The organism is Flavobacterium sp. DSR2-3-3, assembly GCF_049896585.1.
Classification (GTDB): domain Bacteria; phylum Bacteroidota; class Bacteroidia; order Flavobacteriales; family Flavobacteriaceae; genus Flavobacterium.
Genome location: NZ_JAFCUP010000002.1, coordinates 346,029 through 403,699 on the forward strand (window position 1 = coordinate 346,029; position 57,671 = coordinate 403,699).

Below are 57,671 nucleotides of genomic sequence, written 5' to 3' on the forward strand. Positions count from 1 at the left end.
ATCCAGTTTTACCCCTAGGTGATATCGAAAGTGATATGGTTATTTTGAAGAAACATTACGAAGGTGTAAAAGGCAAAATCCGGGAAAACGGATATTCATTTGAATAAATGTTACATTATTAAAAAAAAAAGAAATAAAGTTGGATACGCTTACAGTTATCCAACGGCTTCAACTGATTTTGCTCCAATGAATGTAAGAGCCGAAGCAGGTTTAACTTTAGTTTTTGTTCTTAGGAAATAGAATCGTCTTTAAATTTAAAATAGTAAATAACCCCAATTTAGAAATCTGAATTGGAGTTATTTTTTTTAATCGGGAACATAACTTTTAAAAGTTCCATTTTTGTAAAAAATTACGATTTTATCGATGGCACCAGAATATGATTCTTTTGCGCTATTTTGATTTTCTGTTTTTTTTGTTTCGAATGCTGGAATCGGATTTGGGCTTTTTATTTCCGAAAATAAATTCTCAGGAATTATTTCAGTATTCGGTGGAATAGGAATATTTTGTTTTCCAATGTACTCAACACTTTTTTCTTTTGCATTTAACTGCTTTAAATTTTTTGGAAAAGTTCCTTTTCCATTCAAAATCCAATACAAATCTACATCAGGAAAAACATCTAATATTTTAAGGATAAAGTCCAAACTGGGTTTGTTTCTTCCTGACAACAGGTGAGACAAACTGGAGCGCTGCACTCCAATTCTGTCCGCAAAAGAAGAAGCATTCAAGCTGTAGTAATCCAGTATAATTTCTAATCTTTTTATAAAATCTTCTATGTTTACCATTGTAAATTAGTATTAAAAATAAACTATTTACAAATGTAATTATAATAGCTTGAAATACCTAAATTACAACTGTAAATTTATTTTAATTGATGTATTTTATTAAAGTATTTAAAAAGGTGAGAATATTTAAAACAATGATAAATAGATATTTAAATAATATATTATAAATTAATAACATTTGTTAATTATAGGATGCTAAGTCAATACGACTTACTGCGGATAAGTGTTTACATCCTTGAAATATTTTGCATTTTACTAGTTTACAAATGTAAATATAAAGATGTTTACTTTTGTAAATCAAATAAAACATCATGAATTTAGAGCAATTATTCAGTCAACATAGTGAAGAAACTATCCACGGTCGTTATATTACTTTAAAATCGATTGAGCCACTACTTCAAAAATTAAACAGCAACAATCAACTTAAAATTATTGGGAAATCAGTTCTAGGAAAATCTATTTATTCGTACCAAATAGGAGATGGTAAAATTAGAATTTTACTGTGGTCACAAATGCACGGAAATGAAAGTACTACAACAAAAGCTTTATTTGACTTTTTGAATGTGTTGGAGAGTGGTTCTGAATTGGCACAACGATTATTAAAGTCATTTACTTTTTACACTATTCCAATGTTGAATCCTGATGGTGCCAAATTATATACTAGAGAAAATGCCAACAAAGTGGATTTAAATCGCGATTCGAATGAGCTCACACAGCCAGAAAGTAAGCTATTAAGAGCGGTTTTTGAATCATTTAAACCAGAATATTGCTTTAATCTTCATGATCAGCGTACGATTTTTGGAGTAAGCGATACCGGGAAACCGGCTACATTGTCATTTTTAGCTCCTTCTTACAACGAAGAACGAGAGATAAACGACTCCCGATTAAAAGCCATCAATTTGATTGCGAGTATAAACGAGGTACTTCAGGAGTATTTACCAAATCAAATTGGACGTTTTGATGATTCTTTTAATATCAACTGCATTGGAGATAAATTTCAATATTTGGGAGTTCCGACGTTATTGTTCGAAGCAGGTCATTTTCCGAACGATTATGAAAGAGAGAAAACCCGTATATATGTTTTTATGGCGTTAATTTCGAGTTTCACTACACTTAGCGAAAACGTTATAGTTAGCAACGGAATTAACAAATATTTGAATATTCCTCAAAATAAAGTCGTTTTTTATGATTTTATGTATAAAAACATCAAAATAAATTATGATGGTATCGAAATAATCACCAATTTTGCAGCACAGTACAAAGAAGAGTTGATTGAAAATCAGATTTGTTTTAATGCATATGTTTCACAAATAGGCGATTTAGAAAATTATTTTGGTCATTTTGAATATGACGCTGAAGGTGCGTTATACAAAGATAGTTTTGAGTCGATTCCTAAATTAAACCAAAAAGCTGATTTTTATTTAGATAATGACATAAAATTTGTTAACGGAATGATAAAAATATAATATTTACGTCTTTTTGTTGTTTTTATGTATAATTTTATACTTTGTTATAGTAATTAATAATGTTAATTTAAGAATTATGAGTAAATTTCGTTTAGATGAAGTAGATCACCAGATTTTAGATATGTTGATAGACAATACAAGAGTTCCATTTACGGATATTGCAAAAAAATTATTGATTTCAGCAGGAACTGTGCATGTAAGAGTAAAAAAAATGGAAGATGCCGGAATTATTATGGGATCTTCATTAGTTCTTGATTATGATAAATTGGGATACTCATTTATCGCTTATGTCGGTGTTTTTCTTAACAACACTTCTCAAACAAAATTTGTTTTAGAACGTATCAACGAAATTCCATTTGTAACGGTAGCTTCAGTGACTACAGGGAAATTTAATATTTTTTGTAAAATTAGAGCTAAAGATACTAAACATGCAAAAGATGTTATCTTTATGATTGATGATATTGAAGGCGTTTACAGAACCGAAACGATGATCTCACTTGAGGAAAGCATAAATGACAAGAAGCGCTTGATGCACACTATTTTCAAAAATATGTAATTATCTTGAATGCGATATATAAATATAACCTCAAGTTTACTCTTGGGGTTTTTTTGTGACAAATTAACTAAACCAACTACAACTAAATTATGTACACACTACCTAAAATTGAACGTTTCAATCAAGACGTTCTCTCTAAATACCATATTTACAATAGCGTTTTTATCACATTGCCGTTTCATTCCATAGATAACACCGGAGCTTTACTTCCTTTGTTTACAGACATTTGTGATACGGGATTTAAAAAGCAAGAAACTCCGAAAGAAATTGTTAATTTTTTTGCCAAAAGGTATTTGCATGATCCTTCAGAAACAGAGAAAATTGATATCATGTTTCGTTTTATTCAATACATCGAACGTCAGATTGTATTGTTTGATGCCATTGAAGATGCCGCTTTTCCAGTTGTTAATAATATGGAAGGACGAGGTTCCTTAAGAGATATCAAGGAAAAATCAGATGCAAAAGACAAAGAAGAGGAGTTGATTGATTTTTTGGAGGATTTCAATGTAAGGACTGTTTTGACCGCTCATCCTACACAATTTTACCCCGGTGCAGTTCTTGGAATTATTAATGATTTGACAGAAGCGATTCGAAAAAATGACTTACTTAATATCAAGCAATTGCTAGCTCAATTAGGTAAAACTCCTTTTATTCAAAACGAAAAACCAAACCCTTTTGATGAAGCTGTAAGTTTGATTTGGTATCTCGAAAATGTATTTTACCAAACTTCCGGCGAGATGGTGCAGTATTTACAAAAGAATATTTTCAACGGTAATTCCATAAAGAATCCATTGATTAAACTTGGATTTTGGCCTGGAGGTGATCGTGATGGAAATCCATTTGTGACTACCGAAATAACGCTGAAAGTAGCGGAACGCTTGCGAACTTCTATTTTGAAATGTTATTACATCGAAATCAGGAATTTAAAAAGAAAGCTAACCTTCTCAGGAGTAAATACTTTAGTTACTGAACTGGAACAAAAACTTTATAGGTCTGTATTTTATTCCAAAGGAGAAATTTTTATTACTTTAGATGAGTTCAAATCACAATTAAATAAAATTAAACAAATAGTTATCGACCAGCATCAATCTTTATATTTAGATGAATTGGACGCACTATTGATAAAAGTAAATTTATTTGGATTTCATTTTGCTTCCTTGGACATACGTCAGAACAGTAAGATTCATGATACTGTGTTCAGAGATATAGTGGATTTTTATTTAAAAACGGATGCCTCTGTTTTTCCTGAAAACTATTTTGAATTATCAGAGGAAGATAAATTTAAAGTATTATCAAATACTAACGGAAATCTTGATGCTGCTGTATTTGCAAATGAAATAACTCGTTTCACAATCGAATCGATTCACGCGATAAAAACAATTCAGGAAAAAAATGGTGAATTTGGTGCAAACCGATACATAATTAGTAACAATGAAAGCGCGCTTAATGTAATGGAGACTTTTGCATTATTCCGTTTAAGTAATTGGGAAAATCCTCCCGTTGATATTATTCCGCTTTTCGAATCAATTGATGATTTGCAGAATGCGCATGAAATAATGGAGAAATTATATACAAATCCCACTTATTCAGCGCATTTGGCGAATAGAAACAATAAGCAAACGATAATGCTTGGTTTCTCTGACGGAACAAAAGATGGAGGGTATTTAATGGCGAATTGGAGTATTTATAAGGCAAAAGAAGAACTCACTGCGATCTCCAGAAAATATGGCGTAAAAGCAATTTTCTTTGATGGTCGTGGAGGCCCGCCCGCACGTGGAGGTGGAAAAACACATAAATTCTATGCTTCTTTAGGTCCAAATATTGAAAACAATGAAATTCAGGTTACAGTGCAAGGACAGACTATTAGCTCGAATTTTGGAACCTTAGATTCATGTCGATACAACTTAGAGAATTTGTTAAGTGCCGGTGTGACAAATCAAGTTTTCAATAAAGGGGAAAATGAATTGACTTTGGACGAAAAAAATATATTAGATCAATTGGCAGGTTTTGGTTATGAAAAGTATTTAAGTTTTAAAAATCATCCTAAATTTATTCCCTATTTGGAACAAATGAGCACGTTGAAATATTATGCTAAGACGAATATTGGAAGCCGACCATCTAAAAGAAGCAAATCAGAACATTTAGATTTTGCTGATTTACGTGCGATTCCTTTTGTGGGTTCCTGGAGTCAATTGAAGCAAAATGTCCCTGGATTTTTTGGAGTAGGTACTGCCTTGAAGCATTTTGAAGAAACAAATCAATGGGATAAAGTTCAGAATTTATATGATAATTCTATGTTCTTTAAAACCTTGTTAGAAAACAGTATGATGTCATTAGCAAAATCATTTTTTCCATTAACAGCTTACATGAAAAAAGACCCTCAATTTGGTGCTTTTTGGCAAATTATTTACGACGAGTTTTTAGAAACAAAACGATTGCTTTTGAAAATCGCAGGTCATAAAGAGCTTATGGAAAACTATCCTGATGGTAAAGCATCGATACAGATAAGAGAACGTATAGTATTGCCATTGTTGACAATACAACAATATGCATTACTTCGTATAAACGAATTAAATAAAGAGGATAAACCAGATGAAGCTTTAATAAAAGTGTACGAAAAAATTGTTACCCGTTCCCTCTTTGGAAATACAAATGCCAGTAGAAACTCCGCTTAAAAGATAAAAAATGAAGTCAACACAATTACCCGTAAATGAATATGCATCTTTTTATGCTCCTTATATAAATGCTTTAGGAGAAGTAAATTTGATGGAAGAATTAGAAATTTCATTGCATGATTTTATCCGTTTTGTTCAAAATATTCCAATGGATAAGTTTGATTACCGATATGCGGAAGGGAAGTGGAATATCAAAGAGATTATTCAACATGTAATCGATACCGAGCGCATTTTTGCGTATCGTGCTTTAAGAATTTCCAGAAACGATGTAACACCTTTACCAGGTTTTGATGAAAATTATTATGTGGCGAATACTGAAGCTGCCAATAGAAGTATTCAAGATTTGCTAACTGAATTTTCTGCCGTGCGACATTCGAATTTGTTTCTTTTTAAAAGTTTATCAGATGAACAATTTAGGAGGATTGGAATCGCTTCGAATGCAGCTGTATCAGTTCGTGCGATTGGTTTTATTATGATGGGACATCAGAAACACCATCAAAAAGTTTTCGAAGAAAGGTATTTATAATTTATTGAAAACCGGCCGACCAGATTTTTAGTTTGTTTTCAAAAGTCATTGTATTTGCAGGACTAGTGGAAGGCATCACATAATACGTGATGCCTTTTATTTGTCCAAATTTTTTTAGAAAGAATTTATGACTTTCTTTTCCGTTAAAAACAATGGTTGTAATTCCGGGAAATTTTTTGAAAAATGTTTCAAAATCATTTTCTTTATGATTTTTAATGTGAATGTCCAAACTTCCTTTTCTTTCACAATTTTCTAATACATCCCAAAGTCCAATGTTATTTGTTTGAAGCAATTGTATTTTTTCTTCGAAAACTTCAGCTATTGCTAAATTATTCAAGAGCGTGTACATTATTTTCCAGAAGTGATTTCTTTTGTGCGCATAATATTCCTGTTTTTCGAGTGATGCGATGCCAGGCATTGTTCCTAAAATCAAAATCTCGGTTTTGGAATTTACAAAAGGAGGAAAGGATTGTATCATATGAAGTTTTTTAAACTACAGCATTTTCTTTTTCTAATATCGCCAATGCTAACCGAATTTTACCGTAATCTATTTTTTCTTCAAAATAATCAAAATAAGGTTTTAAAGTATTTGGTGATTCTAATTTAATTTGCGCTTCTGCAATTTGAGAAACTTCTTCTTTTGAAATAAAAGAATTTAAATCAATAGCAACTCCATCAACATACAGTTTCGCTAAATGTGACATAATTGTACTAGGGCCTAATTTTCTCTTCTGAGCAATTTCCTCGACAGACAATCCGTTTTTATAAAGTTCCAATGTTTCTCTGTAAGTTGTGGCTTCTCTCTTTTTTCTGACAACTTTAGATTTTTGAAAATCATTTATTGCTTTGATAAAAGCATCGCCATATTTTTCCAGTTTTGCTTTTCCAACGCCATCAATTGCTAGCAATTCATGGTCGCTCGTGGGTCTTTCGGTTTCCATTTGGCGCAAAGCCGCATCACTAAAAATTACATAGGCAGGAACTGATTCCTCTTTGGAAATTTCGTAACGTAATTTTCTTAAGGTTTCAAAAAGCGAACTTGCTGCTGATTTACTTTTCGTTTCTTTGGTTTCTTGTTTCTCACTATTGATTTTCTGAACTGCGGTCAATTGTACTTTTTCATCTTCAAACAATACCTTTTTTGCAAGAGTTGTTAATCTGATTTTGTTTTGTTTGTGAAAAGCGATTTCACAATACCCTAGATTTATCAATTGTATCAAATATTGATTCCAGTCATACCACGAAAGATCAGCGCCAACGCCATACGTTTTTAAGTTTTGATATTCTTTTTCATAGATGTAAGCATTTTTGGAACCTCGCAAAAAGTCAATTATTACAGGCAGTGGTTCAGTTTCCTGTAATCGAATAATTGCCGATAATGCTTTTTGTGCAATTACCGTTCCATCGAAAAACAGCGGTGGATTTTTACAAATATCACAATTCCCACAGTTCTCTGTAACAAGTTCTCCAAAATAAGAAAGCAATATTTTTCTGCGACAACTTAATGCATCGGCATATTGTTTCATACGTTCCAGTTTAGCTAATTGTAATTCAGCGTTTAAACCTTGTGAAGCAAATTTTTGCAATTGAATTACATCGCCATAACTTTCGAATAATACCGTTTCTGATGGCAAACCATCGCGACCGGCACGACCAATTTCCTGATAATAACCTTCGATGTTTTTTGGTAAATTGTAGTGAATCACCCAGCGTACGTTTGATTTGTCAATTCCCATTCCAAAAGCAATGGTTGCGCAAACCACTTTGCAATCATCATTAATAAACTCGTCTTGTGTTGTGGAGCGAATTTTATTGTCTAAACCGGCATGATATGCTTTGGCGCTAATGCCTGTTTTTTGTAATTTTTCGGCAAGTTCTTCGGTTGTTTTTCTACTTAAGCAGTATACGATTCCGGATTCATTTGGTTTTTCTTGGATAAAATCTATAATTTGTTTGACTCTGTCCAAAGCGGGTCGAACTTCTAAACTTAGATTTTTTCTATCAAAAGAAGCCACAAATAGTTTCGGATTTTTTAGATTTAATTGTTCGCTAATATCCTTACGTGTAGCTTTATCAGCAGTTGCAGTTAAAGCTAATATTGGAGTAGAGGGGAAGCGGTTTTTTAGATATCCTAGATTAGTGTACGCTGGTCGGAAATCATGACCCCAAGATGAAATGCAATGCGCTTCATCAATGGCAATAAGACTTATTGTTAAACTATTGAAAATATTATCTAGAAAAGACAAACTTTCCGGAGCAATGTAAACCAATTTAATTGTGTTGGATTTTAAACTTTCAATATAAAATTGTCGTTCATCTTCGGTTTGGCTGCTGTTGATAAAACAGGCTGCAATTCCATTAGCTTTCAAACCATCGACTTGATCTTTCATCAAAGCAATAAGCGGAGAAATTACGATTGTAATTCCCGGAAAAACCAATGCGGGTAATTGAAAGCAAATTGATTTCCCTCCACCTGTAGGCATTATTGCTACTGTATCTTGTCCAGAAAGAATACAATTTATTATTTGTTCCTGATTAGGTCTGAATTTTTCAAAACCAAAGTTTTCTTTGAGTTTGGCGAGTAAAATTTCATGAGTCATTTTGGCGTGTATTTAGAAGTCTGAAATTATAAAAAAAAGGAACTCGTGAATGAGTTCCTTTTTAGAAATATATTTAAAATGGGATTAATTAATCCTCATCTTCATCGTCGTCTTCATCTGAGAAATCTTTTTCATCAGCATCGTCGTCATCCTCGTCATCTCCTGAATCTGAATCCGGTTTGTCGATAGCGTCATCTTCATCGTCGTCATCAATATCATCGTCTAAATCCAAACCTTTGATTGGTTCAACTACTTCGTCGATTATAATTTCATCATCTTCCTCAAAGTTTTCAATTCTATCAGCAAGTTTAGTGCTCACTTTTACTAAATAAATAGTATCGTCAGTTCGTACTTCGACTGCTTCAATCAATTCATTTTTAGCATTTCTAAAACTAATAATGTTTGAATCATCATATCCATCTGGAAATCTATCTACCAATAAGTTTAAAATTTCGTTGGTAAGTTTGGCGTAATCTACAATTACTCTTTTCATAAAATATTCTATAAATCTAATAAATAAGCGAAAATTAAAGGTGCTACAATGGTAGCATCGGACTCAATAATAAATTTTGGTGTTTTAATGTCTAATTTACCCCACGTGATTTTTTCATTTGGCACCGCTCCAGAATACGATCCATAACTAGTTGTGGAATCTGAAATCTGACAGAAATAACTCCAAAACGGAATGTCATGCATTTCCATATCTTGGTATAACATTGGCACCACGCATATTGGAAAATCTCCAGCAATACCTCCACCAATTTGGAAGAAACCTACACCATTTGTACTATTTTTCGGATACCAATCAGATAAGAAAACCATATATTCGATACCGGATTTCATTGTAGAAGCTTTTAAATCTCCTTTAATTACATACGATGCAAATATATTTCCCATGGTGCTGTCTTCCCATCCCGGTACAATTATAGGTAAATTTTTCTCAGCAGCTGCATACATCCAACTGTCTTTTAAGTCAATTTCATAATATTCTTCAAGAACACCTGAAAGTAACATTTTATACATAAACTCATGTGGAAAATATCTTTCGCCTTTATCATCCGCATCTTTCCAGATTTTGTAAATATGTTTTTGTAGACGACGGAAAGCTTCATGTTCCGGAATACAAGTATCTGTTACACGGTTTAGACCTCTTTCAAGTAAATCCCATTCATCTTGTGGAGTCAAATCACGATAATTTGGAACTCTTTCATAATGAGAATGAGCAACTAAATTCATGATGTCTTCTTCAAGATTAGCTCCAGTACACGAAATAATATGTACTTTATCCTGACGAATAATCTCAGAAAATATTTTTCCAATCTCGGCAGTACTCATAGCGCCAGCCATGCTTACCATCATTTTTGCACCATTGGCTAATTGTTCTTCGTATGCCTTAGCTGCGTCAACTAAAGATGCAGAATTGAAATGCAAATAATGCTTTTCTATAAACTGACTGATTGGTCCCTTGCTCATTTTTTAAAATTTAAATGCTTAAAAATCAATACGTTAAAATTATAATTTCAAATTTAACGAATTTTTATATTGAATAATTGAATAATTGTTAATTTATTTTTTGTCGTAACCTAATATTTTTAAAACTTCCTCAGAGGTTTGTTGTTCTGAAAAAACCTCAGTGGCTAATATACCGTTTTCGTCTCTGTCTATCAATATATGTTTAGGTTGCGGAATTAAGCAATGGTGCAAACCACCATATCCGCCAATAGTTTCCTGATAAGCTCCCGTGTTAAAAAATCCGATATATAATGGTTTTTCTTTATTGTATTTTGGCAAATAAATAGCATTCATGTTTTGCTCTGAGTTGTAATAATCATCGCTGTCACACGTCATTCCTCCCAACAAAACCCGCTCGTACATGTCATTCCAGCGATTTATGGCCAGCATGATAAAACGTTTGTTGATTGCCCATGTATCCGGTAAAGTAGTGATAAAAGAAGAATCAATCATATTCCATTTCTCTCTGTCATTTTGTTGTTTTTGATACAAAATCTGATAAATCGCTCCACCACTTTCTCCAACAGTAAAAGACCCAAATTCAGTAAAAATATTCGGAACATCGACTTCGGCTTCGTCACAAGCTATTTTGATCTGATTGATGATTTCGTCAATCATGTATTGATAATCGTATTCAAATGCCAATGAGTTTTTTATAGGAAAACCACCGCCAATATTTAATCCGTCAAGCGAAGGACACTCTTTCTTTAAAGCTACGTAAACCTTAATACATTTTACTAATTCATTCCAGTAATAGGCGTTGTCATTAATTCCTGTGTTAATAAAAAAGTGCAACATTTTAAGTTCCAATTTCTTATTTTCCTTGATTTCTTTTTTGTAAAACGGAACAATATTTTTGTATCCAATTCCTAATCTTGAGGTATAAAATTCAAATTTAGGCTCTTCTTCTGCAGCAATACGAATTCCAATTTTGAATTTGTTTTTTATTTGTCCTTGAAGCAAGTCAAGTTCTTCAAAATTATCAATAATTGGAATGGTGTTTTTATGACCATTGTTAATAAGTCTGGCAATATTTTCAATGTATTGGTCTCTTTTAAAACCATTGCAAATCACGTACGTACTTTTATTAATTTTACCGTTAGCTAAAAGGTTTTCAACAATATTAATATCAAATGCAGATGACGTTTCAATATGAATATTATTTTTGAACGCTTCGTTCATAATATATTCAAAATGAGAACTTTTTGTGCAATAACAATAGTAATATTTTGCCTCATATTTGTTTTTTTCCATCGACTTACGAAACCAGCTTTTGGCTTTGTTGATGTTGTTGGAAATTTGAGGTAAATAAGTAAATTTTAAAGGCGTACCATATTGCTCTACCAATTTCATCAAATCGATATTGTGAAACTGAAGATTATCTTTGTTTAATGTAAATTCTTCTTGGGGAAAATAGTAGGTTTGATTGATTAAATCAGAATATTTTGTATTCATTAGATGTCGTGATTATAGATTAGAATATTGTAAAATAAAGTAACCTATAATTCAAACCCGGATATTTGCATAAACGATTTGAAGCTTCTCGTGATCTGCTTTTAAGTATTGGAAAACATCAAAACTAAAGTTTCCTTTAATAGAATAAAACCGCTTCAATATTCTTAAAAAAGACATATTGTTTCGAGTTTTACTGGAACTATAATTTGGCTTGTTTTGACTTTTTTTCATCGGTGCAAATGTAAAAAATATTATATACGCAATGCAATCCTTTTTATAAAAATTAATTAAGATTTATAATCCAGAAACGCTCTAAGAATTAATTCATTTTCAACTGATTGATTAATTTTTATTTTCCCGATACCTTCGATTAATACAAACTGAATGTTGCCGTACTCATTTTTCTTGTCGTGAATCAGTAGTTGCATGATAGGTTCGATATCCTTTTCTTCAAAAATGATGTCGTCATATATAGACTTGATACAGGATTTTATCTCGGAATATTCTTCTTTATTGATTAGTTTTTTATCCAATGAAATGAAACTTTCTAATATCATCCCAACGGCAATGGCTTCTCCGTGCAGCAAAGTAGTTTTATTTTCATTTTCCAGAAAATAACTTTCAATGGCGTGACCCAATGTGTGACCAAAATTCAATGCTTTTCGGATATTTTTTTCGGTAGGATCTTGAAGGACAATTTCATTTTTTATCTCAACCGAACGGTAAATTAATGTGTCAAAATCAGCAAAATCGATGGCTTTTAAATCAAGAAATTGTTCCCAGTATTCCTTATCATATATTAAACCATGTTTCAGCATTTCGGCAAGACCGGAACGCATTTCATTTTGTGTCACTGTTTCGAGATATTGAGTGTCTATAAGCACCATTTTTGGTACATTGATAACACCGATTTGGTTTTTCAAGTTCCCTAAATCTACGCCGTTTTTACCTCCTACAGAAGCATCAACCATCGCTAATAGCGTAGTAGGAACGTGAATAAAATCAACTCCACGTTTGAATGTTGAAGCAACAAATCCACCTAAATCAGTAACAACGCCGCCACCGAGATTAATTAAAAGACTTTTTCTGTCGGCACCAAGTTCCGTTAATACATTCCAGATTTGGACACAAGTCTCAATATTTTTATTTTCTTCACCGGAATCAAATTCTATAATTTCAATAGTAAGATCAGTTTCCAGATAAGGAAGAAAATTAGGCAAGCAAAACTCATTGGTATTGCTGTCTACAATTATAAATAAGTTGGAATATTTATTTTCTTTTAAATGAAGGTTTAATGCTTCATATGCTTTTTCGTTGAAATGTATCGGATAACTGTTGGCTTGAATTGACTGCATCTTTATGGATTAATTGGAACCGCAAAATAAGGTAATTTTTGCTAAATAATATTCAAAACTCTGTTTATATTTGTACAAAAATTTAACAAATAATGGAAAAAATATTCAATAATACACAAGTTGCCTTTTCATTAAAAAGTGATACCGAATTGGATAGAGCTTATTTTCTTTTTAAAATGATTGCCAATCAGCCACTGGTTCGCATTGGTACTGCGGTTACTAATTTTGCCCTTAAAGCAAATCTTCCTGTTGAGGGTTTGATTCGCGCTACTGTTTTTGATCATTTTTGCGGAGGCGTGAATGAAGTAGATTGCCTTTCTGTGGTGGATAAAATGTACACCAAGGGCGTTTCGTCTGTTCTGGATTATTCTGTAGAAGGAAAAGAAGAGGAAGATCAGTTTGATGCTGCGCTTGAAATGACTTTAAAAACAATCGAATTTGCCAAAGAACGTCAAGCGATTCCTTTTGCCGTTTTTAAACCTACTGGATTTGGTCGTTTTGAATTGTATGAGAAATTAGGAGATAAACAAGCGTTAACGCCAGAAGAGAAAGCGGAATGGAATAGAGTAGTAGAACGTTTTGATTTGGTTTGCAAAGATGCTCATTCTAAAAATGTTGCTCTTTTGATTGATGGTGAAGAAAGTTGGATGCAAGACGCCGCAGATGAACTAGTGACCGAAATGATGCGCAAATACAACAAAGAAAAAGCTATTGTTTTCAATACGTTACAAATGTATCGTTGGGATCGTTTGGATTATCTGAAAAAATTGCATGAACAGGCAAAAAAGGAAGAATTCTTCATTGGAATGAAATTGGTTCGTGGTGCTTACATGGAAAAAGAAATTGTTCGCGCTAACGAGAAGGGATATTCATCACCAATATGCGCTTCAAAAGAAGATACAGATGAAAATTATGATGCAGCAGTTCGCTATATGATTGAACATTTAGATATAATGTCAGTTTTTGCAGGAACTCACAATGAGTTGAGTACGTATACTCTGATGGAATTATTGCAGCAAAAAGGAATTAAAACAAACGATGACAGAATTTGGTTTGGTCAGTTGTACGGAATGAGCGACAATATCAGCTATAATCTAGCTGCTAATGGGTATAATGTAGCAAAATATTTGCCTTTTGGTCCGGTAAAAGATGTGATGCCGTACTTGATCCGTCGTGCGGAAGAAAATACTTCAGTAGCGGGACAAACGAGTCGTGAATTAGAGATGATAAAAGCAGAACGCAACCGAAGAAAAGGGAAGTAGTCAATGTAAAATAGAACACGGATTACACGGATTTACTTTGTAAAAACACGGATTAAAACTGATTTTAGTTGTAGGAACAACAAGGAAAAATCAGTTTTTATCCGTGTTTTCGCTTTTGTGAATCCGTATTTTCAGTGTCCAAAAAAATGAAAGAACTTTAAATTTAAGAATGGCTAAACTGTAAATTACTTAAATTTTTATAGATACCATTTTCTAAAGCGATTAATTCTTGATGTGTTCCCTGTTCTGTAATTTTTCCTTTGTCCAAAACTAATATCTGATCCGCACTGCGAATTGTCGAAAGACGGTGCGCGATAATAATACTGGTTCTTCCCTCCATCAAAATTTCAAGCGCTTCTTGAACTAGCTTTTCGCTTTCGCTGTCTAATGAGGATGTGGCTTCGTCCAGAATCAAAATACTTGGGTTTTTCAATAATGCTCTCGCAATTGCAATACGTTGTCGTTGTCCGCCTGAAAGTTTAATTCCTCTTTCCCCCACGATAGTTTCAAATTTTTCAGGAAAACTTTCAATGAAATTATAGGCGTTAGCTTGTCTTGAAGCGGTAAGAATTTCTTCCTCGGTGGCATTTGGTTTTCCATAAGCGATATTTTCTCTGATGGTTCCACCAAATAAAATCACATCCTGCGGCACAATACTCATGTTTCCACGAAGGTTTTCTAAATCAAAATCATAAATATTTTTTCCGTCAACCAATATTTCTCCTTCATCAATATTATAAAAACGCAATAAAAGCGAAGCAATTGTCGATTTTCCAGTTCCACTAGGTCCAACAATAGCAATTTTTTGACCAAAATTAGCAGTAAAACTGACGTCTTTTAATACTTTGATTTCTTTTCTGGAATGATAACTGAACGCGACATTTTTGAATGTAACGTTTCCTTTTATTTTTTGAGTTTTAGCAACATCTCGAACTGAATTAATTTTTTCAGGAGTTTCGTCCAATAATTCAAAAACTCGTTCTGTTGCGCCAATTGCTTTTTGGATTTGAGCATAAAGTTCTGCAATACCTCCGAAAGAAGCACCAACAAAAGTGGAATACAACACAAATGATATCAATTGTCCCACGCTCATTTCTCCGCTAATGCTCAATCGAACGCCGTACCAAACAACGGCCACAATGGCTCCGAAAAGACAGAAAATAATGAATGAAGCAAAGTAACCTCGGTATTTCCCACCTTTAATGGCTATTGTAACTACTTCTTTTATTTTTCCATTGTAACGGGCAATTTCGTACCATTCATTGGCGAAAGCCTTTACAATACTAATGCCTTGCATGGTTTCTTCAACAATTACCTGACTTTCGGCAACTTTATCCTGAACATTTTTTGAATATTTTCTAATGAAACGTCCAAAAATAACTGCAGCTACAGCGACCAGAGGAACTACTGATAACATTAACAATGTCAATTTAATACTTTCATTTGCTAACAAAAGAACGCCACCAACAATTAAAATAAATTGTCTCAGGAATTCAGCAATTGTTGACGTCAAGGTATCTTGTATCTGAGTTATATCAGAACTGATTCGGCTATTTAATTCCCCAACACGTTTTTGCGAGAAGAAAGACATAGGCAGTTTCACTAAATTACTGTAAAGTGCTACTCTAAGATTAGCCAACGTGTTTTCAGTGAAATTGACAAATAAATACAATCTAAAAAACGAAAATATTGATTGAAGAAATAAGATTATTATTAAACCTCCAGCAATCATGTTAGCTTGGGAGTTGTCTTTATTTTTTACACAATCGATGAGCATTCCCATCAATTTAGGAAAAGCAAGCGCAGTCGCTCCGGTAAATAATAAAAAAACTAATCCTACATAAAATTTCCAACGATGATTTCCTGCATATTGAAATATTACAGTTGCTTTCTGGAGTGAACTTGCAGTAATTTTTGATTTTGGTAAATCATTTTCTTTGAACCTGGCCATTATTTATTGTTTAAAGCGCAAATGTATGACTATAACGAATCAATACAAAAAAATACCAATAATTCATGCCTAACATAAAGCGCTATTGTAGAGCACGAAAGCAAATAATGCTTATATTTTATTGATTTTTTTACGGATTTGCTTGCAGATACCATTTCTAGCTGTATATTTGCACTCGCAGTAAGGAAATGAAAATGACCTTTTTGTTAAGGGCGATTAGCTCAGCTGGTTCAGAGCACCTCGTTTACACCGAGGGGGTCGGGGGTTCGAACCCCTCATCGCCCACAAGACAAACTCCATTAGAAATAATGGAGTTTTTTTATGCAAAATAAATTAGCTAAAAAGTACGTGAAACTTATGTAAATTTAAAATAAAGCTTTGTGAGCGTTGCGTTTTTCTTTTACTGTAAACTTTGCAGTGACCATTCTTTTTTTACTTATTCTTAACACACCGACCTCTGGGCGTATCTCCTTCATAAAGTACACTCTCGGAATGTAAAAAATGTGCGGCGGAGGCTGATTCTCTCACTTTAACGGCACTGCGTTCTAACATTTCCGCTTCAAACTGAGTTAAGACACTTTCCCTTATTCCAGCTTTTTTCCATTGTGTTAAAGGTTTGCATCCTATTGATATTCCTCGAGCGAGCGCGAGCGCATCCAACAATGCTTGATTTGCACCCTGTCCTTTAAACGGACTCATCGGGTGAGCTGCATCTCCAATTAGAGTTACTGGCCCGCCTTTTTGCAGCAATTCTGATTGCAGTAAATCTCGGTCGTATACGGGATATCCAGAAATCTGGGCTTCCGGAGTTGCCGCTAAAATCTGCGGGATGGGATCGTGCCACGGCGTTCTGCGACACGCTTCTTCCTTGAGTGCTTGTAATCCTTGAGCGCTTAAAGCCTTAGCTTCTTCCTCGGGGATTGGGAAGCTAAGTTGCCACATCACAGAGTCTGATGTATAAGGCATTATGTAGATCCGCTCATTACCATTGGCGGTTTGAAATACAGTGGCCGAATCCAATAGAGAACTGTTAATATTTGCGAGAGCACTCAAAGGACAAATACCCAAGATCACAATGCAACCTAAGTATCGTAAAGGGGTAATATCTTCACCAATCAGCAACGTTCGCACCGAACCGCGTATGCCATCGGCTCCAACCACGAGATCTGCTTTGCAGCTTTTCATCTTTCCATCTACTTGAAAGTTTAGTGCAACACTTTCATCCTCACATTTGTTAAAATCTATTAACTGGTGTCCCCATTGTACCGCATCAGGTCCGCCGAGTTGCTTTAGTAATGCTAATCGCAAAGATTGTCGTGCGATATGGACATTAGAATGTTTCGGAGTCGTTTTCGCTACTGACGGCATCCACTTTCTCATTCCCCATTCCCCAATCACTTTTCCTTCTGTAGTGTGAACTAAATGTCTTGTTGAAATCACTCCATCTTCTAATGAAAAAATACCAAATCCCTCAATCGCCTTGCTAGCTTGTTGCAAAGTAAGTCCGTAGCCCTGAGATCGGGCATCGAAATTGCTGTCCCGCTCAAATAAGGTAAAAGGAATCTCGCGGTGCAAACAAGCCACAGCCAAAGCTATTCCGCCTATACCACCACCTATAATAGCAACGTGAGGATAATTTTTTTTATCTGCTGTTGGAGAAATGATAGAAAGAACCAAACCGGATCCGGCACAGTTCAAGCAGGAGTAAAGATGGCCCTTCGGTTGCACAGGAGCTGTTCCTCTGCCTTCATTTTTATTAAATTGATCTACTGCCTGTTGGTAATGGAGTCGTACTTTCTTGCTGAGACCTCGACTCTTTTTGCCACGTCCCTGACAATCGGGACAAAATATCAAGCTTGCTTCTTCATTTTTCAATTTTTTCACTTCCTGTTTTATTTAAACTTTCGTTTGAGTGTTCATCGCCAAAAAAAACTCCACCGAAATAACTAATGCTGGATCTATTTGTAATATCGTAATTATGATTTTCACTTCATCATTGTAATTTATCGTGAGAAATTTACATTTTTCGATGTTATGCAGCTTATGGAAATTACACAACTGTACTACAAAACGTAAAAGCGCAAAACCACTTTTTTCAAATTAAAATAAAAAGAATTGCGCATCGCTAATTTTTTTTTAATTTTCTTTAATCTTGAATTGAATGATTTGAGACTTGTTTCTGTACAACTATAAAAACGGTAAATTATTAGAATATTTTTTAGTTTAAAGTGGCACTAATCCAATGTCAAGGCTCCTAAAATTTCTTCAGACATGAATGGTCCGCCTGGATATTTCGCGGTGTAATCCAGATTCAACCATATTTGACCGCGTTCGTCCACGTGGTAATGAAGTTTGTTTTCATTGCTTTCATTTACAAATAGTATGTTTTTAATTAGAAAATTGACTTTTTCTAAATCAGTCAGAGATCCTATCAATATTTCTGGATAAATATGTCCAGTAGTATGAATTAATCTGGGAGTTCCACCAATAGATTTAATTGCGGCGGCCATTAGAATCGAATGATCATCACAATCTCCAGAGAAATAAAGTAAAGATTCCGTAGCCGTAGCGATATAATCACGTGCTTTTGGGTCACTTACATAGTTCCATCTGCTGTTGATTTCTTTAAAAACGGCAAAGCATTGTATTATGGTTCTATAATCCGAATATCCTTTTATGTCTTTAAAATGTTTGGTGGTGGCCATAACCGCAAAATTCCTGATTTTTGGATTTTGATATTCTATAGCATTGATAATTTTTGATTTATTGGGAAACGGAAGCAACTTTGCAATAATAATATCTTGCGGATATGGATTGTCTGACATGGTGTACATAATTGAATTGTAATCTTCAAAAACGCTGTTAAAGCCATAGTTACCAATTGTAGAACCGTAAACTAAAACCAAGAAATATAAAATAATACAAAATAGAATAATCGTTCTTAAGAATCGAAGGATGATTTGAATAACAACAATCATTGCCAAAAATAAAATTACTCTGTCAATGTTCAAAAACCAATTGGGATTGATTAAATTCTGGTGAACAATGATAAATAATGGAATAGCAATTAATATGTTAAGGATAAAAATCATAACGTCATCCCAAGGTTTTTTAACCCGGAATCGCTGTTTAATACCCTGAAAATTAATTTCTTTTATTTTTATCATAGTAAAAATAAAAACAGTATTCTAGACTGTTTTCACAATGTCCTCAAAAGTACCTTTTTTATCGATAATTTTAAGTTGAAAAAGTTGATTTTGAACTTTGTTTAACATTTCAACTGATAATGATTTTTGTGACCAATGCGTTAACGACAACCATTCTTGGATATCTTCTATTTTTTGATGGTACCTTAAAGCCAAAGTTTTTTCAATACTGGGAATATCTTTGAATTCCTCTGTAGTTTGATTAATGATTGCTAAAATTTTTGAAATAAGGACTGGATTTTTTTCCAAAACTTCCTCACGAACCGCAATTACAAAACAAGGCCAAGGCGTTGGGCAATCCGCAATTCTTCTAAAAATACCTTTATCGACTAATGGTTTGGTCATGAAGCGTTCCCACATAAAATAATCAGCAGTTCCGTTTGTTAAAGCTTCAACAGCTCCATCTATGGTATTTACAATTTTGAATTGAAGATTATCTGTTTTCCAACCCTGATTATCGGCGTTGACATACGCCATTAATTGCGAACCGGAACCCAACCTGGAAATAGCCACTTTTTTATTTTCTAAATTAGATAATGTTTTGAAATTTGAGTGTGCCACCACGTGAATTCCCCAAATCAAGGGACTTTCTACATAAACTTGAACTATTTTACTTGGGTTTCCTGCAACGATATCTTTGACAATTCCTTCGGTTAAGATTACGGCAATATCTGTCTCTCCATCACGAAGCATTTGGCACATTTTGCCGGTTCCTTCTGGAACATCAGTCCATTGTAAATCAACATTTTCTTTTTCAAAATCTTCGTTCTCTATGGCTAAATGCCAAGGAAGATTGAAATGTTCCGGAACTCCGGCTATTTTTATAGTTGTCATTTTTTGATTTTTATTGTCAATCGAATTACCTAGCCCTGATGGAAATCGGAAATCCTATTGTGCCGGGGTTCGGCGCAATAGATTGTAGTGTACAGCAGGAAATAGCTCCTAAAATTACACATTAATATCTTTGAAATTATTTAATCTCGCATACCGAATCATACTGGTGAACGCCTCCTGATCCAATTTTGGTATTTCCAGAATAGAGTTCAGCAAAGTGGTGTCATATTCATTGGCAGCTGTAGTGAAATATGGGTTTAAATGTTTTCCAATACTTTCATAATACAATTTTTCAATCGAATTTTTATATTTAAAATCTAACGAATTTTGTATCAAAGTGAAATTAGTGTAGCCAACTTCTTTCATAATCAACTTCAATCCATTCACCATATTGAAACTTTTATAATGTACAATATTAAGCTGTTCAATATCGTCTCTTTCGAATATATTTACAATAACTTTTGCCACATAATCAACAGGAATAATATTCAAAACAGTATCTTCATTGATAATAAAACGCACATTTTCTTGATCTCCTTTTCGTTGGGAAGTAAAGTGAAAGAATTTTGCCAAAAGGTAAAAAACCATGTATTTCGAAATAAAATACGCATTTTCTGTTCCTAACATTTTGCCTCCAATCACACTTGGACGCAGAATTTGGAACGGTAAACCAATTTTTTTGCATTCCTGAGCAATAAAATTTTCAGAATGAAATTTGGCATTCTCGTAGGCATTGCGATGCTCTGGTTTGAATCCTAAACGATGAAAATCATTGTCAATTAATCCTTTTCGGTTACCGGATGAAAAAGCAGTTCCGATGTAAATAAACTTTTTTATGAAAGGATGAAACAGGTGGAAAAGGGATTTTGTGATTTTGGTATTTTCATCAAAAATCTTTTCGCGTTGTTCTTCATCGGTAGATAAATTCACGAATCCAGCAGAGTGAATTAAATAAGCATCTTTTATTTTGCTAGAAATAGTGTCCTGAATGACAGCCAAATCAACATCGATGATTTCAATGTATTCGTGCAGTTTTGCTATGCCTTTGTCTTTTATGATTTTAGGGGTATAACTGCTGGATAAAAGTTCGTTTATTCGATCTAAAGCGGAATTTTTACCTTTATTTCGTGCAATAATAAAGAGTTTTCCATCAATTTTAGTGTTGATGAAAAGCTCCAGAATTTCATACATAATATGAGATCCCAAAACTCCTGTTGCACCTGTAAGTATTATTTTCATTATCAATTTGTTCTAAAAACAAATGTAGTTTTAAAAAAATTAAACAGCACTTTTTTAAAACTACAAATGGAAAAGATTTTGAAAATTATTTTCTCTATCCTAAAGCAATTTTTTCTAATGTATACCCAATCAATTCATCAACGGCTTTGTAAGGATCTTCACTAAAAGTTCCCGAAGCACGGTTGGCAATGATTGCGTTTAATGACAATGCTTGATGTCCTAAAAGGGTGGAAAGTCCGTAAATTGCTGCTGTTTCCATTTCTAAATTTGTGATTTGGTTGTCACCAAATGTAAAATTATCCATCTTAGAATTTAATGCTTCATCTTGAATATTTAAACGCAATACACGTCCTTGTGGACCGTAAAAACCACCTGCAGTTGCGGTAATTCCTTTGTGCATTGTGTCGCTCTCTATCATCTTTTCCAGTTTTTCGGAACAAGCAATTACGTATGGTTTTCCTTTTTTTAAATCCCAATTGGTGTGTTTCACGAAGGCGTCTTCCATTTCAAGATTCGAGACTTCGTCAATCAAATAGGAGCGGAGCATGTTGTCCAATCCCAGACCAAATTTTGACATCACAAAACTGTCAACGGGAATATCTGCCTGTAAAGACCCCGAAGTTCCAATACGGATAATGTTCAAGGAAGTCAAATTTTCTTTTGGTTGACGGGTTGTAAAATCAATATTGACTAAAGCATCCAATTCGTTCATTACAATATCAATGTTATCTGGACCAATTCCTGTTGATAGCACCGTAATTCGTTTGCCTTTAAAAATACCGGTTTGGGTTTTGAATTCTCTTTTTTGAGTTGAAAATTCGATAGTTTCAAAGAATTGTGTGATTTTCTCCACGCGATTTTGATCTCCTACAAAGATGATATCGTGTGCAATATGTTCTGGTTTTAAATTCAAATGGTATACGCTTCCGTCTGGATTTAAGATTAATTCTGATGCTTGTATCATTGTTTTTTTGTTTAAGGTTTAATATTTCAAGTTGTTCAACTGAATACTAATTATTGAACATTGAACACTTTTTCTACCCGCCAACACGTTTTACTTTAAATCCTTTTTCTTTTAAAATAGTCATTATTTTATCTCGATAATCACCCTGAATGATGATAGAATAATCTTTGAAGGTTCCGCCAACACTTAATTTAGTTTTAATTTCCTTGGCAAGAATTTTAAAATCCTCGTCAGTTCCTTCGTAACCTTCAATTATAGTGGTCGCTTTTCCTTTTCTCTTCTCAAATTTGCAAATCATTGGATCTTTTTGAACGTATAATTCATGTGTCACTTCTTGAATTTGCTCTTGAGGCAATGGTTCGTGATCCGGAAAAAGGTTTTTTAATTGGTCTTGTAAGTCCATATTATATTTAAATTATTTTTTACCACATAGAATCATAGCCATATTTTATAGAATGAGGCGTTTTACTTTTTTACAGTAAAACATTGCTATGTAAATCCAAAAATGGTTTGTATTGTTCTCTTCTACCTATGTTTCTATGTGGTTAAAATTATGCTGTTTTCTTTAAGTCTCCACCATTAAAAAAAAAACAAAAGACATTAAGCATACACTTAATGTCTTTTATTATCTGAAGTAAATTTAAGTTTATTTTTTAATAAGTCCCAAATCTACTAAACGCTCGTATAAATACGCTCCTGCCGTTATATCTTCGAATTTTTTTGGATTTTCTGCATCAATACAGTTTTCCAAACAATCCAATTTCATGTCGCTCACCGGATGCATAAAAAACGGAATAGAATAACGTGAAGTTCCCCATAATTCTCTTGGTGGATTTACCACTTGATGAATGGTCGATTTCAATTTGTTATTAGTGTGACGCGATAACATATCACCCACATTAATTACTAATTCATCCGGTTCAGCAATAGCATCAATCCAATCTCCATCGTGATTTTGAACTTGCAACCCTTTTCCTTGCGCACCCATCAATAAAGTGATCAAGTTAATATCCCCGTGAGCTGCTGCACGAATCGCGTTTGCTGGTTCAGAGGTAATCGGTGGATAATGAATAGGTCGTAAGATTGAATTTCCGTCTTTGGCATATTGGTCAAAATAAAATTCATCCAAACCAAGGTGTAAAGCCAAAGCTCTCAAAACATAAACGCCGGTTTTTTCCAGCATTTGGTACGCTTGTTTACCTACAATATTAAAACGGGGAAGTTCTTTAACTTCGACGTTTTCAGGATACTCGGATGCGTATTTTGAATCTTGAGACACGTATTGTCCAAAGTGCCAAAACTCCTTTAAATCGCCTTCTTTTCTGCCTTTAGCATGCTCTGTTCCAAAAGAAACATAGCCTCTTTGTCCGCCAATGCCAGGAATTTCATAACTGTGTTTTGTTTCTAAAGGTAAAGCGAAAAAATTTCTGATTTCACCATACAATTCATCAACCAACTGGTCGTCTAAAAAATGCCCTTTGAGTGCCACGAAGCCAATATCTTCAAATGCACTTCCGATTTCATTTACAAATTTTTGTTTACGTTTCGGGTCGTCCGAAAGGAAATCACGCAAGTCAACACTGGGAATGTTTTGCATACTTTTTAAATATTTTTTAATAACTTGAAGGCCTAAAACCTTGCAGATACAAATGTAAAGAATAATTTTATATCTTAATTTTAAACTTAGGAGTAAAATAAAAATATATAACAAAATACATTCAAACTGTTATATTTTTTTATCTTTGAACCATACAATAAAACTTAAAAATGACTTTTGACAGAAAAAATCTCACGGATTATCAATTATTAGATTTATACAAACGGTTACTTAAACCAAGACTTATAGAAGAAAAAATGTTGATTCTTATTCGGCAGGGAAAAGTATCAAAATGGTTCTCTGGAATTGGCCAAGAGGCTATTTCTGTTGGTGTCACGGCAGTTTTAGATTCGGATGAGTATATTTTGCCTATGCATAGAAATCTTGGTGTTTTCACCGGAAGAGACATTCCGTTGTACCGACTTTTTTCGCAATGGCAAGGTAAAGCCAATGGTTTTACCAAAGGTCGTGATCGAAGTTTTCACTTTGGAACACAACAATACAAGATTATAGGGATGATTTCACATTTAGGCCCGCAATTAGGCGTTGCTGATGGAATCGCATTGGCCAATAAATTAAAGAAAAACGGAAAAGTTACGGCAGTTTTTACTGGTGAAGGAGCAACAAGCGAAGGAGATTTTCATGAAGCTTTGAACATTGCTTCGGTTTGGAAATTGCCGGTTATGTTTGTCATAGAAAATAACGGTTACGGACTTTCGACTCCAACAAATGAACAATACCTTTGTGAAAACCTAGCCGATAAAGGAAAAGGTTACGGAATGGAAAGTCATATTGTGGATGGAAATAATATTCTGGAAGTGTTTAATTTGTTATCCGAATTAAAGGCTTCGATGAAAGTAAATCCGCGTCCCGTTTTACTGGAATTTAAAACCTTCAGAATGCGTGGGCATGAAGAGGCGAGTGGCACCAAATACGTTCCGCAGGAGCTAATGGATGTGTGGGCGATTAAAGATCCTGTAGAAAATTACAGAAAATATTTGGCAGAAAACGGAGTTCTTACAGCTGATTTTGATGCAGCTTTGCATGCTGAAATAAAAAAGGAAATTGATGAAAGTTTGGCTATTGCCAATGCCGAACCTGAGATTGAAGCTTCTTTAAGCGAAGAGCTAAATGATGTTTACAAACCGTATGTTTTTGAGCAAGTTAATCCTTCAGAAGAAAAAGAAAATATTCGTTTTGTAGATGCGATTTCTAACAGTTTGAGACAATCGATGGAACGCCATGAAAACTCAGTAATCATGGGTCAGGATATTGCTGAATATGGCGGTGCTTTCAAAATCACAGATGGTTTCGTAGCGCAGTTTGGTAAAGAACGAGTTATTAATACACCGATTTGTGAGAGCGCAGTGGTATCGGCAGGAATGGGGTTGTCTATTAACGGGTACAAAGCGATTGTGGAAATGCAGTTTGCTGATTTTGTTTCGACTGGTTTTAATCCTATTGTGAATTTATTAGCCAAATCACATTACCGATGGTTAGAAAAAGCCGATGTTGTGGTTCGGATGCCTTGCGGCGGCGGAACACAAGCAGGACCTTTTCATTCGCAAACCAATGAAGCTTGGTTTACCAAAACTCCAGGTTTAAAAGTAGTTTATCCGGCATTTCCTTATGATGCAAAAGGACTTTTAAATACGTCCATAAACGATCCAAATCCGGTATTATTCTTTGAGCACAAGCAATTGTACAGAAGCGTTTACCAAGATGTACCAAAAGAGTATTATACCATTCCATTGGGAAAAGCCGCTTTATTGAAAAGAGGGAATGATGTTACAATTATTTCGTTTGGTGCAGCGGTGCATTGGGCTCTGGATACTTTAGCAAAAAATCCTGAAATTTCGGCTGATTTGTTGGATTTAAGAACCTTGCAACCTTTGGATATAGAAGCTATTTTTGCATCGGTGAAGAAAACAGGAAGAGTGATTATTTATCAGGAAGATTCTATGTTTGGTGGAATAGCCAGTGATATTTCGGCAATGATAATGGAAAATTGTTTCAAATACCTTGATGCGCCAGTAAAACGAGTGGCAAGTTTAGACACGCCAATTCCATTTACAAAAGCATTGGAAGATCAATATTTACCAAAAAGCAGATTCGAAAATGATCTGAAAGAACTATTGGCGTACTAATATTGAAATTATAATTAGGTTATTTTTAGCGTTGTAATTCTAAAAATAACCTAAGATCCAATAGATAATTATAAAAATTAGAATTGTACCAAAACAGCCACCGCCTAGTTTTTTGGCACCATAACCTGCGAGAATTGTTTTAAAAAATCCATTCATAAGTATTTGATTTAAGTATTTCTAAATTTAAAATTTATTTTTGGAACTGCAAATTTTATTTTAAATAAAAAAAACTAGATGTAACGTAAGATCAGATCTTTATAACAACTAGTACTGGTCGAAAAAGTGACAATCAGTGCAGTACGTTGGATCATTAAATATTATTATAAATCAAATAATAGTGGTTTTTATTAAAACAAATACTTAACAGATACTGAATTTATCGGTAAGTAGTTAGCAATAGAAGCAAGAATTTATAATATGCATCGCGTTTAATATTAAAATTACAGCAATAAAACACAGGAAAAAATATTTAAATTGTTGCAAATAATATTAATCTTTAAAATCTTATCGATTAATCAACTTGGCTTTTTCTTTAATAATATCGCTAATTTTTAGGTTTTCAATTTTGCTTTCCAGCCAGGAGATAATATCTAAGTATAAGAAGGCTCTTTTTTCATAAGTATTTTTTTCTAATTCGATAAAACGCGCTCTCATTTTTACAAATTCCTTTTTGATGTCTGTTGGATAAATGGAGTTTAAATTTTTCAAAAACTTAATGATTTCTTTTTGCACTTCATGCAAATCATTCATTTTGATTAGGAATTTATAAGTGTTTTTCAACTGATTTTCCAGATAATAATCTTTTCCTAATTCGTAATGAGCAATTAAACAGAGTAGTCTGGCAAAACACATTAAATCTTCCCGCATCGTAAGATTTTTGTTGTTTATAATTTTCTCCAGATAGAAAATACATTCAGCATATTTTTCGTTCCCAAAATAAATAGACGCAAATTTATAATAGAACAGCATTTCGTGATGTTCATCAAGATGGTCCGTATGAATTTTTAATTTATTTAATACTTCGGGAATTAAGTATTCGCTTTCTGCAAAGGTTCCTTCCAGAATATGGTAATTTAATTTATTGTTATAGACATATAAGAATGATAATGACGCGATGTTGTCATTAACCGGAAAATGGGAATCTTTTATGGTATCTTCCAGCAGAGATAAATACTTTTTGAATTTTGATTTGTATTTCAACATGTATAAAGATTCCAATAAATAATGATTTCCTTTTAGGAAAAATACAGGATTTAAATGAATCATGCCAGGATTATCGTAAAAAAGTGTTACCCATTTCAAAGAATATTTATAGCATGATAAAAAATCCTGGACTAAAAAACTTCGCCAAAGATTGGCATTGTAAAACCAATATTTCTCCCGAAATCCAAATTTTTTATCATCAAATTTGGAAATGTGTTTTCTAAAATAGTCGTCTATGTATTTATATTCCGCGTCACTTTTTACATAACCCGTTTTTAGCATTATACCATATAATTGAAGGGATAAATTGGATAATTTACTGGAAATGGTATTGCGATAATTCAGTTCTTTGGCCTGAATAACTAATTCATCAGCGCGTCCTTGAATACTTCGTGTAATGTATTGTGATTCAATAAGTTTTTCGAACTCTACAATTTCGTACGCCATCAATTTTTCGTCATTTTCTAAAGCTAGAATCTTTGTTTTATCTAAGATTTTTAAACTTTGCTTGTACAGCCCCTTATTATAAAGAATCGCTGCAAAATCAATTTGTTCTCTAAGCTGATACCTGATGTTTTGACTCGGGATATTCAATCGTATACTGACCAAAATTTGTTTGTACAAATAGGATTTAAGATTTGATAATTGCACCTTTTTAATGATGCCACTTTTCAAAATGAGTTTCTCATCATAGACTTCTGATTTGTCTAAAATGTTAAATAATTCGATGAATTTTGTATTGGAACTGGTTTCCAATCGGCTTGCAAAAATCTTGAATTGTCTTTTTTCAGATTTTGAAAGGGATTTAATTAATACAAACAAGAAATCTTTTTGATGGTTAGCCATTGTAGAATGTAGTCTCTTAATGTTATGTTTTTCAGTTGATTACAAAGTTTTTAATTGCTTTATAAGCAGTATATTTCATTAAATTGAGTTTTAGAATAAAGAAATGAAAGATATTTTTGTTGTCAAGTTGTGAAATTACATTAAATAAATGAAAATGAATAGAGAGAAAGTTCAAATTTTTGATACCACTTTGAGAGATGGCGAGCAGGTTCCAGGATGTAAATTAGATACCAATCAAAAACTTGTTATCGCAAATCGACTCGATGAAATGGGCGTTGACATTATTGAAGCTGGTTTTCCTGTTTCTAGTCCAGGTGATTTTTTATCTGTTTTAGAAATAAGTAAGGTTGTTAAAAATGCAATTGTTTGCGGATTAACAAGAGCAGTGAAAAATGATATTGATGTAGCCGCTCAAGCTTTAAAACATGCAAAAAGACCTCGTATACATACTGGAATTGGAACTTCTGATTCGCACATAATACACAAATTAAACACAACTAGAGAAGATATTATAGCCCGAGCAAAATTTGCTGTTTCACATGCTAAATCGTATGTTGAAGATGTAGAATTTTATGCGGAGGATGCCGGTAGAACGGATAATGAATTCTTGGCTCGAGTCTGTGAAGAAGCAATAAAATCAGGTGCAACCGTACTTAATATTCCAGATACAACTGGATATTGTTTGCCGGAAGAATATGGTGCAAAGATTAAATATTTAAAAGAAAATGTCAAAGGAATTGAAAACGTAATCTTGTCTTGTCACTGTCATAATGATTTAGGAATGGCAACAGCAAATTCTATTGCAGGAGTTATAAATGGAGCCAGACAAATTGAATGTACTATAAACGGAATAGGGGAGAGAGCCGGAAATACAGCTCTTGAAGAAGTGGTAATGATTTTTAAACAGCATCCGCATTTGAATTTGGATACTAATATCAATACACGTCAGCTGAATGAAATGAGCCGATTGGTTTCTGAAAGTATGGGAATGATGGTGCAATCCAATAAAGCGATTGTTGGTGCGAACGCTTTTTCGCACAGCTCCGGAATTCATCAGGATGGAGTGATAAAAAATAGAGCAACATATGAAATCATGGACCCTTTAGAAGTAGGTGTCAATGAATCATCAATAGTGTTAACCGCCAGAAGTGGTAGAGCAGCGTTGGCCTACAGAGCCAAAAAAGTTGGGTACGAACTTACAAAAGTACAATTGGATGTGGTTTATGGTGAGTTTTTAAAGTTTGCCGATATTAAAAAAGAAGTGTTAGATGGTGATATTCATCAGATAATTGAAGCGTGTAAAATGAATAAGGAATTGATCCTTAATTAAAATATTTTGAATTCTATTACAAACTAAATCCTACTATCATGAATTTAAAAATAGCAGTACTTTCAGGAGACGGAATAGGTCCGGAAGTAATCTTACAAGCCAAAAAAGCATTGTATGCAGTTGGAGTGGTGTTTGACCACGAGTTTGTTTTTGAAGATGCTCTTATTGGTGCTGTTGCCATTGAGAAAACAGGAACTCCATTGCCGGAGCAAACATTAAACTTGTGTTTGAATACGGACGCAATATTATTTGGAGCAGTTGATGATTCCAATTATGATCTGGTTTCAAATTCACAATTATGTCCCATCCAAGGATTGTTAAAATTAAGACAAGCATTAGGATTATATGCAAATATAAGACCTATAAAACCATACAATGACTTATTGGATTTATCTCCTTTGAAAAGAAAAATAATCGAAGGTGCTGATTTTGTAATCTTCAGGGAAATATCGGGAGGATCCTATTTCAGCGAAAAAAAGAGTAACGAACAAGGAACTTTAGCATCGGATTTATGTGAATATTCAGAAGAAGAGATCATTAGAATCAGTCATTTGGCTTTTAGAACGGCGCAAAAAAGACAAAAAAAATTGACTTTGGTTGACAAAGCCAGTATTCTTGAAACTTCAAGATTATGGAGAAAAGTGGTTACAGAAATTGCTGAAGGATATCCTGATGTAACTTTAGAATTTCTTTTAGTTGATAATGCTGCCATGCAAATTATTATTAACCCAAAACAATTTGATGTCATTTTAACTGAAAATTTATTTGGGGATATTTTATCTGATGAAGCTAGTGTAATTACTGGTTCCGTAGGATTAATCCCATCGGCATCGTTAGGAAACTCAACTGCGCTTTTTGAGCCTATTCATGGTTCTTATTCTGATGCAAAAAGTAAAAACATTGCTAATCCTATAGCATCGATAGTATGTGCTGCGATGCTTTTGGAACATTTTGGCCTTTATGTAGAATCTCAGAAAGTATACGAAGCAGTACATAAAGCAATCGAATTAAACGTCGTCACGGCAGATTTGAATCCGTATTCCAAATTTGGAACAAATGAAGTTGGAGATTTTATTTCAAATTATATTTTAAGCAAAGACGACCTATATTTTAAAAGTGACAATGTCTACATAGGGCAGTCTACAATTGTTTAAACTTTGAAATAAAATAATTTACACACAAACAATCATATAATGGAATTAAATAAATACAGCAAGACTATTACTCAAGATGAAACACAACCAGCTTCTCAGGCCATGTTGTACGGAATTGGATTAACGGAAGAAGATCTTAAAAAAGCACAAATCGGAATCGTGAGCATGGGTTATGACGGAAACCCTTGTAATATGCACTTAAACGATTTGGCTAAAGATATTAAAACAGGCGTCTGGGCAGCTGATTTAGTTGGTTTAATTTTTAATACTATTGGCGTCAGTGATGGAATTTCAAATGGTAATGATGGAATGCGTTTTTCTTTAGTTTCTCGCGATGTTATTGCCGATTCTATCGAAACTGTTATGGGAGCACAATGGTATGATGGAATGATTGCTGTTCCTGGTTGTGATAAAAATATGCCAGGAGCTGTAATGGCGATGGGTAGAGTAAATCGTCCTTCTATCATGGTTTATGGAGGATCTATTCACCCAGGGAAATGGAAAGGTGAAGATTTGAATATTGTTTCTGCTTTTGAAGCATTAGGAAAAAAATTTAACAACACCATTACACCTGAAGATTTTAAAGGCGTGATACAAAATGCTTGTCCTGGAGCAGGTGCTTGCGGCGGTATGTACACTGCTAACACCATGTCATCTGCGATTGAAGCTTTAGGGATGAGTTTACCTTACAGTTCTTCTAATCCTGCTTTGAGTCCAGAAAAGAAACAAGAATGTGCTGATGCTGGTGACGCTATCAAAATATTATTGGAAAAAGATATTAAGCCTAGAGATATTATGACTCGTAAAGCATTTGAAAATGCGATTACAATTGTGGCTGTTTTAGGAGGTTCTACTAATGCGGTTATGCACTTAATTGCAATGGCACATTCAGTATGTGTCGATCTTACATTAAAAGATTTCCAAGATATTAGTGATAAAACACCATTGCTCGCTGACTTAAAACCAAGCGGTAAATATCTAATGGAAGATTTACATAATGTTGGTGGCGTCCCGGCAGTAATGAAATATTTATTGAAAGAAGGTTTTTTACATGGAGATTGTTTAACGGTAACCGGAAAAACAATTGCTGAAAACTTAGCTTCAGTTCCTGATTTAAACGATGGACAACAAGTAATTTATGAAATCCAAAAAGCATTAAAACCCACAGGAAATATTCAGATTCTATACGGAAACATAGCTTCAGAGGGTTGTGTGGCTAAAATTAGTGGAAAAGAAGGTGAGTTTTTTGAAGGTACAGCGGTAGTTTTTGAAAACGAACACGATGTAATTAAAGGAATTAAAGAAGGTGAAGTAAAACCAGGAAATGTGGTTGTTATTCGGTACTGTGGTCCAAAAGGCGGTCCGGGAATGCCCGAAATGCTTAAACCAACATCTGCAATTATGGGAGCTGGCTTAGGAACTACTGTCGCTTTAATTACTGACGGACGATTTTCTGGAGGGTCTCACGGTTTCGTAGTAGGACATGTCACTCCAGAAGCCTATGAGGGTGGCGGAATTGCATTAATTGAAAATAGTGATTTGATTACTATTGATGCGGTGAAAAACACTATCAATCTAAAAATATCTGACGAAGAATTGGCAAAACGTAAAGCCAACTGGAAAAAACCGGAATCACCCATTAAACAAGGAGTGTTACTCAAATATATGCGTTCGGTTTCAAGTGCCTCTGAAGGATGTGTAACCGATAAATAGTCCTCCCCCCAACCACCTCCGAAGGAGGGGGAGTCGAGACTGAAAATTCAGAAGTGAAAAAACAATTCCCTTGCATTATCCCTCCCCCTCCTTCGGAGGGGGTTGGGGGGAGGAAAAAAAATAAATGTATATATGGAAAATAATAAAATATCCGGCGCCGAAGCCGTTATAAGATGCCTTTTAGAAGAAGGGGTAAATTTGGTTTATGGCTATCCAGGTGGAGCCATAATGCCAGTTTACGACGAATTATATAAATTTAAAGATCAATTGCACCACGTTTTAGTGCGTCATGAACAAGGCGCAACTCATGCAGCACAAGGTTTTGCGAGAGCAACAGGAAAAGTGGGAGTTGCGATTGCAACTTCGGGTCCGGGAGCAACAAATTTAGTCACCGGAATTGCTGATGCGCAAATCGATTCAACTCCAATGGTTTGCATTACGGGACAAGTTGGGAAGCATTTATTGGGTTCAGATGCGTTTCAAGAAACAGATATTATTGGAATTTCCACCCCGGTAACAAAATGGAATTATCAAATTACGGAAGCTTCAGAAATTCCTGAAATCATGGCTAAAGCTTTTTATATTGCTAAATCTGGTCGTCCAGGTCCCGTATTAATTGACATTACAAAAAATGCTCAGTTTGACGAAATTGAATTTAGCTATAAAAAATGTACCAGTATTAGAAGTTACAATCCAAAACCAATTTTGAATCTTGAAAAAGTGGCAGAAGCGGCAGAGATAATCAATACTGCAAAAAAACCATTTATCATATTTGGACAAGGAATTATTCTTAGTGAAGCGGAAGCGGAGTTAAAAGCTTTGGTAGAAAAATCAGGAATTCCGGCAGCTTGGACCATTTTAGGGCTTTCGGCATTACCGACTGATCATTCACTGAATGTAGGAATGGTGGGAATGCACGGGAATTACGGCCCTAATGTTTTGACGAATGAATGTGATGTTTTAATTGCGCTTGGGATGCGTTTTGACGACCGTGTTACAGGAAATTTAGCTTTTTATGCAAAACAAGCCAAAGTAATTCACTTTGAAATTGATCCATCAGAAATAGACAAGAATGTAAAAACTGCCGTGGCTGTTTTAGCCGATCTAAAAGAATCTTTAACCGCTTTACTCCCTTTAATCGAAAGTAACACGCATGAATCTTGGCACAATGAATTCAAAGCTAAATATGAGATTGAATTAGAAGCAGTAATCAATGACGAGTTAAAACCCAAAAAAGAAGGCATTTCTATGGGAGAAACTATTGAAATGATCAACAAACATTCTAAAGGAGATGCGATTATGGTATCGGATGTGGGACAACACCAAATGTTTGCATGCCGTTATGCCAAATTCAATTCGACAAAAAGTAATGTGACTTCAGGAGGTCTAGGAACTATGGGATTTGCATTGCCTGCGGCTATAGGTGCCAAAATGGGAATGCCAGATCGTGAAGTTGTCGCCATTATTGGTGATGGAGGTTTTCAAATGACGATTCAGGAATTAGGAACTATTTTTCAAACCAAAGTTCCCGTGAAAATTGTAGTGCTAAACAATGAATTTTTAGGGATGGTACGCCAATGGCAACAATTGTTTTTTGACAAAAGATACGCTTCTACGGAAATGACCAACCCTAATTTTATTGCCATTGCCGAAGGTTACTATATCAAAGCTAAAAAAGTAATAAAAAGAGAAGATTTGGACGCAGCTGTTGCCGAAATGATGGCTTCAAAAGAATCGTATTTCCTTGAAGTTATGGTAGAAAAAGAAAATAACGTATTCCCAATGATTCCAACAGGAGCTTCGGTTTCAGACATTCGTTTGTCCTAAAATAGTTATTATGGTTGATCGTTTAATCGATTAAACGGTTAACTAATCAAACAACAAAAAAATGGAAAATAAAACATTCACCATTTCTGTTTATTCAGAAAACAACGTTGGCTTACTAAACAGAATATCCGGAATATTCTTGAAACGCCACATCAATATTTTGAGTTTAAATGTATCCGAATCTGAAATTGAAAATGTTTCAAGATTTATCATTGTAGTCAATACAACCGAAAAATGGGTCCACAATATAGTTGGACAAATCGAAAAACAAATCGAAGTCATCAAAGCATTTTATCATATTGACGAAGAAACTATTTTCTTGGAAAATGCATTATTTAAAATTGAATCGAGCTTGCTTTTTGATGAGAAACAAATTCAGAATATAATAAAAGAAAGCCACTCCCAAATAGTCACGGTTGCAAGAGACTTTTTTGTGATTTCAAAATCCGGACAACGTGCTGAAATAGAATCGTTGTACAAAAAATTAAAACCTTATGGAATCATGCAATTTGTTCGCTCCGGAAGAATATCTGTTTCCAAAGCAAAAATGGAGATTTCAACATTATTAGAAGAACTTAAACAAGAACCAGTTTAATTTTCAATTAGTAAACCTATCAATTATTAAATTTTACAATCATTAAAAAATAAAAAATGGCAAATTATTTCAATTCCTTACCACTTAGATTACAACTACAACAATTAGGCGTTTGTGAATTCATGGATCAATCTGAATTTGTAAATGGAATTAAAGCATTAGCAGGAAAAAAAGTAGTCATTGTTGGTTGCGGAGCACAAGGTTTGAACCAAGGTTTGAACATGAAAGATTCTGGATTGGATATTTCTTATGCATTGCGCGCAGATGCAATTTCAGAACAAAGAGCTTCGTTTAAAAATGCCTCTGATAATGGTTTTAAAGTGGGAACGTACGAAGAATTAATTCCAACTGCTGATTTGGTTTGTAACCTTACGCCAGATAAACAACATACTGCTGTCGTTACGGCAATCATGCCTTTGATGAGAAAAGGTTCAACATTAGCGTATTCTCATGGATTTAATATTGTTGAAGAAGGAATGCAAATTCGTAAAGACATCACTGTAATTATGTGTGCGCCAAAATGTCCAGGATCAGAAGTGCGTGAAGAATATAAAAGAGGTTTTGGTGTACCAACTTTAATCGCGGTTCATCCTGAAAATGATCCTAACGGTGAAGGTTTCGAGCAAGCAAAAGCATACGCAGTTGCTACTGGTGGTCACAAAGCTGGAGTTTTAAACTCTTCTTTTGTAGCCGAAGTAAAATCGGATTTAATGGGAGAACAAACTATTCTTTGCGGAATGTTACAAACCGGTTCAATTTTATGTTTCGATAAAATGGTCGAAAAAGGAATCGAACCAGCGTATGCTTCAAAATTAATTCAATTCGGTTGGGAAACGGTTACAGAAGCATTGAAACACGGTGGGATTACAAATATGATGGATCGTTTGTCAAATCCTGCAAAAATTGAAGCTTACGAATTGGCAGATGAATTAAAAGACATCATGCGTCCGTTATTTCAAAAACACATGGATGACATCATATCTGGAGAATTTTCAAAAAACATGATGATTGACTGGGCAAATGATGATGTCAATTTATTGACTTGGAGAGGTGCAACTGCAGAAACAAACTTTGAAAAAACAGCGCCAACAGCTGCGCATATTTCAGAGCAAGAGTATTTTGACAATGGTGTTTTGATGATTGCAATGGTAAAAGCAGGTGTAGAATTGGCTTTTGAAACCATGACACAAACAGGAATTATTGAAGAATCAGCATATTATGAGTCTTTACACGAATTGCCTTTAATAGCCAATACAGTAGCCCGAAAAAAATTATATGAAATGAACAGAATCATTTCTGATACTGCAGAATATGGCTGTTATTTATTTGATCATGCTTGTAAACCGTTATTAACGGATTTCATGAAAAAGGTTGATACAAATGTAATAGGAAAACCTTTTTCAACTTCAAATGGAGTAGATAATGCGGTTCTTATTGCGGTTAACAAAAGTATTCGTCAGCATCCAATTGAAGAAGTAGGGGAATGGTTAAGAGAATCGATGATTGCAATGAAAAAACTAGGGTAAATATTACGTTTGGAATTATCACACGAAAAGGTGTGCCGGGATTAGCGCTATATCATTTAATTTCTTACTTTTTGAATTAGTTATAAAATGTTACAATGATAAATAGATATAGTTGCTTTTACATTCACTTAACTTTAAATTCGTTAGAGGTTAAGTGAAGTAATCCCAAATTAGTTACCAGAGAAGTACTAAATTCATGTCTGTTTATATTTTGCATCTCAGAAAAAAGCGTAGTAATAAATTTCTTGATTCAAGAAGAAAAGTTTTGGTTGATTATTTTTCAAAAAATCATCATTTGTAGCCTTAAAATAATTGTTGTTAAATTTTGTAAATACATAAGGTGAAGTAGATTTACATCTGTCTCGCCTTTTTGTGGATTACACATTTGGTCCAAAACAATAAAAATAAAAGAAATTACAATTAAAACAGCTTTTTTATTCACGAATCTGTTTTTTTTTGTAACTATTTATAATTTAAATAATTTTAAGAATAGGGAGAGATTTAATACTTTTATAAAAAATTATAACATGAGCTACTACAAAATTGAAAATCTAGAACAATATTTTAAACATTACAATAAATCAGTTCGTGAACCTAGAAAATTTTGGGGTAAAATAGCAGAAGAAAATTTCACTTGGTACCAACAATGGGATAAAGTGGTTGAATTTAATATGGCTGATGCCGACATCAAATGGTTTACGGAAGCAAAAGTCAATATTGTTAAAAATTGTATCGACAGACATCTTGCTAAAAGAGGAGAAAAAACAGCAATTATTTTTGAACCAAATGATCCTTCAGAAGCGGCATTGCACATTACTTATAATGAATTACACCAACGCGTTTGTAAAATGGCAAACGTATTGCGTGAACAAGGCATAAAAAAAGGAGATCGTGTGTGTATTTATTTGCCAATGATTCCTGAATTAGCCGTTTCAGTATTGGCTTGTGCCAGAATTGGAGCCATACATTCTGTTGTTTTTGCAGGATTTTCTGCATCGGCAGTCGCCAGTCGCATCAATGACAGCGAATGTAAAATGGTTATCACCTCAGATGGTGGGTATCGTGGCAATAAAACTATTAACTTAAAATCAATAATTGATGAAGCGTTAGAAAAATGCTCTTGTGTAGAAAAAGTTTTAGTAGCCAAACGAATTCATACCGAAATTTATATGAAAGAAGGTCGTGATCAATGGCTACAACCTCTTTTAGATCAAGCATCAGACAATAATGTTGCCGAAATTATGGATGCCGAAGATCCATTGTTTATTTTGTATACTTCTGGTTCAACTGGAAAACCTAAAGGAATGGTACATACTACGGCTGGCTACATGGTTTACACAGCGTATACTTTTAAGAATGTATTCAATTATGAAGAGAATGATGTTTTTTGGTGTACTGCCGATATTGGTTGGATCACGGGACATTCTTACATCCTTTATGGCCCATTATTGAACGGAGCGACAACTGTAATTTTTGAAGGAGTACCTTCATATCCTGATTTTAGCCGTTTTTGGGAAGTAATCGAAAAACATAAAGTTACTCAATTTTACACAGCACCAACTGCTATTCGTGCTTTGGCAAAAGAAAATATAGCATTTGTACAAAAATATCCATTAAAGTCGCTTAAAGTAATTGGATCTGTTGGTGAACCAATCAATGAAGAAGCTTGGCATTGGTATAACGATCACGTGGGAGATAAAAGATGTCCTGTTGTAGATACGTGGTGGCAAACAGAAACTGGAGGAATTATGATTTCGCCAATTGCTTTTGTAACACCCACAAAACCTACATACGCTTCATTACCGTTACCGGGAATCCAACCTGTTTTGATGGACGAAAAGCGCAATGAAATTGAAGGAAATCAAGTTACAGGAAGTTTGTGTATTAAATTTCCTTGGCCGGGAATTGCCAGAACCATTTGGGGTGATCACCAGCGCTACAAAGACACTTATTTCTCTGCTTTTCCGGGTAAATATTTTACCGGAGACGGCGCTTTACGCGATGAGGTAGGGTATTACAGAATAACGGGCAGAGTAGATGATGTCGTAATTGTTTCGGGTCATAATCTTGGGACGGCACCCATAGAAGACGCGATTAATGAGCATCCAGCCGTTGCGGAATCAGCCATTGTAGGTTTCCCGCATGACATCAAAGGAAATGCTTTGTATGGTTTTGTAATTTTAAAAGAAAGCGGAGAATATCGTGATAGACAAAATCTTTGTAAAGAGATTAATCAGCACATATCGGATCATATTGGACCAATAGCCAAGTTAGATAAAATTCAGTTTGTTTCTGGTTTGCCAAAAACCCGTTCGGGAAAAATTATGAGACGAATCCTTCGAAAAATTGCCGAAGGAGATTATTCTAATTTTGGGGATATTTCAACTTTATTAAATCCAGAGATTGTCGAGGAAATAAAAGAAGGGAAAGTGTAAATAAATTAAATGCCGTTTTGTTACAAAGCGGCTTTTTTTTTGAAAAAAAAACTAATGATTATTAAGAGTCTCATAATTATATAAGTTTATTTGTAAAAGTATAGCGAACATTCTCAAACAAATCCATAAATTTACTTCTATATGAAAGCTAAAGAAGTTTTAATTATTGGTGGTGGTTTAGCTGGATTGACTTCGGCAATTCATTTAAGTAAATTAGGATTACAAGTTACGCTTATAGAAAAAAATAGTTATCCTAAACATAAAGTTTGTGGTGAATATATTTCTAATGAGGTTTTGCATTATTTAAATTGGCTGGATTTAAAACTAGACGATTTAAATCCTACAAAGATTACCAAACTTGAATTTTCAACAGCAAGCGGAAAAACGATTAAAAGTGTTCTTCCACTCGGAGGTTTTGGTATAAGTCGTTTTACTTTAGACGAATATTTGTACAAGAAAGCTCTTGAAAACGGTTGCATAATTCTTCAAGATAATGTTGAAAATATAGTCTTCGAAAACGATCAATTTATAGTTACGGCTACTAATAATAATATTTTAAAATCAGAAATTGTTATTGGCGCTTTTGGAAAACGTTCAAATGTAGACCTAAAAATGAATCGGGATTTTATTAATAAAAAATCATATTGGTTAGCGGTTAAAGCACATTATTCGGGAGGTTTCCCAAATGATTTAGTTGGTTTACATAATTTTAAAGGCGGATATTGCGGTGTTTCTAAAGTAGAAAAAGACAGAATTAATATCTGTTATCTAGCAGATTACGAAACTTTTAAACAGTTTAAAAATATTGAGGAATATCAAAATAATGTCGTTTCAAAAAACCCGCATTTAAAAGTAATTTTCGAAAAAAGTAATTTACTTTTTGAAAAACCGTTGACCATAAGCCAAATCTCTTTTGAGAAAAAACAAGCGGTTGAAAATCATATTTTGATGATTGGCGATACTGCAGGACTGATACATCCTTTGTGTGGTAACGGAATGGCAATAGCAATTCATGGTGCCAAAATTGTTTCAGAATTAATTCATAAATATTATACAAATGAAATAAAATCCCGAAATGAACTGGAAGAAAAATACATTCATGAATGGAATTTAAACTTTAGAGAAAGACTTAAAATGGGGCGATTTTTATCCAATATTTTGCAAAAGCAAAAACTTTCAGTCGTATTGATGCGTTTATTAATTATATTTCCGTTTTTATTGCCTAAAATCATTAAAAAGACGCATGGAAAACCAATCATTTTAGACTCATAAATGGCGCTAAATACCAAATATAGAACAGACAAACCGGAAATCATGGATGATTTTGCCATGGAAGGTGAAATTTTGCGTGATGCTTTGGATAAAATAGCCAAAATTAATCAACTTTTAGGTGGAAATCAATTAACTTTAAAAGGAGTACAGGAACTGATTCAGGATTTTTCCAAAACAAGAGAAATTGTAATTTTGGATGTGGGTTGTGGCAATGGGGATATGTTGCGAACTTTAGCCGATTTTGGACTGAAAAATAATTTGAAATTCAAGTTAATAGGTATAGATGCCAACAATTTCACAATCTCTCACGCATTAAAATTATCAGAAAAATATCCGAATATCAGTTATCATTGTGAAGATATTTTTGATAAATCATTTAATGATTTAAAGTATGATATTGTTTTATGCACTTTGACGTTACATCATTTCAAAGACGATGAAATCATACAGTTATTGAATGTTTTTCATACTAATGCATCCATCGGAATTGTAATCAACGATTTGCATAGAAGTGCGGTTGCCTATCGTTTATTTAAAGCTTTATGTTTCGTGTTTCAATTGAATGATATGTCCAGAGAAGACGGCTTGACTTCAATTTTAAGAGGTTTTAAAAAAGAAGAATTAGTTAATTTCTCTAAAAAATTAAATTTTAAAAACTATAAAATTCATTGGAAGTGGGCTTTTAGATACCAATGGATAATTTCAAAAATATGAGTGTAAAAATCAAAACCGTTACTAAACAGTTACCAAAATATTCCAGAAATACAGATGAAATTATTCCTTTTTTGGATACATGGCTCGTTGGGCAAGACGAACGTTTCATTAGAAAAGTAAAAAAAATTTTTGAAGGAGCAGCGGTCGATAAACGCTATTCCATTATGGATCCGATTGAAGTATTTACAAAAACGTCATTCGAAGAAAGAAACGATATTTATGTTCGTGAAGTTATCGATTTAGGTGAAAAAGTTTTAGAAAAAGCGTTAAAAAAAGCCAATTGGAACCCTGAAGATTTAGATTATATTATTACGGTAAGCTGCACCGGAATCATGATTCCGTCACTGGATGCTTATCTGATAAACAGATTAAAATTACGTCAGGATATTGTGCGTCTTCCTGTCACTGAAATGGGTTGTGCCGCCGGTATTTCAGGAATTATTTATGCGAAAAACTTTTTGCAGGCCAATCCGGGGAAACGCGCTGCTGTAATTGCAGTTGAAAGCCCAACAGCTACATTTCAATTAGATGATTTTTCAATGGCAAATATTGTAAGCGCGGCAATTTTTGGTGATGGAGCAGCTTGCGTTTTACTTTCTTCACATGAAAATGATGAAGGTCCGGAAATTTTGGCGGAAGAGATGTATCATTTCTATGATAATATTCACATGATGGGTTTTAAACTTACAAATTCTGGATTACAAATGGTATTGGATATTGAAGTTCCAGAAACGATTGCTTCTCATTTCCCGGATATTATTCATCCTTTTTTAGAAAAAAACAATATAAAAATGGAGGACATTAATCATTTGATTTTTCACCCTGGTGGAAAAAAGATTGTTCAAACGGTTGAAAGTTTGTTTTCTAGTTTGGGTAAAAATATAGACGACACGAAAGAAGTTTTGCGTTTGTACGGAAATATGTCAAGTGCAACAGTTTTATATGTTTTAGAGCGAATAATGGACAATCAGCCTAAAAAGGGAGAGAAAGGCTTAATGTTAAGTTTTGGCCCGGGTTTTTCAGCACAACGCGTTTTATTGCAGTTTTAAATTAGTTTAACACAAATGTCAAATATTTACACAAATTAAGTAATTTCATCTTATTTTTTATTAGTATGTGAAATCTGTATATAAAAATATGACTAACCAAGAAATAATATCAAAATTACCGTATTCAAAACCGTTTTTGTTTGTGGACGAAATTCTTCAAATCAATGAAAATGGAGTAGAAGGAACCTATACTTTTGACGAAAATCTTGACTTTTATAAAGGACATTTTAAAGATAATCCCGTGACTCCAGGTATCATTTTAACGGAAGTTATGGCGCAAATTGGTTTGGTTTGTCTGGGGATTTTTTTATTAGATAATTCGTTGAATAAAAATGCTTCAATTGCCTTAACATCAACAGAAATTGAATTTTTAAAACCTGTTTTTCCAAATGAAAAAGTTACCGTAATTTCAGAAAAAGTTTACTTTAGATTTGGAAAACTGAAATGTAAAGTCATCATGAAAAATGAAAAAGGAGATGTAGTTTGTACAGGTATAATCGCAGGCATGATAATCTCTAAATAAATGAAAAAAAGAGTAGTTATAACTGGTCTTGGTGTTGTTGCTCCAAATGGAGTAGGACTTGAAGCGTTCACTCATGCCATCAAAAATGGAATTTCTGGAATCAAGCATGACGCTGAGCTGGAACGATTGCAATTTTCTTGTCAAATAGCAGGGAAACCAGTAATTTCTACCGAATTAGCATTAAAATATTTCTCTGAATTGGAATTAAGAAACTTTAATTCAACGGGGATTTTGTACGGTGTAATTGCAGGAATTGATGCGTGGAAAAATGCCGGTTTGTCAATGGAAATCAACAAAGAACCGGATTGGGATAGCGGTACTATTTTTGGCACAGGAACATCAGGAATTGATAAATTTCGCGAAAGTATTTATAAAATAGATGATTTTCAAACGAGAAAATTAGGTAGTACCGCTGTAGCTCAAACTATGAATAGTGGCGTAAGTGCTTATTTGGGCGGAAAATTAGGATTAGGAAACCAGGTCTCCACTAATTCCTCAGCGTGTACAACTGGAACCGAAAGTATTTTGATGGCGTATGAAAGGATTAAATTAGGTCAGGCAAAACGCATTTTAGCAGGAAGTACCAGCGATTCCGGACCTTATATTTGGGGTGGCTTTGATGCTATGAAAGTCTGTACTTTTAAGCATAATGAAAATCCCGAAAAAGGATCAAGGCCAATGTCTTCAAGTGCTTCAGGATTTGTTCCCGGAAGTGGAGCAGGAGCTTTAGTTCTCGAAGATTTAGAAAGTGCATCGGAGCGAGGCGCTACAATTTATGCCGAAGTTTTGGGTGGAAATATAAATTCTGGCGGGCAACGTGGTTTAGGAACGATGACTGCGCCAAATCCTATTGCAGTGCAGAAATGCATTCAAGATGCTTTAAAAAATTCAGGAATCAACGCCAATGATGTAGACGCAATCAACGGACATTTGACAGCAACTTCAAAAGACAGTCTTGAAATTCAAAATTGGAGTGAGGCTTTGGGTCGAAAAGGAAAAGAATTTCCATACATAAACTCCTTGAAATCGATGGTAGGTCATTGTTTATCTGGTGCAGGAAGTATTGAAAGTGTGGCTTCGGTATTACAATTGCATCATGGATTTATTTTCCCAAATATCAATTGTGCCGATTTGCATCCTGAAATTACAGCAATAATTGATGAATTATGTATACCACAACAACTTATTGAACAGGATTTAAATATCATCGTAAAAGCCAGTTTTGGTTTTGGAGATGTGAATGGCTGCGTAATTTTTAAGAAATATATTTAGTCACGTATTGGAAGATAATTTTAAATTCAGTACATCAATAAAAAGAAAAAAAATATGAATAAAGAACAAACAATTGAAGAGTTAAAAAACATTGTTAAGCCGTATATTCAAAATCAGGAAGCTTTTGACTCCCTTACGGAAAACACTGATTTCATCAATGATTTAAAAATTAATTCTGCTAGTTTAGTAGATGTAATCTTAGATATTGAGGAGAAATATGATATAATAATTGACAATGAAGCAATGGAACGGATGGTAAACGTAAAAGCAGCAATGGAGATTATTGAAACTAAATTAGCAGAGAAAAATTAGTGAATTACTACTAAAGAATGATTGGAAATGACATCGTAGATTTGGCTTTAGCCCGAAAAGAAAGCAATTGGAAACGAAAACGGTTTTTAAAGAAAATCTTTACGGTAAAAGAGCAATTATTAATTTCTTCCAGTGAAAATCCAGAAATAATGGTTTGGAATTTATGGTCTCGAAAGGAAGCAGCTTACAAAATATATAATCGGGAAACAGGAATTCGTGGCTTTTTTCCTTTACGTTTAGAATGTTTTTACAAAAATGCAACTTTGGGAACCGTTTCCATAAGAGAAAAAATTTATTTTACCTCAAGCAAAATTGAAAACGATTCTATTCACACGATTGCTGTTGCCGAGAAAGAGCATTTCAAAAAAATTAAAAGTATTGATTCTGCTGCGGAAATTTTTAAAAGAAATGGAATTCCATTTATAATAGATTCCAATACAAAAATAGAAAAACCCATTTCCATAAGTCATCACGGACGATTTTGGGAAGGAATTATTCTTAATGATTAGAATAAATATTACTTTATTCCCAGTCTTGATTTTAATTTTAAAAATAATAATGCCGTTTTGTAAGCATCTTCTGAAGATGAATTTCGGTCACTTTTAGGAATGTTGTAGGCGGTACAAAGTTCATCCAAAGAAAATTGCTTATCATTAACATCGTGAAGTTTACGATGCATAACATCAACATCCAACGCCTCATTTTTTAAACGTCCACAACCTAATCGTTCCAAGGCTGCATTAATCATTTCCACATCAAAGTCAATGTGATGACCAACTAAAACGGAGTTCCCTATAAACTCTATAAATAATTTTATGGCATCAGGTTCTCCTAGTTTTTTCATTTTGCTTTCTACTAAAAATTCATGAGAAAGTCCATTTTCATGGAAAAATTTATATTGTAACAAAACCGTTTCAAAACCATCTCCAATAATAATACTATTATCAATAATAGCGAAAGAGCCAATTGATAAAATCACATCCTTATCTGGATTTAAACCGGATGTTTCAGTCGATAAAATCACAAAACGAGACGATTTTTTATCAAATTTAGAAATATAGGTTTTCCAAAATTCCGGATATTCTTTATTAATATTTTTTAACCAGTCCAACATAATTATGAAAATTGAGTAAGTTGAAATTTATTTTTTATTAATTCTTCCAATTCTCTCATGGGAGCTAGAGCATTTTTTAATTTTTCCTTGTCAATTTTTGATAATTCATTCAAATTTATAAATTGACCTGAATTGTCATTTTTTAAACCTTCGAAGGCTCGGAATTTAGATAAAATTAAAAAGGCTTCAGCACAACTAAGATAAATTTCCGCATGTTTTGGATCGGTAATCGACAGTTGTTTGAATCGTTGAAAAGTGTTATTGATTCCTCGAATATCAAAACTTAAAGTGAATAGACGAGCACCATCAATCAAAGGCATCAACGCGCGTGTTTTTATGTCAAATTTGTCTTTATTAACTCCTTCTTCTTCAACAATGAAATTTTTGAAAAATGTCAATGAAGAATTCTTTCTCAAAGCATCATTTCCTAAAAAGTCAAAGAACAAAGTATTGTTTTTGGCATTTTTAAAAACAACATTTCCTATGGCATCTTCGATTCTTTGTTCTCCGAATGTGATTTCGTAATCAAAGAAAATACTGCTTAAATCATTGCTGTTTTCACCGGGAGTATTCATCCAGCTGTCATATTGTTTTGTCCAATCAGTCAGTGACTTACACCAAAGCATATTGCTTCCCATGTGTCCGTTTGGACATAACTCATAACCAATTTTTTCGAGTGTAGAAGTTATTCTTTTTCCTAGTTTAAGGAAATAATCTTTTACCTCACGATATTTATCTGCAGATACATCTTCAAAAATTAAAATACTATCCTGATCCGTTAATAATAATTGCTCTTTTCTTCCTTGACTTCCAATACTTAGCCAAGCAAAACGCGCAGGAGGAGAACCTAAATCTAAAATCGACAACTCTACAGAACGTTTAATAATTGCTAAATTTATTTCGCTGGCAATATTGAAAACATGAGAAAGCGGTATGTTTTTAGAAATTGATGTTTGAACCAAATCTGTTAAACGTTCTCGTATTTGTTTTAATTCTTTTGGATTTTGCGAACGCTTAACCTCTTTGATTAAAACACCGGGATTGTTAGCTTGAGCAACGATCAAATCATGTTCAGAAATGATACCTCTTAAGTCCGATTTATCGGTTCCATCTTCTGTTACACATAAATGAGTTACATTATGTTTTAGCATTAGTAATTGAGCTTCGGCCAAGGAGACGTTCTCCACGACAGTAATGACAGGAGAAGACATTATTTTATCGACAGTGACAGTGACGGGATATCTGCCAGTGGCAACTTTAGAACGCATATCACTATCGGTTACAATTCCGATAGGCAGATTATTTTCACAAATGACAATATTATTTTTTAATGTTTCTGTCATTAATTGAGCAGCTTCTTGTACAATTGCTGTAATCGTCGTTTTTAATGGTGAAATATTATAGGACAAAGATTGAAAATATTGCATTTCTGAATGCTGATCCGAATAAAAAACATTATCGGAAATCAACTTTCCAATTAAATTTTCTTTGTCTTTTGGATTCCTCGTGTTTACGGCAAAACTTTCCAATAAGAAATTTAAAACTTCCGAATTATCAGCTACGAAAGGACGAAATTTGGCTATGGGAATGGCATAAACAATACTTTCTTCTCTTGCTTTGGCCGTCATCATGTAGTTGTTTTTGGCAAAAAACGGACGTAAACCAAAGATGTCTCCTTCAGTACATTTATTCAGAAGTGTTTCTTCAGCATCTGCGATAATGGATAAATTGATAACCCCTGAGGCTACAACGTAGAAACTGTCATGTAAGACATCATTAATTTGGAATAATGTTTTATGTTTTTCTAAATTTACAACGCGAATGCTCATGGCTATTTCAGATAACTCTCCAAAAGTCAAGTGATTAAATGGCGGATATTCCTTTAAAAAATCAGCAATATGTTCAGCAATTGTATTCATGGTTGGTCAAATAAATAATGTATTGTTTGTAAAAATAATAAAATAATAAATTATAATACTGTCATTGTACTGGTAAAAGAATTTAATTATTAAGTTCATAATTTTTTCTTAAAATTAAGAGGAAATATACTAAGTTGATCGAACTTATTTTAATTTTATGAAATAAACTAAATCTTTTTAAATTATGAGATTACTTAATAAAATACATCTTTTACTTGTTGCATTTTTGATTACAAATACAATAAATGCTCAAGAGAAACCAACGAGTACAAAGGAAGTGGTTTCAGGAAAAATAAATGGAGCGACTATTACTATCAATTACGGCAGTCCATCTGTTAGAGCCAGAGAAATTTGGGGTAAATTAGTTCCATTCAATCAAGTTTGGCGTGCCGGTGCAAATGATGCAACAACTTTTGAAACCGACAAAGAATTAATTGTTGAAGGATCAAAATTACCAGCAGGAAAATATTCTTTTTTTATAATTCCAAATGATAAGCAATGCACTGTTATCTTTAATAAAGAATCGAAACAATGGGGAGCTTATAAATACAAAGAAAAAGAAGATCAACTTCGAGTAACAGTAAAACAAAAAGTTGCGAAGTCAAAAGCTGAAAAATTAATGTATTCAATAAATAATAATTCTATTTCTTTAAGTTGGGATAATTGGATAATTCCAATTTCTGTAAAATAAAATTCATTTTTATTTATATTATAAAATAGCATCACCAGTCGGTGATGCTGTTTTTGTTTTATTCAAATTCCTATTTTGGGATGCTTACTTTTTGCCTATTATTTTTTTGAAGAGGTTTACAGTTCCCAAAACAAGTCCTCCTATTACAAGCCCCACTAAAAATTCGGTTACAATGGAAGGTAATTGGGGTAATACGCCATGTAAAAAATCGATATTATGTACAAATATACCACCAGCCACTAATAATAAAGCGATAGTTCCTATTACGGACAAACTTTTGATGACTTTTGGCAAGGCTTGTACCAGAATATTTCCTAAAGTTTTTGAAAAACTTTTTTCTTTAGAACTCAGTTGCATCAGTTTTAAACCTACCTCATCCATGCGGACTATTAGCGCAACAATGCCATAAACTCCAACAGTGGCTATGATTGCGATGATGGTAACAACCATTATTTGTGATGAAATGGGTTTTCCAATTACGGTGCCTAGCGCAATGATTACGATTTCTACAGACAAAATAAAATCAGTTACTATGGCTGATTTTATTTTATCTTTTTCAAAAGCTAAAATCTGTTCTTCAGTCAACGGTTCCAATGAAATTTCATGTTTGGAATGCTCATGAGGAAAGAAGTATTCAAATATTTTTTCAGCGCCCTCGTAAGCTAAATATAGTCCGCCAAGCACTAAGATGATAACTATTGCTATAGGCAAAAAGGCACTTAGCAAAAAAGCAATAGGTAAAATAATTACTTTGTTTATAAAGGAACCTTTTGCAATGGCCCACAATACGGGAAGTTCTCTTGATGATATAAATCCGGAAGCTTTCTCGGCATTTACGGCTAAATCATCACCTAAAATGCCAGCTGTTTTCTTGGCTGCTAGTTTACTCATTACTGCAACATCATCCATGATTGCTGCGATATCATCTAATAGTGCGAAAAAGCCTGATGCCATTTTGATTGTTTTTAGAAACTGCGTTGATTTTGGAATTGCTGTCCCAAAATTTAATCTGCGCGTTTTGTTTATTTAATAGTGCGAATTTAATACTTTTTTGATTTACTCAAATTATAAAATGGGCTTGAGAGACATAAATTTCTGGTATAGCCCTGATGGAAGTAAGTATCCTTTTTTTAAACGCTTCTTATCCTTATTGAGTTTTGAACTCTGGAAGGGCTGCGTTTAAAAAAAGATACTGCGGACAGCGGGACAACTCGTATTGAAAAGCAATAAGTGTTCTGCTCCTAAAAAACTATACGGCATAAAAAAACACCAGCCTTTCGACTGATGTTTTTCATTTTTTGAAATTATTCCGATTAAGAAACTAATTCGGTTTGATTTCTAAAAACTAATTGTCCATTAAAAGCATCCAGCAAAATAATGCTATCGGTTGTGATTTTTCCGGCTAGAATTTCTTTCGATAATTGGTTCAAAACGTCTCTTTGAATCACGCGTTTCACTGGTCTGGCTCCAAATTGAGGATCATATCCTTTTTCGGACAAATAGGCGATAGCCTCTGGAGTAGCATCCATAGTGATGCCTTGCAGCGCTAACATTTTAGTCACGCTTTTTAGTTGTAAACCTACGATTTTGGTGATATTTTCATTAGTCAATGGCGTAAACATTACAATTTCATCTATACGATTAATGAATTCCGGGCGAACGGTTTGTTTTAATAGTCCGAGAACTTCCACTTTTGCAGCCTCGGTCGCAGCTTCGACGCCTCCTTTTAAATTTTCAAATTTTTCTTGAATTATTTGGCTTCCCATATTAGAAGTCATGATGATAATCGTATTTTTAAAATCGGCTAGACGTCCTTTGTTATCTGTCAAACGTCCTTCATCAAGGACTTGTAACAAAATATTGAAAGTATCTGGATGCGCTTTTTCAATTTCATCCAATAATATCACAGAATACGGTTTTCTACGAACTGCTTCGGTCAATTGTCCGCCTTCTTCATAACCTACATATCCTGGAGGCGCACCAACTAAACGGCTTACACTGTGGCGCTCCTGATATTCGCTCATGTCAATTCTAGTCATCGCATTTTCATCGTCAAACAAGTATTCTGCTAAAGCTTTTGCCAATTCTGTTTTACCAACTCCTGTAGTTCCGAGAAATAGAAAAGTTCCAACTGGTTTTTTCATGTCCTGCAATCCGGCGCGGCTTCTGCGCACGGCATCACTTACCGCCTGAATGGCTTCTTCCTGCCCAACTACTCTGTGATGTAATTCATCTTCCAGTTTCAATAATTTTTCTCTTTCTCCCTGAAGCATTTTCATAACTGGGATTCCGGTCCATTTTGCTACGACTTCGGCAATGTCTTCGCGGGTAACTTCTTCTTTTATCAACGATGTTCCTCCAGTTTGATCCTCGGCTAATTGTTTTTGAAATGTATCCAATCGTTCTTGGGCTTCTTTTATTTTTCCATAACGAATTTCGGCTACTTTTCCATAATCTCCATCACGTTCGGCACGTTCCGCTTCGTATTTGAAATCTTCAATTTCCGTTTTTACCGATTGAATGTTATCCACCACATCTTTCTCTGATTTCCATTTGGCGTAAATCTCGTTTCTTTCTTCTTTTAGATTCGCCAAGTCCATTCCTAAAACTTTGAGTTTACTTTCATCTTTTTCTCTTTTAATTGCCTCAATTTCTATTTCCAACTGCATTACTTTTCGATCCAATACATCTAGTTCTTCAGGTTTTGAATTGATTTCCATGCGTATTTTTGAAGCTGCCTCGTCCATTAAATCAATGGCTTTGTCGGGAAGAAAACGATTGGTAATATAGCGTTGAGACAATTCGACTGCAGCAATAATGGCTTCATCTTTTATCTGAACCTTATGGTGTGTTTCATATTTTTCTTTGATACCTCGTAGAATAGAAATTGCACTTTCCGTATCCGGTTCTTCGACCATTATTTTTTGGAAACGTCTTTCGAGTGCTTTGTCCTTTTCAAAATATTTTTGATATTCGTCTAAAGTTGTAGCTCCAATGGCGCGAAGTTCTCCACGAGCCAACGCCGGTTTCAAGATATTTGCCGCATCCATAGCGCCTTCGCCACCTCCGGCACCAACAAGTGTGTGAATTTCGTCAATAAATAAAACAATATCTCCTTCAGCAGAAGTCACTTCTTTCACGACGGATTTTAAACGCTCTTCAAATTCACCTTTGTATTTCGCGCCTGCTATCAAGGCTCCCATATCAAGGGAATATACAATTTTATCTTTTAAATTGTCTGGAACATCACCATCTACAATTCGGTGTGCTAATCCCTCGGCTATGGCAGTTTTCCCCACTCCGGGTTCTCCCACGAGCATTGGATTGTTTTTGGTTCTGCGCGTTAATATTTGTAATACCCTACGAATTTCCTCATCACGACCGATAACTGGATCGAGTTTACCTGCGCGTGCCAATTCATTAAGATTTTTGGCGTATTTATTTAAAGAATTGTAGGTTTCCTCAGCCGATGCCGAAGTCACTCGTTCACCTCTTCGCAATTCATCGATAGCGGCTTTTAGTCCTTTTTCAGTTACGCCCTGGTCTTTTAGGATTTGTGCAACTTTACTTTTGGAACCAAATATGGCTAAAATTAAGTGCTCTACAGAGACGAACTCATCATTCATTTTTTTGGCAATAATTTCGGCTTCGTTGAGTGTTGAGTTTGCGGTTCTGGAAAGCATAATTTCGCCACCTGAAACGGTTGGGAAACTTCGTATTGTGCTGTCTATTATTTGTTCCAATAAACTCACATTTACATTGAGTTTTTTAAGCAGAAAAGGCGCCACATTTTCATCGACTTCAAAAATAGCCTTAAAAATATGTTCGTTTTCTATTTGTTGTTGTCCATTAGTTTGCGCTAATTGTTGCGAAAGCTGAATGGCTTCCTGAGATTTGATTGTGAATTTATTTATGTTCATGATGAGAGAGTGTTTTGTGGTAATTTGACTAACTTTGTAAATCTATATTCAATTTATATTCCAATACAATAGTACCGACAAATTGACAGAAATTTCATGATTTATATCATGTATAAAAGTCAAAATGTCTTAAAACAATAAAATTATGAGTTTTTTTAAAAATATTTTTAATAGTTCAAACGATTCAAATTCAAATGAAAACAAAATCATCTGGAACCAACTAACTGATTTGGCACAACTGAATGAAATTATCACCATTTCGAATGAAAAACCGGTGGCTATTTTTAAACACAGTACGCGATGCAGTATAAGTAGGATGGCGCTGAAACAATTTGAAAATGAGTTTAATAGCTCAGATAAAGTTACGCCTTATTTTTTAGATTTAATAGCGCATCGCGATATTTCTAATGAAATTGCAACTCGTTTTGGAGTACATCATCAATCGCCGCAATTGATTTTAATCAAAGAAGGAAAAGCCATTTATAATGTTTCTCATAGTGATATTGATGCGGAAGAGTTGGGGAGAAAAGTTTAAAAAAAACTCAAGGAAATTTTAAAATTTAACAAGTTATTAATTAATTTAATGATAAAATGGAGGTAAGTAAATGGCTGATTGCCGGAATAGTAGTTGTTCAATTATTAGTTTCATGCGAAGTAGTTCGTATTAGTGAAAATTCAAATTATAAGGATTCAAAATTTGTTTTTGGTCCCAACAAAACTGCGGTACTTTTTGGTGATGACACCGTATTAATTAGTGAATTTTCCAAAACATTTAATAAAAAGTACAAACAAAAAAAGGATTTTGTGAAACAATATGATAGTTTATGTGCTGTTACATTGAAACAAGAAAATATATTTGGTGATATAAAGTATGATAAATCATTTGAATTTATTTCAAATGATCAAGTGATTGTTACCCAAGATCAACAAAAGAAAGTAGATTCATTATTTACAAATACTAGCGCTGATTACTTGATAAGAATTTATGATCACGAAATTACAAACAGTATACAAGGAAATCCTGGTATGGGTATGGCTATGTCCGGAGGTATGGGTATGACTGCAGGTACTCAAAGTGAAAGTTGTATTATTAAATCTCATTTTCAGATTTATGATGTAAAGTCACGAAAAAAAGTATTGGATTTTATATCAAAAGGAAATGGTAGCGTTATGTTTTTTGCATTTGAGAAAGCCCTTACAGATGCAATTATCAGTTCGATTAAAAACTCAGCGATATATTTAAAAACTGGAAAATTAAAATTTTAAACTAATTTATAAATATTTAGTTTTTTATGAAAGTGGGAGATACAGTTTTGTTTCTGAATTTATTTTTTAAGTATTTAAAAAAGAACCTCGTTTAAAAATATTAAACGAGGTTTTTTTATTCTTAATAAGAATCGTTTATTTTCTTTTTCATGGGATCCAAGCACAAATTATTATTGCTTTCTTCATAAGTGTGCTTGATTTCTTTTCGAGATTGAAATGTCCCATTTTCCAAATGTTAAGTAACCGCTTTTTAGGCATCTCTAAAAAGCACTTCTGCAACCACCATTTCGTTAAAGAAATTTACAGTTGACAAATAATCGTATTTTATTTCCCAAGATATACTCTTTTATCTCAACAACTTTTATCACAAAAACAGCAATATCCAAACACGCTTTCCGGTTTTGAATTGCTGAAAATAATCCTATTTCAAGTACTTAAAAATCTCTGTGGTAACAACTTTGATGGCTGTTTATGATTAGAGTAATTTTGTACCGCAACGCTTTAATTTTATTGCATCTAAAGCAAATTAATTCAAAAAAATCTGATTTTTCTTTTGTTTGATATGCTATTAAAATTTATCTCTAAATCTTTCGGAAATTCGTTTTCATTCCTTTTTTGTAAACTAAATAGTCACAAGAAATCTTTACTATTTCCTCTTCCATTCGGTAAAAAATTTTAGATTTCCAAATGGTATTGGCTTTTTAGTAACGATATTATTCATTTTGGATTTAAGTCTTTTCATTTTTTCAATGATACTTCATTCTTCGTTTTTTTAATATTGTAACAACTTTTAAGATCAAAATTCAAAATTGAAATCGTAATATTTAAAGTTTTAATTATAAAAATAATGAACTGTAATATGCTGTTTATCATGTTTTTAAGACAATATTACCTTTTATCGAATATATTGGTTATTGATAGTTAAAATTATTTGAAACCAATAATTATATTTAGATTTAGATCAAAATTGTAACCCCATTTGTAAATAAGAAAAATAATTATTACCCATAACATTTTTAATACTAATAAATAATTTTTTATCATGTAAGAAATTCAGACTGATAATATTTCTAATAAAAAAATTAGTCATTTGAGATTTTAAAGATGTATTAGATGAAAATTAATTGATTTTTTTATTATCAACAAATTTTTTACAAGAATAAAAAAATTAAAAATAGACAGGAATTAATTAACAAAAGCAGATAGAAAAAGAAATTCTTTCATTGAATAAAATATTTTATAATAATAAAAAAATAAAAAAGATGTTACAAGAAATCATGTCTAATTTATCAGTGTTAAGTATAATGATAGTTATAATTTCGTTTTTATTAGTGTATGTTATTATACCAAATATACATCGGATAATAAAAGTTCGGAATTTAAACGATCAACCCAATAATCGTAGCTCTCATTTTTGTCCAACACCTACTATGGCTGGTGTAGCTTTTTATTTTACAATTATGATTTCACTTTTTTTTATTAAACATTTTGATATTGAAAATATTGGCAACAATCTAATTGCAGCGATAACAATTGTATTTATAATAGGTTTAAAAGACGACTTGGTCGTTACATCTCCACGCGACAAATTAACAATGGAAACCATAGCTATCATTTTTTTATTACTATCAAATAGTATGCATGTGAAAACTTTGAATGGATTTTTAGGAATATATGAATTACCTGAATTATTAGAATATTGTGGAATTATTTTTATTTTATTGACGATTATTAATGCATTTAATTTTATCGATGGAATAGATGGTTTAGCTTCCACAATCGCAATTGTGATCTTTAGTGTGTTTTCTTTAATTTTTTACGCCTCTGATTTACACTTTTATTTTTTAATTAGTTTGAGTGTTATAGGAATGTTACTGGCTTATTTATATTATAATTTTTCGACGACACAGAAAATTTTTATGGGTGATACAGGTTCGTTGCTAATAGGATTTTTTATAGGATTTTGTACATTAAAATTTCTTTCCATGGATACTTCATTATTAAGCAATTTTACGTTTAAAGCTGAAAATAAATTAGTAATTGTATTTGCGGTACTATTCATGCCTCTATTTGATATGTTTAGGGTGATTGGATTAAGAATGATGGAAGGAAAAAGTCCCTTTAAGGCAGATAGAAATCATATTCATCATATTTTAATTGATTCAGGTCTGTCACATTTTAAAGTTGCAATGACTTTAGGATTTCTAAACTATGTAATTATTATAATTACTTTATGGCTTTCATCATTTTTAGATAGTTTTCAAATGTCTGTTTTTTTAATATTTTTATATGTTATCATGTTACTTTTCTTCAGCCTATTAAAAGAACTAACAATGTATAGTATAGGAGAAATCTTCATAATTAAATTCAATTATTTTCTTTTAAATAAAAATGAAAAGAGTGAATTGTGAAAAATATTATCTCCGTATAAAAATAAAATTTAAACAACAATTATATGAAAAATAAAAATATTAAATACTTATTGCTAGTATGGTTAACTATAATTTTCACCAGCTGTGTTTCTTCTAAAAAAATGGTGTATTTTCAAGACAATGGGAATGATTTAACTTTTGAAAATTATGAAATTTTTGAGCCTAAAATTCAAATAGGTGATATTTTAAGCATCAACGTATCAGCAATTGATAAAGGAGCAGCAGTTCCTTTTAATTTATATGAATCGATTAGTGCAGCGGATCCAGAACCCTTAACTTATATCGTTGATAATGAAGGTCAAATTAATTTTCCAGTTATTGGAGCTGTTAAAGTAGAAGGAATTACTACAAAATTATTGACAAAAAAATTAACTGTGACTTTAGCAGAATATCTTGCAAAACCTATTGTAAACATTCGATTAATAAATTTTAAAGTAGCTGTTTTAGGTGAAGTAAAAACTCCAGGTACTTATTTAATACCGAACGAGCGAGTTACCATAATAGAAGCCATTAGCTTAGCCGGTGATCTAACCATAAACGGTAAGCGAAAAAATGTAATGTTAATTAGAGAGCAGGCAGGAAAAAGAGCCATTATCAAACTAGATTTAACGGATAAAAAAATCTTTAGTTCTCCTTATTTTTATTTAGCGCAAAATGATGTGATTTATGTAGAACCCAATAAAACAAAGTTAAACTCATCAGCTGTTGGCGCTAATGCAGGTATAATACTTTCATCAATTTCATCATTAATTTCAATAATAGCCATTCTTACTCGCTAAAACTTTAAAATCTAAATTATGCAAAATGAGAACCCCTCCAATTATATGTTTGAAGACGAAGAACCCATTAATTATCGAGAAAAATTTGAAAAGTATGCCTACAATTGGAAATGGTTTTTAATTAGCATATTTATTTTTAGTTTAGGCGCATACGCATATTTAAAATTTATCCCTAAACAGTATACTGTTACTTCAACAATTTTAATTAACGATGAAAACAGTAAGGGGTTGCCTTCTGAACTTTCAGCTTTTGAAGACTTAGGACTGACCACTCTTGGTAAAACATCTGTCGATAATGAAATTGGGATGCTAAAATCGTTTAGTTTGATGGAAAATGTAGTAAAAAAATTAGGTACTAACATTACTTTTTATGAAAAGGGAATGATTTCCAATAAAGAATTATACAAAAATGAAATTCCTTTCATAATTAATTTTTTATTGAAAGATTCCTTAGTGTATAGTAAAGACACTACTTTTTCCATTCTTGCTTTAACACCTGCAAAATTTGTTCTCAAAAATAGTAGGGGTACAGTTAGTAAAGTCTATTTATTTGGTGAAAATGTGCAAACAGATTTTGGAAATATTACAATTACACCGGCTGCATTAAAAAACTTAAAAAAAAATGAAGAAATAGTAGTAAAGGTTGTTCCGATAAAAAATATTATTGAAGACTTAAGAACAAATATTGAAGTTAAAACAATGTATAAAAAGTCTAGTTTAATTCAATTAATTTTAAAAGCTCCTGTTAAATTAAAGTCACAAGATATTTTAAATAATTTAGTACAACAATATAACAAAGATGCCGTGGATGATAAATTATATATCGGTAAAAGCACAAATTTATTTATAAATGAACGTCTGGATCTTATTAAAAACGAATTGTCAAATGTAGATCAAGGAGTGGAAAATTTTAAAAAAAATAATCAATTAACCGACATTGACTCTGAATCTTCACTAATACTACAAAACAATGCAGAATTAGAAAAAAAGATTGTTGATTTAAATACTCAGGTAAGAGTTGCTGAGTATGTTACAGATTATGTTAACAAAAACACTGAACAAATCATACCGTCAAATTTAGGGCTATCAGATGATGCGGTTAGTACAAATAGTGCTAGATACAATGAATTATTAATAGAACGCAATCGGATTTTAAAGAGTTCAAGCAAAAAGAACCCTGTTATTATAAATTTGGATGAGCAACTGAAACAATTGAGAACCGGAATATCACATGGTTTGCAAAATTTAAAAGCATCTCTGAATATCGCTTTAAATAATACTAAAAAAGAGGAAGATAAAGTATTTTCAAGAATTTATTCGGCGCCAAAACAAGAACGACAATTTAAAGAATTTCAACGTCAACAGCAAATTATTGAAACCTTATATTTGTTTCTGTTACAAAAAAGAGAAGAAAATGCTATCTCACTAGCAGTAACTGCACCTAAAGCAAAAATAATTGATTTTGCAGATGGGAGCAATAGACCTACAAGTCCAAAATTAATTCTTGTAATCATCACAGCGCTGTCATTAGGTTTATTAATACCATTCACAACTTTGTATATTATATATTTTTTTGATAATAAAGTCCAATCTATAAAAGACATTGAAAGTATCATAAAAGCACCAATAATTGGAGAAATCCCTAAAACGAT

General features: G+C 33.3%; 47 protein-coding genes and 1 tRNA gene (2 of these 48 cut by a window edge). 28 read left to right on the forward strand and 20 right to left on the reverse strand.

Annotated elements, in window-relative coordinates:
* Positions 1–107, forward strand: partial view of a 1-acyl-sn-glycerol-3-phosphate acyltransferase gene (locus tag ACP7AQ_RS04250; protein ID WP_426092339.1) — the final stretch only. It extends 448 nt beyond the left edge of the window; the window shows 107 of its 555 coding nt (coding positions 449–555); its start codon lies off the left edge, out of view; its stop codon occupies positions 105–107.
* Between the two features lie 198 nt (positions 108–305).
* On the opposite strand, the gene ACP7AQ_RS04255 is transcribed toward ACP7AQ_RS04250, so the two are convergent.
* Positions 306–782, reverse strand: a complete 477-nt coding sequence (locus ACP7AQ_RS04255; protein WP_426094515.1) for a helix-turn-helix domain-containing protein — start codon at positions 780–782, stop codon at positions 306–308.
* 311 nt (positions 783–1,093) lie between these two features.
* Here ACP7AQ_RS04255 and ACP7AQ_RS04260 point away from each other — a divergent pair, with 311 nt between their 5' ends.
* The 4 genes from ACP7AQ_RS04260 to ACP7AQ_RS04275 all read left to right on the forward strand — a co-directional run bounded on the left by ACP7AQ_RS04260 (position 1,094) and on the right by ACP7AQ_RS04275 (position 6,005).
* Positions 1,094–2,248 (forward strand): M14 family metallopeptidase, encoded by a 1,155-nt coding sequence (locus ACP7AQ_RS04260; protein WP_426094516.1) that lies wholly within the window; start codon positions 1,094–1,096, stop codon positions 2,246–2,248.
* Positions 2,249–2,324: 76 nt separating this feature from the next.
* Entirely contained in the window at positions 2,325–2,804 is a 480-nt protein-coding gene (locus tag ACP7AQ_RS04265; RefSeq protein WP_114755272.1) for an Lrp/AsnC family transcriptional regulator, read from the forward strand.
* A gap of 89 nt (positions 2,805–2,893) precedes the next feature.
* Positions 2,894–5,479: a phosphoenolpyruvate carboxylase gene (locus ACP7AQ_RS04270; protein WP_426094517.1), complete on the forward strand. Its 2,586-nt coding sequence runs from the start codon at positions 2,894–2,896 to the stop codon at positions 5,477–5,479.
* Positions 5,480–5,489: 10 nt separating this feature from the next.
* Complete coding sequence (locus tag ACP7AQ_RS04275) at positions 5,490–6,005, forward strand: DinB family protein (protein WP_426063827.1); 516 nt, start codon at positions 5,490–5,492, stop codon at positions 6,003–6,005.
* 1 nt (position 6,006) lies between these two features.
* On the opposite strand, the gene ACP7AQ_RS04280 is transcribed toward ACP7AQ_RS04275, so the two are convergent.
* From ACP7AQ_RS04280 to aroB, 6 genes are all read right to left on the reverse strand, one after another.
* The gene (locus ACP7AQ_RS04280) at positions 6,007–6,483 is read right to left on the reverse strand and encodes a DNA-deoxyinosine glycosylase (RefSeq protein WP_426094518.1); all 477 of its coding nucleotides are present in this window, start codon (positions 6,481–6,483) and stop codon (positions 6,007–6,009) included.
* Positions 6,484–6,493: 10 nt separating this feature from the next.
* Positions 6,494–8,605 carry a DNA helicase RecQ gene (recQ, locus tag ACP7AQ_RS04285; RefSeq protein ID WP_426094519.1) on the reverse strand — a complete coding sequence of 704 codons (2,112 nt, stop codon included), beginning with the start codon at positions 8,603–8,605 and terminating at the stop codon, positions 6,494–6,496.
* An 88-nt stretch (positions 8,606–8,693) separates the two neighbouring features.
* Positions 8,694–9,098, reverse strand: a complete 405-nt coding sequence (locus ACP7AQ_RS04290) for a DNA primase (protein WP_426094520.1) — start codon at positions 9,096–9,098, stop codon at positions 8,694–8,696.
* Positions 9,099–9,106: 8 nt separating this feature from the next.
* Complete coding sequence (locus ACP7AQ_RS04295; RefSeq protein WP_073353127.1) at positions 9,107–10,078, reverse strand: deoxyhypusine synthase family protein; 972 nt, start codon at positions 10,076–10,078, stop codon at positions 9,107–9,109.
* 93 nt (positions 10,079–10,171) lie between these two features.
* Positions 10,172–11,572: an arginine decarboxylase gene (locus ACP7AQ_RS04300; protein ID WP_426063823.1), complete on the reverse strand. Its 1,401-nt coding sequence runs from the start codon at positions 11,570–11,572 to the stop codon at positions 10,172–10,174.
* Between the two features lie 287 nt (positions 11,573–11,859).
* Positions 11,860–12,927 carry a 3-dehydroquinate synthase gene (gene aroB / locus ACP7AQ_RS04305; RefSeq protein ID WP_426094521.1) on the reverse strand — a complete coding sequence of 356 codons (1,068 nt, stop codon included), beginning with the start codon at positions 12,925–12,927 and terminating at the stop codon, positions 11,860–11,862.
* Positions 12,928–13,019: 92 nt separating this feature from the next.
* Here aroB and ACP7AQ_RS04310 point away from each other — a divergent pair, with 92 nt between their 5' ends.
* Positions 13,020–14,189, forward strand: coding sequence for a proline dehydrogenase family protein (locus tag ACP7AQ_RS04310; protein ID WP_426094522.1), 1,170 nt, complete (start codon positions 13,020–13,022; stop codon positions 14,187–14,189).
* A gap of 163 nt (positions 14,190–14,352) precedes the next feature.
* Here the strand turns inward: ACP7AQ_RS04310 and ACP7AQ_RS04315 are convergent, their stop codons facing one another.
* Entirely contained in the window at positions 14,353–16,140 is a 1,788-nt protein-coding gene (locus ACP7AQ_RS04315; RefSeq protein WP_426094523.1) for an ABC transporter ATP-binding protein, read from the reverse strand.
* 210 nt (positions 16,141–16,350) lie between these two features.
* Between ACP7AQ_RS04315 and ACP7AQ_RS04320 the strand changes: the two genes are divergently transcribed.
* A tRNA-Val gene (locus ACP7AQ_RS04320) sits at positions 16,351–16,425 on the forward strand.
* A gap of 147 nt (positions 16,426–16,572) precedes the next feature.
* On the opposite strand, the gene ACP7AQ_RS04325 is transcribed toward ACP7AQ_RS04320, so the two are convergent.
* From ACP7AQ_RS04325 to ACP7AQ_RS04355, 7 genes are all read right to left on the reverse strand, one after another.
* A complete protein-coding gene (locus ACP7AQ_RS04325; protein ID WP_426094524.1) occupies positions 16,573–18,024 on the reverse strand; it encodes an FAD-dependent monooxygenase in 1,452 nt (483 codons plus the stop codon).
* Between the two features lie 350 nt (positions 18,025–18,374).
* Entirely contained in the window at positions 18,375–19,307 is a 933-nt protein-coding gene (locus ACP7AQ_RS04330; protein WP_426091272.1) for a transglutaminase, read from the reverse strand.
* 21 nt (positions 19,308–19,328) lie between these two features.
* On the reverse strand, positions 19,329–20,180 hold the full coding sequence (locus tag ACP7AQ_RS04335) for a substrate-binding domain-containing protein (protein WP_426094525.1): 852 nt from the start codon (positions 20,178–20,180) through the stop codon (positions 19,329–19,331).
* 114 nt (positions 20,181–20,294) lie between these two features.
* Positions 20,295–21,419: an SDR family oxidoreductase gene (locus ACP7AQ_RS04340; protein ID WP_426094526.1), complete on the reverse strand. Its 1,125-nt coding sequence runs from the start codon at positions 21,417–21,419 to the stop codon at positions 20,295–20,297.
* Positions 21,420–21,513: 94 nt separating this feature from the next.
* Positions 21,514–22,383, reverse strand: a complete 870-nt coding sequence (locus ACP7AQ_RS04345) for a nucleoside phosphorylase (RefSeq protein ID WP_426094527.1) — start codon at positions 22,381–22,383, stop codon at positions 21,514–21,516.
* A gap of 73 nt (positions 22,384–22,456) precedes the next feature.
* Positions 22,457–22,786, reverse strand: coding sequence for a translation initiation factor (locus tag ACP7AQ_RS04350; RefSeq protein WP_426094528.1), 330 nt, complete (start codon positions 22,784–22,786; stop codon positions 22,457–22,459).
* 243 nt (positions 22,787–23,029) lie between these two features.
* Positions 23,030–23,980, reverse strand: coding sequence for an isopenicillin N synthase family dioxygenase (locus tag ACP7AQ_RS04355; RefSeq protein WP_426094529.1), 951 nt, complete (start codon positions 23,978–23,980; stop codon positions 23,030–23,032).
* Positions 23,981–24,150: 170 nt separating this feature from the next.
* Between ACP7AQ_RS04355 and ACP7AQ_RS04360 the strand changes: the two genes are divergently transcribed.
* Positions 24,151–26,127 (forward strand): alpha-ketoacid dehydrogenase subunit alpha/beta, encoded by a 1,977-nt coding sequence (locus tag ACP7AQ_RS04360; RefSeq protein WP_426094530.1) that lies wholly within the window; start codon positions 24,151–24,153, stop codon positions 26,125–26,127.
* Between the two features lie 504 nt (positions 26,128–26,631).
* On the opposite strand, the gene ACP7AQ_RS04365 is transcribed toward ACP7AQ_RS04360, so the two are convergent.
* Positions 26,632–28,176 (reverse strand): hypothetical protein, encoded by a 1,545-nt coding sequence (locus tag ACP7AQ_RS04365; RefSeq protein ID WP_426094531.1) that lies wholly within the window; start codon positions 28,174–28,176, stop codon positions 26,632–26,634.
* A 154-nt stretch (positions 28,177–28,330) separates the two neighbouring features.
* Between ACP7AQ_RS04365 and ACP7AQ_RS04370 the strand changes: the two genes are divergently transcribed.
* The 14 genes from ACP7AQ_RS04370 (at position 28,331) to ACP7AQ_RS04435 (ending at position 44,407) form a co-directional block, all read left to right on the forward strand.
* Positions 28,331–29,506 carry a 2-isopropylmalate synthase gene (locus tag ACP7AQ_RS04370; protein WP_426094532.1) on the forward strand — a complete coding sequence of 392 codons (1,176 nt, stop codon included), beginning with the start codon at positions 28,331–28,333 and terminating at the stop codon, positions 29,504–29,506.
* A gap of 38 nt (positions 29,507–29,544) precedes the next feature.
* The gene (gene leuB / locus ACP7AQ_RS04375; protein ID WP_426094533.1) at positions 29,545–30,660 is read left to right on the forward strand and encodes a 3-isopropylmalate dehydrogenase; all 1,116 of its coding nucleotides are present in this window, start codon (positions 29,545–29,547) and stop codon (positions 30,658–30,660) included.
* A gap of 39 nt (positions 30,661–30,699) precedes the next feature.
* On the forward strand, positions 30,700–32,373 hold the full coding sequence (gene ilvD, locus ACP7AQ_RS04380; RefSeq protein ID WP_426094534.1) for a dihydroxy-acid dehydratase: 1,674 nt from the start codon (positions 30,700–30,702) through the stop codon (positions 32,371–32,373).
* Positions 32,374–32,505: 132 nt separating this feature from the next.
* Complete coding sequence (gene ilvB / locus ACP7AQ_RS04385; protein WP_426094535.1) at positions 32,506–34,200, forward strand: biosynthetic-type acetolactate synthase large subunit; 1,695 nt, start codon at positions 32,506–32,508, stop codon at positions 34,198–34,200.
* Between the two features lie 61 nt (positions 34,201–34,261).
* Positions 34,262–34,795 carry an acetolactate synthase small subunit gene (ilvN, locus tag ACP7AQ_RS04390; RefSeq protein ID WP_426063806.1) on the forward strand — a complete coding sequence of 178 codons (534 nt, stop codon included), beginning with the start codon at positions 34,262–34,264 and terminating at the stop codon, positions 34,793–34,795.
* Positions 34,796–34,851: 56 nt separating this feature from the next.
* Complete coding sequence (gene ilvC, locus ACP7AQ_RS04395) at positions 34,852–36,321, forward strand: ketol-acid reductoisomerase (protein ID WP_426094536.1); 1,470 nt, start codon at positions 34,852–34,854, stop codon at positions 36,319–36,321.
* Positions 36,322–36,848: 527 nt separating this feature from the next.
* Positions 36,849–38,756: an acetate--CoA ligase gene (gene acs, locus ACP7AQ_RS04400; protein ID WP_426094537.1), complete on the forward strand. Its 1,908-nt coding sequence runs from the start codon at positions 36,849–36,851 to the stop codon at positions 38,754–38,756.
* Positions 38,757–38,897: 141 nt separating this feature from the next.
* On the forward strand, positions 38,898–40,028 hold the full coding sequence (locus ACP7AQ_RS04405) for an NAD(P)/FAD-dependent oxidoreductase (RefSeq protein ID WP_426094538.1): 1,131 nt from the start codon (positions 38,898–38,900) through the stop codon (positions 40,026–40,028).
* A complete protein-coding gene (locus tag ACP7AQ_RS04410) occupies positions 40,029–40,742 on the forward strand; it encodes a methyltransferase domain-containing protein (RefSeq protein WP_426094539.1) in 714 nt (237 codons plus the stop codon).
* Positions 40,739–41,791 carry a type III polyketide synthase gene (locus tag ACP7AQ_RS04415; RefSeq protein ID WP_426094540.1) on the forward strand — a complete coding sequence of 351 codons (1,053 nt, stop codon included), beginning with the start codon at positions 40,739–40,741 and terminating at the stop codon, positions 41,789–41,791. The genes ACP7AQ_RS04410 and ACP7AQ_RS04415 overlap by 4 nt, the downstream gene beginning before the upstream one ends.
* An 88-nt stretch (positions 41,792–41,879) precedes the next feature.
* Positions 41,880–42,314 carry a 3-hydroxyacyl-ACP dehydratase FabZ family protein gene (locus tag ACP7AQ_RS04420; RefSeq protein WP_426091254.1) on the forward strand — a complete coding sequence of 145 codons (435 nt, stop codon included), beginning with the start codon at positions 41,880–41,882 and terminating at the stop codon, positions 42,312–42,314.
* Positions 42,315–43,586 carry a beta-ketoacyl-[acyl-carrier-protein] synthase family protein gene (locus ACP7AQ_RS04425; protein WP_426094541.1) on the forward strand — a complete coding sequence of 424 codons (1,272 nt, stop codon included), beginning with the start codon at positions 42,315–42,317 and terminating at the stop codon, positions 43,584–43,586. It abuts the gene before it with no gap.
* A 54-nt stretch (positions 43,587–43,640) separates the two neighbouring features.
* The gene (locus ACP7AQ_RS04430) at positions 43,641–43,898 is read left to right on the forward strand and encodes an acyl carrier protein (protein ID WP_426094542.1); all 258 of its coding nucleotides are present in this window, start codon (positions 43,641–43,643) and stop codon (positions 43,896–43,898) included.
* A gap of 17 nt (positions 43,899–43,915) precedes the next feature.
* The gene (locus ACP7AQ_RS04435; protein WP_426094543.1) at positions 43,916–44,407 is read left to right on the forward strand and encodes a 4'-phosphopantetheinyl transferase family protein; all 492 of its coding nucleotides are present in this window, start codon (positions 43,916–43,918) and stop codon (positions 44,405–44,407) included.
* 8 nt (positions 44,408–44,415) lie between these two features.
* Here the strand turns inward: ACP7AQ_RS04435 and ACP7AQ_RS04440 are convergent, their stop codons facing one another.
* Complete coding sequence (locus ACP7AQ_RS04440; protein ID WP_426094544.1) at positions 44,416–45,012, reverse strand: exonuclease domain-containing protein; 597 nt, start codon at positions 45,010–45,012, stop codon at positions 44,416–44,418.
* 2 nt (positions 45,013–45,014) lie between these two features.
* The gene (locus ACP7AQ_RS04445) at positions 45,015–46,931 is read right to left on the reverse strand and encodes a DUF294 nucleotidyltransferase-like domain-containing protein (protein WP_426094545.1); all 1,917 of its coding nucleotides are present in this window, start codon (positions 46,929–46,931) and stop codon (positions 45,015–45,017) included.
* Between the two features lie 184 nt (positions 46,932–47,115).
* On the opposite strand from ACP7AQ_RS04445, the gene ACP7AQ_RS04450 reads away from it, so the two are divergent.
* On the forward strand, positions 47,116–47,622 hold the full coding sequence (locus tag ACP7AQ_RS04450) for a DUF2911 domain-containing protein (RefSeq protein ID WP_426094546.1): 507 nt from the start codon (positions 47,116–47,118) through the stop codon (positions 47,620–47,622).
* A gap of 84 nt (positions 47,623–47,706) precedes the next feature.
* Here ACP7AQ_RS04450 and ACP7AQ_RS04455 read toward each other — a convergent pair whose 3' ends face one another.
* Positions 47,707–48,576 carry a DUF808 domain-containing protein gene (locus tag ACP7AQ_RS04455; RefSeq protein ID WP_426094547.1) on the reverse strand — a complete coding sequence of 290 codons (870 nt, stop codon included), beginning with the start codon at positions 48,574–48,576 and terminating at the stop codon, positions 47,707–47,709.
* Between the two features lie 359 nt (positions 48,577–48,935).
* On the reverse strand, positions 48,936–51,542 hold the full coding sequence (gene clpB / locus ACP7AQ_RS04460) for an ATP-dependent chaperone ClpB (protein WP_426094548.1): 2,607 nt from the start codon (positions 51,540–51,542) through the stop codon (positions 48,936–48,938).
* Between the two features lie 145 nt (positions 51,543–51,687).
* On the opposite strand from clpB, the gene ytxJ reads away from it, so the two are divergent.
* The 5 genes from ytxJ to ACP7AQ_RS04485 all read left to right on the forward strand — a co-directional run.
* Positions 51,688–52,077 carry a bacillithiol system redox-active protein YtxJ gene (ytxJ, locus tag ACP7AQ_RS04465; RefSeq protein ID WP_426094549.1) on the forward strand — a complete coding sequence of 130 codons (390 nt, stop codon included), beginning with the start codon at positions 51,688–51,690 and terminating at the stop codon, positions 52,075–52,077.
* A 56-nt stretch (positions 52,078–52,133) separates the two neighbouring features.
* Complete coding sequence (locus ACP7AQ_RS04470; RefSeq protein WP_426094550.1) at positions 52,134–52,808, forward strand: hypothetical protein; 675 nt, start codon at positions 52,134–52,136, stop codon at positions 52,806–52,808.
* Between the two features lie 1,262 nt (positions 52,809–54,070).
* A complete protein-coding gene (locus ACP7AQ_RS04475) occupies positions 54,071–55,219 on the forward strand; it encodes an MraY family glycosyltransferase (RefSeq protein WP_426094551.1) in 1,149 nt (382 codons plus the stop codon).
* Between the two features lie 44 nt (positions 55,220–55,263).
* Positions 55,264–56,019, forward strand: coding sequence for a polysaccharide biosynthesis/export family protein (locus ACP7AQ_RS04480; RefSeq protein ID WP_426091244.1), 756 nt, complete (start codon positions 55,264–55,266; stop codon positions 56,017–56,019).
* Positions 56,020–56,064: 45 nt separating this feature from the next.
* A protein-coding gene (locus ACP7AQ_RS04485) for a GumC family protein (RefSeq protein ID WP_426094552.1) crosses the window boundary here: on the forward strand, positions 56,065–57,671 show its 5' portion. Its footprint extends 724 nt past the window's final position; the window shows 1,607 of its 2,331 coding nt (coding positions 1–1,607); the start codon lies at positions 56,065–56,067; its stop codon lies beyond the right edge, outside the window.

Coding starts and splice junctions, on each gene's coding strand:
- ACP7AQ_RS04360 (WP_426094530.1), top strand. CDS start 24,151: ATGACTTTTGACAGAAAAAATCTCACGGATTATCAATTATTAGATTTA.
- ACP7AQ_RS04350 (WP_426094528.1), bottom strand. CDS start 22,786: ATGGACTTACAAGACCAATTAAAAAACCTTTTTCCGGATCACGAACCA.
- ACP7AQ_RS04410 (WP_426094539.1), top strand. CDS start 40,029: ATGGCGCTAAATACCAAATATAGAACAGACAAACCGGAAATCATGGAT.
- ilvN (WP_426063806.1), top strand. CDS start 34,262: ATGGAAAATAAAACATTCACCATTTCTGTTTATTCAGAAAACAACGTT.
- ACP7AQ_RS04255 (WP_426094515.1), bottom strand. CDS start 782: ATGGTAAACATAGAAGATTTTATAAAAAGATTAGAAATTATACTGGAT.
- ACP7AQ_RS04405 (WP_426094538.1), top strand. CDS start 38,898: ATGAAAGCTAAAGAAGTTTTAATTATTGGTGGTGGTTTAGCTGGATTG.
- ACP7AQ_RS04310 (WP_426094522.1), top strand. CDS start 13,020: ATGGAAAAAATATTCAATAATACACAAGTTGCCTTTTCATTAAAAAGT.
- ACP7AQ_RS04370 (WP_426094532.1), top strand. CDS start 28,331: ATGAATAGAGAGAAAGTTCAAATTTTTGATACCACTTTGAGAGATGGC.
- ACP7AQ_RS04415 (WP_426094540.1), top strand. CDS start 40,739: ATGAGTGTAAAAATCAAAACCGTTACTAAACAGTTACCAAAATATTCC.
- ACP7AQ_RS04450 (WP_426094546.1), top strand. CDS start 47,116: ATGAGATTACTTAATAAAATACATCTTTTACTTGTTGCATTTTTGATT.
- ACP7AQ_RS04340 (WP_426094526.1), bottom strand. CDS start 21,419: ATGAAAATAATACTTACAGGTGCAACAGGAGTTTTGGGATCTCATATT.
- aroB (WP_426094521.1), bottom strand. CDS start 12,927: ATGCAGTCAATTCAAGCCAACAGTTATCCGATACATTTCAACGAAAAA.
- acs (WP_426094537.1), top strand. CDS start 36,849: ATGAGCTACTACAAAATTGAAAATCTAGAACAATATTTTAAACATTAC.
- ACP7AQ_RS04280 (WP_426094518.1), bottom strand. CDS start 6,483: ATGATACAATCCTTTCCTCCTTTTGTAAATTCCAAAACCGAGATTTTG.
- ilvD (WP_426094534.1), top strand. CDS start 30,700: ATGGAATTAAATAAATACAGCAAGACTATTACTCAAGATGAAACACAA.
- ACP7AQ_RS04455 (WP_426094547.1), bottom strand. CDS start 48,576: ATGGCATCAGGCTTTTTCGCACTATTAGATGATATCGCAGCAATCATG.
- ilvB (WP_426094535.1), top strand. CDS start 32,506: ATGGAAAATAATAAAATATCCGGCGCCGAAGCCGTTATAAGATGCCTT.
- ytxJ (WP_426094549.1), top strand. CDS start 51,688: ATGAGTTTTTTTAAAAATATTTTTAATAGTTCAAACGATTCAAATTCA.
- ACP7AQ_RS04295 (WP_073353127.1), bottom strand. CDS start 10,078: ATGAGCAAGGGACCAATCAGTCAGTTTATAGAAAAGCATTATTTGCAT.
- leuB (WP_426094533.1), top strand. CDS start 29,545: ATGAATTTAAAAATAGCAGTACTTTCAGGAGACGGAATAGGTCCGGAA.
- ACP7AQ_RS04270 (WP_426094517.1), top strand. CDS start 2,894: ATGTACACACTACCTAAAATTGAACGTTTCAATCAAGACGTTCTCTCT.
- ACP7AQ_RS04475 (WP_426094551.1), top strand. CDS start 54,071: ATGTTACAAGAAATCATGTCTAATTTATCAGTGTTAAGTATAATGATA.
- ACP7AQ_RS04445 (WP_426094545.1), bottom strand. CDS start 46,931: ATGAATACAATTGCTGAACATATTGCTGATTTTTTAAAGGAATATCCG.
- ACP7AQ_RS04355 (WP_426094529.1), bottom strand. CDS start 23,980: ATGCAAAACATTCCCAGTGTTGACTTGCGTGATTTCCTTTCGGACGAC.
- ACP7AQ_RS04425 (WP_426094541.1), top strand. CDS start 42,315: ATGAAAAAAAGAGTAGTTATAACTGGTCTTGGTGTTGTTGCTCCAAAT.
- ACP7AQ_RS04265 (WP_114755272.1), top strand. CDS start 2,325: ATGAGTAAATTTCGTTTAGATGAAGTAGATCACCAGATTTTAGATATG.
- ACP7AQ_RS04430 (WP_426094542.1), top strand. CDS start 43,641: ATGAATAAAGAACAAACAATTGAAGAGTTAAAAAACATTGTTAAGCCG.
- ACP7AQ_RS04435 (WP_426094543.1), top strand. CDS start 43,916: ATGATTGGAAATGACATCGTAGATTTGGCTTTAGCCCGAAAAGAAAGC.
- ACP7AQ_RS04290 (WP_426094520.1), bottom strand. CDS start 9,098: ATGAAAAGAGTAATTGTAGATTACGCCAAACTTACCAACGAAATTTTA.
- recQ (WP_426094519.1), bottom strand. CDS start 8,605: ATGACTCATGAAATTTTACTCGCCAAACTCAAAGAAAACTTTGGTTTT.
- ACP7AQ_RS04275 (WP_426063827.1), top strand. CDS start 5,490: ATGAAGTCAACACAATTACCCGTAAATGAATATGCATCTTTTTATGCT.
- ACP7AQ_RS04260 (WP_426094516.1), top strand. CDS start 1,094: ATGAATTTAGAGCAATTATTCAGTCAACATAGTGAAGAAACTATCCAC.
- ACP7AQ_RS04470 (WP_426094550.1), top strand. CDS start 52,134: ATGGAGGTAAGTAAATGGCTGATTGCCGGAATAGTAGTTGTTCAATTA.
- ACP7AQ_RS04420 (WP_426091254.1), top strand. CDS start 41,880: ATGACTAACCAAGAAATAATATCAAAATTACCGTATTCAAAACCGTTT.
- ACP7AQ_RS04440 (WP_426094544.1), bottom strand. CDS start 45,012: ATGTTGGACTGGTTAAAAAATATTAATAAAGAATATCCGGAATTTTGG.
- ACP7AQ_RS04480 (WP_426091244.1), top strand. CDS start 55,264: ATGAAAAATAAAAATATTAAATACTTATTGCTAGTATGGTTAACTATA.
- ACP7AQ_RS04335 (WP_426094525.1), bottom strand. CDS start 20,180: ATGACAACTATAAAAATAGCCGGAGTTCCGGAACATTTCAATCTTCCT.
- ACP7AQ_RS04365 (WP_426094531.1), bottom strand. CDS start 28,176: ATGGCTAACCATCAAAAAGATTTCTTGTTTGTATTAATTAAATCCCTT.
- clpB (WP_426094548.1), bottom strand. CDS start 51,542: ATGAACATAAATAAATTCACAATCAAATCTCAGGAAGCCATTCAGCTT.
- ACP7AQ_RS04330 (WP_426091272.1), bottom strand. CDS start 19,307: ATGATAAAAATAAAAGAAATTAATTTTCAGGGTATTAAACAGCGATTC.
- ilvC (WP_426094536.1), top strand. CDS start 34,852: ATGGCAAATTATTTCAATTCCTTACCACTTAGATTACAACTACAACAA.
- ACP7AQ_RS04315 (WP_426094523.1), bottom strand. CDS start 16,140: ATGGCCAGGTTCAAAGAAAATGATTTACCAAAATCAAAAATTACTGCA.
- ACP7AQ_RS04300 (WP_426063823.1), bottom strand. CDS start 11,572: ATGAATACAAAATATTCTGATTTAATCAATCAAACCTACTATTTTCCC.
- ACP7AQ_RS04345 (WP_426094527.1), bottom strand. CDS start 22,383: ATGATACAAGCATCAGAATTAATCTTAAATCCAGACGGAAGCGTATAC.